A 56,585-nucleotide genomic window follows, 5' to 3' on the forward strand; every position below is an offset into this window, starting at 1 on the left:
ATGTCGGCACTTTCCGGATCGAGCTGGCGCGCGGTCTGCAGATAGAGCGAAACGACGTCTTCCGCGCCTTCGCGATTGAGCGCGCCTCCGACGGAAAAGAGTACCGCGGCGGCGCCCTGGACGGCGCTGCGAACCTGCTGCTCCTGGGGCTTGCCTTCCTCGATGCTCTTTCTCAGCGCTTCGAGCGGCGTGTAGTTGTTGACCATGCCTTCGCCGACGGCAATCGTGTCGAGCGCCTTTTGCTTGTTACCCTCACGGGCCTCGAAACGTGCCAGCGCCTCGACCGAGCGCATGAACGTGTCCGGAGCGGCGCTGCCGCCTTCGCGGTCGAGAATGGCGTCGTTGAGCCGTGCGCGTGCCGTTGCTTTGTCACCGGCGGCAAGCGCGATCGCGCCGGCGTGATAGTTCTTGAAGACGCGGAACCATTCTGGACCATCGAGCGCCTTGATCTGCGCCAGCGCTTCCTTCGGCCGCCCCTGGCCGAACTTCGCCCAGGCGGACAGAAGCGTATTCATCATCCGGTCTAGATCGTTCGGGCCGTCATAGGCGAGGAGCTTCTGGGCGCTGCGGTATTCACGTTTGCGGATCGCTTCGATTGCACGTACGACCGTCGTGATGCGTTCGACGGCCGGATCGGACTTAAGGTCCTCTGCGATCTTGACGCCCTCGTCAAGCTTGCCCGCCATGAGCAACGTGATCATCAGCCGCTGCTTGACGTCGTTGTTGTCCGGTTCGAATTGCAGGGCAATCTTGTAGAGCTCGGTTGCTGAGGCGAAGTCGCGGTCCACGTCGGCCGTGCGGGCGGCCAGAAAAGCGCCGGAAAAGGTGTCGACCGATCTGATGTCGAAAGGTTTCGCGTCATCGATCACCGCCTTTTCCTCGGCAAAGGCCTGATAGCTGCCGGTCACCGATGCGAGGGCCAGCAGTGCCGCGCCGCTAAGAAGGCGAAGGAATGTATTTTGCCGCATATCAAACCTTTCATTGCCGACGGTGCGTTTGCCGCACCGTCGCTGGTTTTTCCGGATCGATCGGAGATTGCCGGAAGCAAGTCTTGAGGAACAGAATGGCTTTTTTGGCGCAACGCGGCAAGAAATTCCTAAAATGGAACGTCCGCCGGTCTAGCTCACTCGATCGATGCAGAAATCGATCACCTCTGTCAGCGCTGATTTCCAGGGGGTAACCGGCAACGGCGCCAAGGCGTCACGCGCGATCGTGCCATAATGTTGCGCGCGCGCAATTGTGTCGGTAAGCCCGCCATAGCGCCGGATGAGGCCAAGCGCTTTATCGAGATTGGCACCGTCATTGTTTCCGCCTTCGATGGCTTCGCGCCAGAAGGTGCGGTCCTCCGGCGTGCCGCGGCGATAAGAGAGGATGACCGGAAGCGTGATCTTGCCTTCACGGAAATCATCGCCGACGTTCTTGCCGAGGTCGCTCGAAGAGCCTCCGTAGTCGAGGACGTCGTCGACCAATTGAAAGGCCAATCCGAGGTTCATGCCGTACGACTTCAGGGCGTTGCGGTTCGCCTTGCTGGTTGCCGCAACGATCGGTCCGACCTCCGCCGCAGCGGCAAAGAGTGCCGCCGTCTTGGCGCGGATGACCTGCAGGTATTCGTCTTCGGTCGTCTCCATGTTCTTGGCGACCGAAAGCTGCAGGACTTCGCCTTCGGCGATGACCGAGGCTGCCGTCGAAAGCACGTCGAGTGCCTCGAGCGAGCCGACATCGACCATCATGCGGAAGGCTTGACCGAGCAGGAAGTCGCCAACGAGCACGCTTGCCTGGTTGCCCCAGATCGTGCGTGCCGTCGATTTCCCACGCCTGAGATCGCTTTCGTCTACGACGTCGTCGTGCAGCAGCGTCGCCGTATGCATGAATTCGACGCTGGTCGCGAGCTTGACATGGGCGTCGCCCTCGTAACCGAACATCGAGGAGGCGGCGAGCGTCAGCATGGGGCGCAGGCGTTTTCCGCCGGACGAAATCAGGTGGTTGGCGACCTCCGGGATCATCTGGACATCGGAGCCGGCCTTGGAGAGGATGAGCTGGTTGACCCGTTCCATGTCGGACATGGTCAGGTCGACGAGCGGCTTCACAGACGCCTGTTTGTTTTTATTGTCTTCCAGCGGTATCACTACGCCCAACGCCCGGACTCCTGTTTCATTGTCGATTTCGACAATAGAAAGAGGGCTTTCAGGCGGCAAGAGGCGAATTGCCTCGCTTGCTTGAAATAAGACAGGAAAACCGAGCCGAATGAAGGAACTGATCCGCACCAATGACGCCGTACTTCTCTCCTTCGCCGAAAGCCTGATGAAGGATGCCGGCATTGGCTGCCTTATTGCCGATCAGGGCATGAGCATCCTGGAGGGTTCGCTCGGCCTTTTGCCGCGTCGTTTCCTGGTCGCGGAGGATGATGCCGAGAGGGCGCGGCGGATCCTGATCGATGCGGGTCTGGAAAGGGAATTGCGGCAGTGACTTCGGCTTTTCCGCGAACCACTTGCGACCTTCCTTTCGGAGGCGCGGCGCAATGACGACGATGCCGGAAACCGTGGACGCCTTCCACCGGGGCCGATTTCACTTGATTCAGCCGCTGGGCCAGGGGCATCGCTCCGGCATGGATGCGATGCTGCTTGCCTCGCTCGTTTCGTGTCGCGATCGCTGCCGCGTGGCGGATCTCGGCGCCGGTGCGGGTGCGGCCGGCATGGCGGTCGCCTCCAGGATCGAGGAGGCTGACGTGCTGCTGGTGGAGCGTTCGGCCATTATGGCCGGCTTCGCTCGCCGCAGCCTCGCATTGCCGCAGAATTCATACTTCGTTTCGCGGGTCTCGGTGCTCGAGGCGGACGTGTCGCTGAATGGCAAGGCACGCGCCGCCGCGGGCCTGCCGGACGACGTCTTCGATCATGTGATCATGAACCCGCCGTTCAACGACGCTTCGGACCGGACGACGCCGGACGGCCTCAAGGCCGAGGCTCACGCGATGACCGACGATCTTTTCGAGGCCTGGATCAAGACTGCGGGGGCGATCATGAAGCCAGGTGGGCAGCTCTCTCTCATTGCCCGGCCGGAGTCGATCGCCGAGATCATCGCGGCATGCGGTCGCCGTTTCGGCGGTATCGAGATCACGCCGCTTCTTCCACGCGCGGGCGAGAATGCCGTGCGCATCCTGGTGACGGCGATCAAGCAGAGCCGCAAGCGCTTGGCTCTGCGCGCGCCGCTCATCATGCACGACGAGGGAACGCACCGGTTTTCTTCGGAAGTGGATGACCTCAACAATGGGCGGGCCGCCTACCGCCGCCGGTGATAAAGCGTGAGAGATAAAAAAGGGCATTGCGTTTGCGACGGCAGTGCATACATCGAGAGCAGGTTTGTGACGGGCAGGAGTTGAAATGGCCGGATTCTTCAAAAGGCTGATGCCGAGACGGTTCCGTAGGGACGGGTTGACGATTCCGGCAATAAGGCTTCACGGTGCGATCATGGCCGGCGGGGGCCAATTCCGCCCGATTCTCAACCTCGCGACCGTGGCCCCGCTTCTGGACAAGGCCTTCTCGATCAAAGATGCGCCGGCGGTTGCCATCTCCATCAATTCGCCGGGCGGCTCGCCGGTGCAGTCGCGCCTGATTTACCAGCGCATCCGCGACCTCGCGGAAGAGAAGAAGAAGCGCGTCCTCATCTTCGTCGAGGACGTGGCTGCCTCCGGCGGTTACATGATCGCGCTTGCCGGCGACGAGATCATCGCCGATCCGACCTCGATCGTCGGCTCGATCGGCGTTGTTTCCGGTGGCTTCGGCTTCCCGGAACTCCTGAAGAAAATCGGTGTCGAACGGCGCGTCTATACGGCCGGCGAAAACAAGGTGGTGCTTGATCCGTTCCAGCCGGAAAAAGAGCGCGACGTAGAGTTCCTCAAGAGCTTGCAACTCGAGATCCACGACACATTCATCCAGATGGTCAAGACCCGCCGGGGATCTCTTCTGGCCGACCATCCCGATATTTTCTCCGGCCTTTTCTGGACCGGCCGGCGCGGGCAGGAACTTGGCCTTGTCGACGCTCTCGGCGACATGCGTGGAGAGGTGAAGAGACGCTATGGCGCAAAAACACGGCTCGAACTGATCCAGCCGGCACGCAGCCTCTTCGGTCGCCGCCAGCCGGGAGCGGCTGTTTCCGCAGCGATCGCGGCGCCCTTGGCTGCGTCCGCGGCCGCGGGGCTTGCCGAAGCGCTCGAGGAAAGGGCACTGTGGGCGCGATACGGGCTCTGATGCATGTCGCCCAAGAGTGTGCAGCGGTTTTGGGGCAACGACATGCATAAAAACAAAGACCTAAGGGCGTCGTATAATTCGATTGAATGCGACACGCTTTAGGTGAGACTCCTCCACCCGCGTCTGGCCAGGCGCATGAGGTCGCTGTTACACTTTGAAATGCTGCATCGCTTCGGGTTCGATTGGAGGGAGCGTGCAGAGGAGGAACAATGCCGCAGCTTATCCTGCTCGTGATCATCGCTGTCGTCGCCTGGATCGGCTATCGGAAATTCATTGCCGACGCCGAGAAGCTGGCGCGGCAGCGCGAGCGTCTGCGCCGCGAACAACAAACCGGCGCCAATGGAACGCTCGTAAAGGATCCGAAGACCGGAGAATACCGCCTGAAGCGCGACGACGAGTGAAGGCTTGCGCCTCATCCCGACGGGGATCGGGCAAGACGCTTGACCCTTGCCGTGCGGCGTGGCACCTGTCCGGCAAATCTTGAAGAATTCGGACGTGATCCCATGACCACCGCCTCTCTCCCGGACCATATGAACCCGAAGCGCTCCTTTCAGGCCCTGATCCTGACGCTGCACCACTATTGGGCCGACAAGGGCTGCGCGGTGCTCCAGCCCTATGACATGGAGGTTGGCGCCGGCACGTTTCATCCGGCGACAACGCTGCGCGCGCTCGGGCCGAAGCCATGGCGTGCGGCTTACGTCCAGCCGTCACGCCGCCCGACCGACGGGCGTTACGGCGAGAACCCGAACCGGCTTCAGCACTACTACCAGTACCAGGTGCTCCTGAAGCCGAACCCGTCCAACCTGCAGGAACTCTATCTCGGTTCGCTGAGCGCGATCGGCCTCGACCCACTGCTGCACGACATCCGCTTCGTCGAAGATGACTGGGAGAGCCCGACGCTCGGCGCCTGGGGTCTCGGCTGGGAGTGTTGGTGCGACGGCATGGAAGTGTCGCAGTTCACCTATTTCCAGCAGGTCTGCGGCATCGAGTGCTCGCCGGTGTCGGGCGAATTGACCTATGGTCTCGAACGCCTCGCCATGTATGTCCAGGGCGTCGACAATGTTTACGACCTGAACTTCAACGGCCGCGAGGGCGCCGAGAAGATCAGCTATGGCGACGTTTTCCTGCAGGCCGAGCAGGAATATTCGCGGCACAATTTCGAATATGCCAACACGGCGATGCTCCATCAGCATTTCATCGACGCGGAAAAGGAGTGCCTGGCACTGCTGGCGGCTGGCGCGCCCGGCGACAGCAGCAACAATCGCCTGCATAAATGCGTCTTCCCCGCCTACGACCAGTGCATCAAGGCGAGCCACGTCTTTAACCTGCTGGACGCGCGAGGCGTGATTTCAGTGACAGAGCGCCAGAGCTACATCCTGCGCGTCCGTACGCTGGCAAAGGCTTGCGGCGAGGCGTTCCTGCTGACCGATGCAGGCGGTGCGAACTGGAACAAGGAAGCGGCATAATCGACGGGCTTGTCACCCTCCGTTTCGATCAAAAGATCGTCAGCGGCAGGGGCCGCGCGCGCATCGGCGGGTATCCGTCAGCAGAAGTCCGGCGATCGGAAATGCCTCCAGAGACAGCTGGCCGCCATAGGTCTGCAATGCCCGGCGCACGCCGTTCGGCCTGTCGGCCTGGGCTCCGCTCGCATAGGCAAAGAAGAGGGCCAGGAAGGCGATTACGTTGATGGGAGTTGCGAGCGTTTTCATGTTCGTGGGCTTTGCGTCTTGGGTTGTTCTACAAGACGACTTTCGCCGATCCTGAGTTTCAGCGCCGTTCCCGGCGGAACAGCCTTGTAGTTGCAGCCGGTCGTCGATTCCGATTCAAGGAAATCGAGCTCGCGCGGCCAGGCGAGCCGCTCGCAACTTTGCGGTGGCCCGTTGCTTTGATTGCAAAAAATGCCTTTCAAGCTGGAACGCCGGTGCTAATGTCTGGCGGGTTCTCAAGGAGGGGTTTTCATGATCGGACTGGCAATTGGCGTCGCGGTGATCCTTTATCTGGTTTTTGTCTACAACGGCCTCGTCAAGGCGCGACAGGTCACCGAAGAGGCGTGGTCCGGCATCGATGTGCAATTGAAGCGGCGCGCCGATCTGATCCCCAACCTGATCGAAACGGTGAAGGGCTATGCGGCGCACGAAAAGTCGACGCTTGAAGAAGTCGTCGCATTGCGCAATCGAGCACAAGCCGTGCCGGAGGGCGACGTCGCCGGCAGGGCGGCCGTTGAAGGAGCGCTTTCACAGGCGCTCGGCAAGCTCTTCGCGCTCGCCGAAGCCTATCCGGATCTCAAGGCCAACGAGAATTTTGCGGAGCTCCAGCGCACGCTGGAGACGATCGAAGGCGAGATCCAGATGTCGCGGCGCTATTACAATGGCGCTGCCCGCGACCTTAACGTCAAGGTCGAAAGCTTCCCGTCCAATCTGATCGCCAATGCCTTCCGTTTCGCCAAGGCCGGCTATTTCGAGATTGCCAATGAGGCGGACCGGGCGGTGCCATCGGTTAAGTTCTGACGATGCGGAGAAGGGAATTGCGATGAAGCGGCTTTCCGCAGCGCTTGCGCTTGTTCTTCTCGTTCTTGTCTGGCCACCCACAGCAGCCGCGCAAGAGATAATCTCGTCTTTCCACTCGGTCATCGAGGTTGCGAAGGACGGTACGCTCACCGTTACCGAGACGATCACCGCCAATGTCGAAGGCAACCAGATCAGGCGTGGTATCTACCGCGATTTCCCGCTGACCTTCATCGATGCAAACGGCCGCCGCAGCAAGGTGGACTTCAATCTCGTTTCGGTCGAACGCGACGGCGAGGAGGAAAGCTATCGCACCGAATCGATCAACGGCGGTATCCGCATCTATACCGGCAAGGCCGACGTGTTTCTGCCGCGCGGCGAGCACACGTTCCAGATCACCTATGAGACAAGCCGGCAGATACGTTTCTTCGATGATCACGACGAACTCTATTGGAACGTGACCGGGACCGAATGGACCTTCCCGATCGAGGAGGCGACCGCCACCGTCACCTTGCCCGAAGGCGTGAAATCCGAAGCGCTCGACGTGTTTACCGGCAGCTACGGCGCGACGGGCAAGGATGCACGGGCGGTCGAGGAGGGCGACGAGATCTTCTTCGCCACCACGCGGCGACTTCACCCGCAGGAAGGCCTGACGATCGCGATCAAACTGCCGAAGGGCAGTATCGATCGGCCAAGCGCATCCCAGGAAAACATCTGGTGGCTGCGTGACCATCTGGCTCTCGTCATTGCCGGTGCGGGCCTGGTTCTTGTCACGCTCTACTACGGACGCGCCTGGGTGCGCGTCGGTCGTGATCCGGCGCGCGGGGTGATGGTACCGCGCTGGGATGCGCCGGATGGCATATCGCCGGCGCTCGTGAATTACATCGACAACAAGGGCTTTTCCGGCGAGGGATGGACGGCGCTGTCGGCTGCCGCGCTCAATCTCGCGGTAAAGGGTCACGTCGTTCTCGAAGACCTGAAGAAGGCGATCGTCATCACAGCGACGGGCAAGGGGGGAACAGAGAAGCTGCCAATCGGCGAGGCGACGCTGATGAAGGCGATCGGAACGGCCGGCGGCAAACTCACGATCGATCGGGCGAACGGCAAGAAAGTCGAGGCGGCGGGCTCTGCCTTCCGCAGTTCGATGGAACGGGAGCATCGCGACAAGTACTACAGCGCCAATACGGCCTATATCGTCGGCGGCGTCTTGCTTTCGCTGCTTGCCCTGGCGGCGCTCTTCATCTTCGGCGATCTCAGCGAGGAAAGCATTCCGCTGGTCATCGTGCCGGTCTTCATCGCCTTTTTTGTCTCGATTTTCGCCGTCTCGTTCGGCAAGTCGTTGCGGCGCGGATCGAGCCTCGCGCGCCGCATCATGTCGATCGTGGTCGTGGCCTTTTTCGCATTCGTGTTCCTCACGATTTTTTCTGGGGTCCTAGCTGCCATCGTCTTCGCCGCGACTGGCGCGGACGACCTGCCGCTGCTCTTCGCGGTTGGCGGCATCGTGCTCGTCAATGTGCTTTTCTTCTTCCTGATGGGAGCTCCAACGCCACTCGGCACACGGATGATGGACGGCATAGACGGGCTGCGGCAATACATGACGCTCGCCGAGCAGGATCGGATGAACCTCCAGGGCGCGCCGGAAATGTCGCCCCGGCATTTCGAGACGCTGCTGCCCTATGCGGTGGCGCTCGGCGTCGAAAAGCCATGGACGGAGACGTTCGACCGTTGGCTGCTTGCCGCGGCTGCGGGCGCCGCCGCTGCTGCCGCTGGCTATCAACCGAGCTGGTATCACGGCGAGACCTTTGGTCCAGGTTCCTTCGGAGACAGGATCGGCGGGTTTGCCGGCTCAATGGCGGATACCATGACATCATCCCTGCCGCCTCCTCCCAAAAGCTCGTCCTCGGGCTTTTCCTCCGGTGGCGGCTTTTCCGGCGGCGGTGGTGGCGGCGGCGGCGGTGGCGGCTGGTAGCGCCGCCAGGCCAATTTCCTTGCCGGGCTTGGTGACTTTTTCATCGGAGCTTGCTAAGTCCGCCGCAACCGTCCGGAACAGAACAAAGTCCAGAGTCCCATGCCTGATCTTCTTATCGAACTGCGCTCCGAAGAAATCCCCGCCCGCATGCAGCGCAAGGCGGCCGGCGACCTGAAGAAGCTCGTGACGGATGCGCTGGTCGAAGCAGGTCTGACCTATGAGGGCGCGCGCGAATACTGGACGCCGCGCCGGCTGACGCTCGATATCCGCGGCCTGAATGCGCGCTCTGCCGATATTCGCGAGGAGCGCAAGGGACCGCGCACCGACGCCAACGAAAAGGCGATCGAAGGCTTCCTGCGCGGCGCGGGCCTCTCCTCGATCAGCGAGGCCCACGTCCACAGCGATCCGAAGAAGGGGGATTTTTACGTCGCCCATATCCTCAAGTCCGGCCGGGCCGCCGAGGACATCATCGCCGAGGTGATGCCGGGGATCATCCGCAATTTCCCCTGGCCGAAATCCATGCGCTCCGGTGCCGCCTCCGCGAGGCCCGGAAGCCTGCGCTGGGTGCGCCCGCTCCAGTCGATCGTCTGCACTTTCGGTTCGGAGACGGAGGAAACCAAGGTCATTCCGTTCGAGGTCGACGGCATCGTCGCCTCCAACGTGACCTTTGGCCACCGTTTCCATGCACCCGAGGCGATCATCGTTCGCCGGTTTGCCGATTATGCCGAAAAGCTCGAGAGGGCGAAGGTCGTGATCGATGCCGAGCGCCGCAAGCAAATCATCTCCGCCGATGCTCACAACGTCGCCTTCGCCAGTGGCCTCGAACTTGTCGAGGACGAGGGACTGCTCGAGGAGGTGTCAGACCTCGTCGAGTGGCCGCAGGTGTTGATGGGAAGTTTTGAGGAGAGCTATCTCGAAATCCCGTCGGAAATCATCCGGTTGACGATCAAGACCAACCAGAAGTGCTTCGTCACCCGCGAGCCGGGCGCCGAGACGCTGTCGAACAAATTCATCCTCGTGTCGAACATCGAGGCAAGGGACGGCGGCAAGGAAATCGTCCATGGCAACGGCAAGGTCGTGCGCGCGCGCCTCTCGGACGCGGCGCATTTCTGGAAGCGGGACCAGGGCAACCTCCCGGATCTCGAAACGCTCGTGCCGTCCGCGAAGAAATTCGGGCTCGACCTCAAGAAGCCGCTCGACCAGCGCATGGCAAAGCTCGATGCCTTGAACGTGACGTTCCACGCCAAGCTCGGAACGCAGGGCGAACGCGTCGCCCGCATCCGCGCGCTGGCTGCAGAACTCGCCAAGGTCACGCGCGCGGACGTTGCCGAGGTCGATCGCGCCGCTGTACTGGCCAAGGCCGATTTGCGGACCGAGGCTGTCGGGGAGTTCCCCGAACTTCAGGGCATCATGGGGCACAAATACGCAGTGCTGCAGGGCGAAACATCCGCCGTCGCCAATGCGATCGAGGATCACTACAAGCCCCAGGGGCCTTCCGACCGCGTGCCGGCCGATCCCGTTGCCGTGACCGTTGCGCTTGCCGACAAGCTCGACACCCTCGTTGGCTTCTGGGCGATCGACGAAAAGCCGACGGGTTCGAAGGATCCCTATGCGCTGCGCCGCGCCGCGCTCGGCGTCATCCGGCTCATCCTGGAAGGCAAGGCGCGCCTGCCGCTCCGGCCGTTTTTCGAAATCGCGCTCGCGGGGCTCAAGGAGCAGAGGCCCAAGGTCGCTGGCGACATTTCTGCCGATCTTCTCGCCTTTTTCCATGACCGGCTGAAGGTATATCTCCGTGACCTCGGAGCACGCTACGATCTGATCGACGCAGTGTTGGCACCGGACGCCGACGATCTGCTGCTGATCGCGCGGCGTGTCGAGGCGCTGACGGCCTTTATCACTGCGGAGGAGGGCAAGAACCTTTTGGCGGGCACCAAGCGCGCGACGCAGATTCTGGCAGCGGAGGAGAAAAAGGGCACGGAAGTCGCCGCTTCCGTCGATGAGCGGCTCTTTAAACTGGACGCCGAAAGAACGCTTCACGCATCCATCAAGGTCGCGACCGGTGATGCGCGCGATGCCATCGTCAACGAGGACTTCCGCTCGGCAATGGCGGCGTTGTCGAAGCTGCGCGACCCGGTCGATGAATTCTTCAACGATGTTCTCGTGAATGACGAGGATGCCGCGATCCGTGCCAACCGCCTGGCATTGCTTGGGCTCATCCGCTCCGCCACGGGGGCCGTCGCGGATTTCTCGAAGATTGCGGGATAACGATCGCCGTTCTGGTGCGGTTGCTGGCATTTGTTCCGACACGCTGCGTCGAGCCGCCTTGCATCGACAACCGGGGGCAATTGCCCTATCTCGTAGGGCATGACGAGCGACCATACGAGTGCGGGTGAAGGCATCATCGAACCGCTGGCCCGTGGGCGTCGCGGCGACTGGATAGCGGTTGCCGAGGACGATGTGCCGTTCGAACGCATCGAGGCCTTCTTCGCCGGGCCAGCCTACGAGCCGCACCGGCACGATACCTACGCCATCGGGCAGACGCTTTCCGGCGTCCAGAGCTTCCGCTATCGCGGCGCCGATCGCTTCAGCCTTCCCGGCAGGACGATGGTGCTTCATCCCGACGAACTGCATGACGGCCATGCGGGCAGCGATGACGGTTTCCGCTATCGCATGATCTACATCGAACCAGCCGCCATTCAAGGCGTCCTAGGTGGCCGTCCGCTGCCCTTCATCCTCGGCGGCATTTCACCCGATCCGCGGCTTCTTGCAGCGGTTCGCGCGTTGCTGCCCGCGACGGACGCCCGGATCGAAGCGCTGGAGTTCGAGGACGGCCTTTTCGAGCTTGCCCATGCGCTCGAGGCCGCGGCCGGCGGTCCTTCGCCGCCTGGTCGGGCGCTGGACTACCGCGCGGCGGAACGCGCGCGGCTCTACCTGCACGATTTGCCGGAAGGTACGGTTACGCTTGAGACGCTTGAGGCGATCAGCGGTCGGGACCGTTGGGGGCTTAGCCGCGACTTCCGGCGGCTGTTCGGCACAAGTCCCTATCGCTATCTCGTTCAACGTCGCTTGGAGGCGGTGAAAGCCGATCTGCGCCGGGGAGTATCGCCCGCGGAGGCCGCGCTAGATGCCGGTTTTGCCGACCAGGCGCATATGAACCGCCATTTCAAGAGGGCCTTCGGTCTTTCGCCGGGACGCTGGCTGCGTATGGCGGGCACGCCAGCCTCCCGTTAAGCGCTCCGCCGCGCACGATTGTTCAATACTGCCTGCGACGATCGCCTTAACCTCGGCCTACTGCATGGGTCCTTAAATCGTAGCCGATTCAAGGACAAAAACATGCAGCAATTCAAAGTGTTACAGCGTACTTGCGCGTCTTAAAGGACGCGCGACGCTGTAGTTGGCAGGAGGAAGAGGCAATGGATGCGTCGAAGCGAAGCTATGCGCCGGTCAATTTTCAGGACAAGCTCTCGCGGTTTTCCGATCAGTGGCAGCCGCGGGTGATCGCGGAAATCAACGAGTATCAGGTCAAGATCGTCCGCATCGAGGGCGATTTCGTCTGGCATGACCATCCGGAAACGGACGAGGCCTTCATCGTGCTGGACGGCACGCTTCGGATCGATTTCCGCGACGGTTCGGTCACCGTCGGACCGGGCGAGATGTACGTCGTGCCGAAGGGAGTCGAGCACAAGCCCTTTGCTCAAGGTGAAGTGAAGATGCTGCTCATCGAACCGCGCGGCATCCTGAACACCGGCCACGAAGGTGGCGAGCGCACGGCTGAAAACGATATCTGGGTCTGACGCCGGGGGATGCGACCATGGTCGGCGATCTCGCTCTCCTGGTTCTCGCGGCGCTGCCGCTGATGGGCAGTCCAGGCCCGGCGACGCTCAGCCTCGCCGGCATGGGCGCGGCCCACGGCATGCGCCTGAGCGTGCACTACGCCGCCGGTGTCAATATCGGCACGATTGCCGTCGTGCTGGCGATCGCCGCGGGCGTAACCGCTATCATTCTTGAATTGCCGGGTATGAAGCCGGCGCTCATGATTTTCGCCGGCGTGTATATGATCTATCTCGCATGGCATATCGCCACTGCGCCGCCGGTTGCCGCTCAAGAACAGGGCTCGGGCGCTCCCTCCTTCCTCAGCGGCTTGGTGCTCGCTATCGCCAACCCCAAAGCCTATGCCGCGATCGGCGCCGTTTATGCGGGTAGTACTACCGGTGCGGACGAAAGCGCCATTGCGAAGGTTATCGCTCTCAGCATCCTCGCAATCGCCGTCAATACGATCTGGCTCTGGTTCGGTGCCGCTATCGCGGCGATCCTCCGTGACCCGCAAAAGGCGCGTGTCGCCAACTTGATCTTCGCTTTTCTTTTGCTGGGCTCCGTCGCGTTGCCTTTGCTTCGGTAGATTCGCCCCTTGAAGAGATGTGCGGCGACCGTCTATGAAGCGGCATGACCGCCAAAATCCTCGTCAGTGCCTGTCTCATGGGCCATGCGGTGCGCTATGACGGCGCGTCGAAGCCGCTTTCTCATCCGGCGATCGATCGCTGGCGCAACGAGGGCCGGCTTGTGACGATCTGTCCCGAGATGTCGGCCGGCATGCCGGTTCCACGCCCGCCGGCGGAGATCGCGAGCGGGCAGGCGGGATCCGACGTGCTCGCAGGAAGGGCTCGTGTGGTTGAAAAGAGCGGCCGCGACGTGACCGACGAATTTGTTCGAGCGGCCGAAAATACCTTGTCGCTTGCGCTCGAAACCGGCTGTCGCTTCGCGTTGCTGATCGACGGCAGTCCGTCCTGCGGTTCAGGCTTCATCTACGACGGCAGCTTCAGCGGAGCGCGGCAGTCGGGCATGGGCGTGACCGCCGCATTGCTGCGGCAGAACGGCATCGAGATTTATTCCGACGGGGAAATAGATCGTCTGGTCGCCAGGGCAGGGTGAGGAATGCGACTGTCCGGTATCCCGCAAAAGATTACGCCCCTGCTTCTCTCAGGGGCGCAATCTCTCGCCATTGCAGCGAATACCCGTCAGCCGTGAATCAGGGGTCAGCTGGACGGGGCAGGGAACTGTATTTATATGGTTTTAATCTAGCCGAAGTTCGAATCCAGCCGGATCAAATTCCTGTGAGTTGCCCACCATCGAGGCTGCAACCGGTTCCGCGCGCGAGACCGCGTGAACAGCGGCGGTTTTGGCCGTCTCATCGATCTCCGAGGAAACGACTTCATTCGTGCCGGGGTGGCTGAGATCGGCGCTTGCGGAGGCATTCGCCGTTGCCGGTTCGACTTTCATTGCCGCGGCTCTCACCACTTCCTCGGGTGCCTTGCTGACGAAGACGACCGGTGATCCACCGAGCCAGGCTTCCGTGCGCACCAGCTTCACCTCGCCGTCGATTTCCTTGAGTTCGACCTTGTCGGTGCCGGGAGCGATCTCGGGAACGACATAGGAGGACTTCTTCTTCGGCTGCAGCGGCGGGCAGTCCGCGCAGGAAACCGCAGCGACACTGGAGTTGACCGCCTTGCCGGAGACGACGTCCTCGATCGAGGACGCAGCGGCTGTGCCGGCGAGAAGCGCGAAAGCGGCGGAGATAAGCAGGGAACGCATTGGATTCTCCTCGAAACTATCGAGACCGACAATATGCGTTTTCCCTTACCTTCCCGTCAGGGGGATTGGTAAAAATTGAATGATGCCGCCTTTCTCGCTTACAAATCGCGTTTATGACTTTGGGTCGATTCGACCCAAAATCATCGTGATCTAGGCGGTTTCCCGGGCGACGGCGCGCCAGCCGATGTCGCGGCGATAGAATCCGTTTTCCCATGATATGCCGCGCAGGGCCGCGTAAGCCGCGTCTTTGGCCTCGCCGACGCTTTCGCCCATCGCCGTGACGTTCAGTACGCGGCCGCCGGTCGCCACCAACTGATCGCCATTCATCGCCGTTCCGGCATGAAACACCTTGGTCGTCGCGGATTCACCGGGTAGAGCCGTGATCGGCGTGTTCTTCTCGTAGGCGCCCGGATATCCCCGCGAGGCCATGACGACCGTCAGCGCCGCCTCGTCCCGCCAGTCAACGCTCATCTCGCCAAGCGTCCCGGTGGCTGCGGCGTAGAGCAGCGGCAACAGATCGCTCTGCATGCGCATCATCAGCACCTGGCATTCGGGGTCGCCGAAGCGGACGTTGTATTCGATGAGTTCCGGGCCCTTTCCGGTGATCATCAGCCCGGCGAAAAAGACGCCGGTGAACGGATAGCCGCTTTCGGCCATGCCGCGCATCGTCGGCTCGATGATCTCCTTCATCGTGCGCTCGACCATTTCGGCCGTCATCACCGGTGCAGGCGAATAGGCGCCCATGCCGCCGGTGTTTGGCCCGGTGTCGCCGTCGCCGACGCGCTTGTGATCCTGTGCCGAAGCGAGCGGCAGGGCGTTCTTGCCGTCGCAGAGACAGAAGAAGCTCGCTTCCTCGCCGTCGAGATAGGCCTCGACGACGACTTCGGCGCCGGCGGACCCGAACGCACCGGCAAAGCACTCGTCGACGGCGGCCAGCGCCTCGTCAAGCGTCATCGCGACGGTGACGCCCTTGCCGGCGGCGAGTCCGTCGGCCTTGATCACGATCGGAGCACCTTGCTCCCGCACATAGGCTTTTGCTGGCTCCGCCTCGGTGAACCGTCTGTAGGCGCCGGTCGGAATGCCATATTTCGCACAGAGATCCTTGGTGAAGCCCTTGGAGCCTTCGAGCTGCGCAGCGGCGGCAGACGGACCGAAGACCGCAATGCCTGCGGCGCGGAGTGTGTCCGCAAGCCCCGCGACGAGTGGCGCCTCGGGGCCGACGACGACGAAATCGATCGCCGCCCGCCGGCAGAAATCGACCACAGCCTGTTGGTTGTCGACATCGAGGGCTACGATCGTTGCTTCTTCGGCGATGCCGGGATTTCCCGGTGCGGCATAAAGCGCGGTCAGTTTCGGCGATTGTGCGATTTTCCACGCAAGCGCATGTTCGCGTCCGCCCGATCCGATCAGAAGAACCTTCATTGCCACCCTCGCCATCAGGTAATTGCTGCGCTGCGGTTAGGACGGCAGGCGGGGTAAGGTCAAGGAAAAAGCGGTGTTCGCGATGGATTCAAATGGACACCGGGGTCGAGCGGGCGGCTGTCCGCCATTCCTCGGCATTGCCTTCAACCGCTTCGGCCGTGGCGCGCGCCGTTCGGGTCAGCGCCCAGATTCCGAGATCGTCGAGCGAAAGCGGCTTGCTGATCAGATAGCCTTGGAAGCGGTCGCAGCCGGCCGCGGTCAGCATCGCGAGCTTTTCCGGCGTATCCACGCCTTCGCCAACCACGGCCATATCCTTCGCGTGGCAGAGCGCGACGACGGCTTTGAGGACCGGCAGGGACTGTGACGCGGTCAGGTTGGAGACGAGCGCCCTGTCGAGTTTGATCGTGTCCGCGGCATAGTCGATGATTTGCTGAACCGAGGTGTAGCCTGCGCCAAAATCGTCGATGGAGAGGCGGAAGCCCTTTTGGCGCAGTTCCTCGATATTCCGCCGCAACTGATCGCTCACTTTGACCGCGAAGGTCTCCGTCAGTTCGATATCGATCGACTGCGGCTGAAGTCCATGGCGTTCGACACAATCGGAAAAATAGTCGCTGATCGAGCGTGAGTGCAGTTCGGCGGAGGAGATGTTGATCGCCAGCACGGTGTCGGGTCCGAAAAGCGCTTTCAGTTGGGCGCAATCGGACATCGCCTTGTTGATGACCCACCAATCGATCTTGGAAAACAGGCCGGAGCTTTCCGCGATCGGCACGAACTCGTCCGGAGTGACGTTGCCGAGAATGGGGGAGTGCCAGCGCAGCAGGGCCTCGCAGCCGGTGACGCGGCCTTTCGTGTCGACGATCGGCATGTAGACAAGGCGAAACTGCTCGTCTGGATCGAGAGAGCGCAGTTCCTCCTGAATCTGGCGCAACCGCGTGCGTCTGTCATGAAGGGCGCGCGAGAAACGGCTGGAGCGGTTCTTGCCGGCGCTCTTGGCCTGATACATGGCGGCGTCGGCATTGGAGATCAGTTCGGCGACATTGCTGGCGTCGTCCGGACAGATTGCCGCGCCGATGCTCGCCGTCACCGGGAAGCGCTTGCCGGAAACCTCGAAGCCGTCCTCGAACAGAGCAAGAATTGCTGCGGCGATTTCCCTGACGGTGCCGTCACCCGGTATCGAGCGCACCAGGACGGCGAATTCGTCGCCGGACAGGCGGGCGAAGATCGCTGGTTTCTGTCCCCGTCTTCGGGTGATGGCGTCGACGTGGTCTGCTAGTCGGGCGGCAAGCGTCTTGAGGAGTTCGTCGCCGACTTCGTGGCCATGCTTGTCGTTGACAAATTTGAAATTGTCGATGTCGATGAACAGCAAGCTGCATTTTTCGCCGGACGAAATGGCGTCCTGAACGACACCGGCAGCAAGCGTGTTGAAATGCGCGCGATTGCTGATGCCGGTAAGCGTGTCCGTCCAGGAGCTTCGCTGAACGAGCTCCAGGGCATGGACCGACTGGCGATGCAATTCACGGATGTTTTGGGTCAGGCGGCCGATTTCGCCCGCTTCGTCGCGATCGACGATTTCATCGCGCGCTCCTACCATGACCGCCATGACATTGGCATCGAGCGTGGCGATCGGCCCGGTAATGAAGCGTCGGATCAGGAAGACGATCAGCCAGATTGAAAAAAGGCTCATCGCCACTGCACCAAGCGCAAGTAACGTCTTCTGGCGCATCATCTGGCTGTCGAAATGCGCGTCCGAAATCGTCAGCGTCGCATAGAGCGCCGGTCCGAGGGGTGTGCTTGCCGAAAGGTCATCGGTAACGGCGAGCGGCCAGGGCTGGAGAACGATGTCGGACTCATATTCCTTCTTCAGCCTCGTCTGCATCTCAAGGAACCGATCGGGCTGCACGGCCACCTGCATCAGGAGCGCGTTCGCCTTGTTGCTGGGCAGGGGGCGGCCCAAGGTGATCGGATCGATGAACTGGGAGTAGACGATTCTGGGCCGTCCGCCGACGTCGTGAAGATAGGTCCAATCCGTAAGTTTGCTGCCCTTGACGAGTTGCCTGGCGAGTTCGACCTGTGCCTGGTCGACCTCCGCAAACGGATCCCAGCTGTTTTCGAAATAATATTCCGGTTCGAGCTTGGAGGTCAGGATGACGAGCGAGACGAAACCCATTGGGTCGTCCGAGAGCGACTTTACGCTCTCTTGCAGACGCACGCCGAGCGCATTGGCGCGATAGGTCCTGTCCGTTTCGGATACGAACTGGCGCAACGCATTGCTGTTCAGCAGCGCATTGAGGAAGCTTTTGCTCCGTCGGACCTCGTTCTGAAAGACTGCGGCCGCATGCTCGAGCCTTTGCGAGAGCTTGGCGTGTTCCAGCGCCCGGATCGAGCGGCTCTGGGCGACGTGAACCGAAAAGGCAGCGAGGAGGTAGCCCGCAAGCACCACAGGGAAGATGAGGATGAGTGCGCGCTTACCGAGTGTCACTGGAAATTCGCCAACGTACTGATGATGCGTCGGCGTGCCTGGACCGACTGGACAGAGAGTTCTTGCTGATATTGGCTTTTCGCCAGTATTTCCGCAGGGGGATAGACCGCCGGGTCCGAGCGCATCGCTTCGGGCAGGAGCTTGAGCGCGGCGCTGCTTGCTGTAGGCATGGTCAATGCCATTGCGTTTGCGGCAGCGCTGTCCGCGGAACCAATGAAGTCGAGGAATTCCAGCGCCCGCCGCTTGTTCGGCGAGCCCGCCGTCGCCGCCATGCAATCCAGCCAGGAAAGCGTGCCTTCGTTCGGGACCGAATAGCGCCAGAGACCGGGAACGCCAACTTTGTCGTTGAGCACATGCTGGTCACCGCTGTAGCCGAGCGCCATGTGAAGGTTTCTGCCGGTCGACGGGTTCTGGACTGAGGTGATCACATAATCGTAGGTCAGCACGGACGGTGCCTGTTCCTTCATGAGGTCGAAGGCGGCCTTCAGCGTCTCGTTGTCGTTGGCGTTGATGGACGCGCCGAGCAGTATCAATGGGGCTACGAACGCCTCGTTGTGGTCGTCGAACATGGCGATGTGCTTCTTCAACGCCGGCGCCGGGCGCATCAGATCCTGCCAGGAGGTCGGGCGATCCTTCACGACGTCGGAGCGATAGAGAATACCCATGGTGCCCCAAAGATAGGGCAGGCCGTGTCCGGCGCAGCGCTTGCGCCATTCGGCGGCATAGTCCTTGAGTGAGGGAACGTTGGCTTCGGAAAGCGGTTCGAGAACACCCTTCCTGCCGAAAAGCGCCGCACCGTTTTCTCCGACGACAACTATATCTATGTTGCTGCCCGGATCCGCCAGGATCTCGTCGCGGGCATCGCCGCTGTCATAGTTGACCTGATGGATTGTGACGCCGGTCTTTTCCGTCCAGCGGTCGACGATTTCCTGGTCGATGTAGGATTCCCAGATGAGCAGGTTGAGCGTTTCGGCGCGAGCAGCGGACGCGTATGCCAGCGTCGCCAGGAAGACGGAAAAGACCGCGCGCCCTCTCATTTCATGCCTCTGCCCAAGCCCCCATCCGATAACGGTACCGCGCAATAATTTATGAATGATTACAGGGGGTCGCGTCGGCGGATACCGATGTCTACGGGTAACCGGACCGCATGTCCGCCCGGGCGATCCGACGGTACCGCATGGAAGGCGTCTACCTTGCTGGAAGCTTTGGCAGCAGGACCGTCAAGATGCCTAGCAGCGGCAGGTAGGAGCAGATCTCGTAGACGAACGCGATGCCCTGCCGGTCGGCGAAGATGCCGAGCACCGCCGCGCCCATGCCGCCGAAGCCGAAGGCAAAGCCGAAGAAGACACCCGCAATCAGGCCCACGCGACCCGGAACGAGTTCCTGCGCGAAGACGACGATGGCGGAGAAGGCGGACGAGAAGATGAGGCCGATCAGAACGCTAAGCACGCACGTCCAAAACAGGTTTGCATAGGGCAGCATGAGCGCGAACGGAATGACGCCGAGGATCGAGAACCAGATGACGAAGCGGGCGCCATAGCGGTCGCCGATCGGGCCGCCGAGGAAGGTTCCGGCGGCTGCCGAGCCGAGGAACAGGAACAGCATCAGTTGGGCCTGCTGCACGCTCGTACCGAACTTCTCGATCACGAAGAAGGTAAAGTAGCTGGATATGGAGGCGAGGTAGACGTTCTTCGTCGCGGTCAGCAGGACGAGGATAGCGATAGCCCAGAGAACCCGGCCTTTCGGTAGGGGAAGAGCGCGGTTCGGAGCGGGCCGGTTCATGGTCATGCGGCGGTGCCGTACGTACCACGTGCTGACCCAGGAAAGCACCAAGAAGCCGGTGATCGCCACGATCGAGAACCAGGCGAGACTGCCCTGGCCGAACGGAATGACGATGAAGGCGGCGAGCAGCGGTCCCAGCGCGCTGCCGGCATTGCCGCCGACCTGGAACAGCGATTGCGCCAGCCCGTGGCGGCCGCCGGACGCGAGCCGGGCCACGCGCGAAGATTCGGGGTGAAAGATCGCGGAACCGACACCGATCAGGCTCGCCGCCAAGAGAAGAATCCAGAAGTGATCGGCGTTTGCGAGGAGAATGAGCCCCGAGCAGGTTGAAAGCATGGCCACAGGCAGGGAGTAGGGCAGGCCCCATCGATCTGTGACAATGCCGACTGCCGGCTGCAGCATCGATGCGGTCAATTGAAACGTGAAGGTCAAGAGACCGATCTGGACGAAGTCGAGCGCGTAATTTGCCTTCAGCAACGGATACAGTGCGGTTAGCAGCGACTGCATGATGTCGTTCAGCATGTGGCAGAAGCTGACGGCAAGAATGACGGAGAAGGCGGTCTTTTCGGGACTGATGCTGCCCGTCGACGTTACTGAGGCCATGAGATGTTCCCTGCGAACGGCTCACCTATTGAGCCGCCGGTCATCTCTAGACGGCTTGTTGCTGGCCTGCTTTTGTGATTTGGTCCAATTCTTTCGCGAGTGGGCCAAATGCCGAAATCGAGAGGAAATTACCTGTCGCAACTGGCGGATGCGGATCATTTCAGAAGCCTGGAGTGGATCGAGAGCGCGAACGCTTCCGTCCTGGCGATTGGCAAAGACTACGCCTCTGGCTTGAGGATCCCTCCACACAGCCATAGCCGCACACAGTTGTGGTGGGCGCGCTGCGGAGTCGTCCTGGTACACACGCCGGGCGGGCGCTGGATGATCCCTCCCGGGCACGCCTTGCTCATTCCCGCCGGCACGGAACACTCGGCGGAGATGGTGAGCGATGTCAGGATGCATTCGATCTACATTTTTGCGGCCGCCAGCCGCGCGGATCGTCCGCTCGTGGTCGAGATCACCGCGCTCGCCGGAAGCCTTATTGACTCTTTGATCGCCGCTCGGGACGAAGCGTCGTCGGAGCGACGGGAGCAATTGATCATGGATCTGTTGCTGGCGGAGATCCCGCGGCTTGCGGAGCGACCGCTGGGCTTGCCTTTCCCGCAGAACCAAAGGCTTGCCTCCCTGTGCCGACAGTTCCTGAAAGCACCTTCGGCGACCGCAACGATAGATCAATGGGCCGATCGCATGGGCATCAGCCGCCGTTCCTTTACGCGCCTTTTTCGGCACGAGACCGGCATCAGTTTCGTCACCTGGCGGCAGCAGGCTTGCATCTTCGGCTCGCTGCCGCGCCTTGCCGACGGTGAACCGATCACCACCGTGGCGCTCGATGCGGGCTACGAGAATGTCGCGGCTTTCACGACCATGTTCCGCCGCATGCTTGGTGCGCCGCCAAGCCTCTATCTGCGCGACTACAGCGCCGCGCGTCTTATCAGACGCGCAAAGGACGCTGTAGCACTTTGAATTGCTGCATGTTTTTATCCTTAAATCGGCTACGATTTAAGGAAACATGCAGTAGTCAGGCTGACCGGATAAAATGCCATGGGAAACGAAAGCTGAATTGACCTGGTTAACGGAATCGTAGGAACACGCCACGGATAAAGCGGCGGTTGTATCACATCTGAGCTCTCTCCCTCGCTCGTGCCCGGCGCGATCCACCCGCCTGGCGAATGATTCACCCGGAGTTGTTCATTGCGTATCCGTATTGCTCTTCTTTCTGGAAGTTTTTTCCTGCTGGCCGGCGCAGCTTCCGCCGAAGACGGCCGTTTTATGTGGTCGGGCGATTGGTATCTGAAAGTCGGCGCCACGGGTTTCATCGGCCCGAAATATGAAGGCGCATCGGATCGGATGTTCCAGGCGGCGCCGCTGGTCTCGCTTGGCAAAGCCGGCAGCAGCGTGCGTTTCTCCTCGCGCAATGACAATATGTCCTACGCGTTCCTCGATCAGGGCGGGTTCCGGACAGGCGTCGTGGGCAAGCTGCTCTTCGAGCGTGACGAGGATAGGTCGAGCGATCTGAAGGGCCTCGATCCCGTCAAGTTCGGCGGCGAAGTCGGCGGCTTCGCCGAGGTTTATCCGACCGATTGGATGCGTCTGCGCGCTGAGGTTCGCCAGGGTATCCGCAGCCATCACGGTGTCGTCGCGGACGTCGCGGCGGACGCCTTCGTCGATGTCAGCGAGACGGTACGGGTATCCGGCGGCCCGCGGCTGACGGCTGCGACGAGTGATTATTTCGACACCTATTACGGTGTGAACAATCGGGAATCGGCTGCGTCCGGCCTGAGCGCCTACGACCCGGGCGGCGGCATCCACTCCGCCGGCCTCGGCGCTGCGGTTACCTGGCAGGCGACCGAGAAGCTGGAGACCAGCGCCTATGCCGAATACCGGCGATTGATGGGTCCCGCCGCCGATTCGAGCCTGGTACGTGAGCGCGGCAGCCGCAATCAGCTTCTGGTCGGGGTTTCCGCGACCTACCGCTTCGACTTCACGCTTCCTTGACGGCCTGCAGGGCCGCGCGTCTCACCAGACGCACAAGAGACGCAGCGCCGACTGGGGAACAGAGCGCTGCCGCTTGACCGCCCGCCCTTGGGGAGCCAAACAGGAGCGATGAACACTTCTTCTCTAGATTCCGGCCGCGTTCACGACGCGCCGTCCAACAACTGGGTTTATCGCGTCCTGCCGCGCGCGTTCTGGCCCTATGCGCAGCTTGCCCGCTGGGACAGGCCGATCGGCTGGCAGCTTTTGTTGTGGCCTTGCCTCTGGTCGGCCGCGCTGGCTTCGGCGACGGCGGCCAGCCTCGGCAGCTTCTCGGCCGGCCGTTTCCTGTTCCACGTTGTTCTGTTCACGGTCGGTGCGATCGCCATGCGCGGCGCAGGCTGCACCTACAACGACATCGTCGACCACGATATTGATATGGAAGTGGCGCGCACGCGGTCGCGTCCCCTGCCTTCCGGGCGCGTCACGCGCTTTCAGGCCAAGGCGTTCATGGTGCTGCAGGCCCTTGTGGGTCTTCTCGTCCTGCTGCAGTTCAACGGCTTCACTGTTTTCCTCGGCATTGTGTCGCTGGCGCTGGTGGCGATCTATCCCTTTGCCAAGCGGTTCACGGACTGGCCGCAGTTCTTCCTCGGCCTTGCGTTTTCGTGGGGCGCCGTAATGGGCTGGTCGGCGGAGTTCGGCGAACTCTCCCTTGCCTCCATTTTGCTCTACGCAGCCGCGATCGCCTGGACCATCGGCTACGACACCATCTACGCCTATCAGGACAGGGAGGATGACGCACTGATCGGCGTCCGTTCGACCGCGCGCCGGTTCGGTGACAATCCCCGGCCGTGGCTGATCGGGCTCTACGGGCTAGCCGTCTTGCTGATGTTGCTGGCCTTTGCGGCGGCGGGAGTGGGCTTCTTCGCTTATGCGGCTCTTCTGGTGGCAGCGGTGATGCTTGGCTATCAGATCCTGGTGCTGAATATCCATGACCCGCTGCAATGCCTTGCATTGTTCAAGTTCAACAGCGTCGTCGGTTTCATTGTCTTTGCCGGCCTTGTCCTGACGCTTCTCATACGCCTCATATGAAAAATCCTCCGGCTGGGTCCGGAGGACGTGTGGGCTTTGGTTCGACCGACATTTCGGTCAAGTCAATCCATTGGTAGGGCCTCTTACGCCCAGCTTGGTCCGCTATCGGGCTTGCGCGGCTTGACGGCAGCACGTGCGCGGAAAGCGGCCCGGATGGCGATGAGGACGGCGAGCAGATGCTTGCGCATGCGATATCTCCCTTCATTCGTGCCTTTGGCTATGGAGCGCATATGGCATGAAGAAGGCGAACCCACTGTTTCTGCGGTAATATTTGCCCGCAAGATGTGGAAAACCTCCACGGCAAATTTAACCAGCATACGCGGGGGCGGCATCGCAAAAGACGACGACCGGCCGCAGGGTTCGGCCGGTCGTCGCACTGGAGTCGATGGGAGAGGAAATCAGGTCCGGGCGATAATCTCGCGCCCGTCGATTTTCATGTGAACGCCGAGCGTCCCGGTCGAGCGGCGCACGAGGAAGCGCGGGCGGCGCTCGGCGAAAAAGGCGTGGCGGCGACGCGGTTTCGCCGGAGCGGTGCGGACATCGCCGAGGTGCTCTTCCAGCGGGCGAGCGACACCGTCAGCTTCGACCATCAGCATCGGGATACGATAGGCTTCCGCCCAGGCCCGCCAGTCGGCTGCGATGTCGGAAAGGTCGTGGGCGACGAGCAGCGGGATGCAAAGATCCGGATCGTCGTGATGGAGTTCGAGCGTCACTGTAACCTCCCCGTCGCCATGGTCGATGGCCCGCGCTGCTACACCCTTGAACGCTCGCGCAGGCAGGGCGATCGAAAGCGGCAAGCCGCTCGATGGTAGCACCTTGCGCAAAACAGCGCCACGTTCGTCGAGGCTGATGGTGACATTGCCGGCATGGCCGCGCAAGGCGTAGGTTGCATGCTGCGGAAAACGCTTCGGATCGAGCCTCAGTTTGTTTTCAACCCAAGCCGGTTGAGAAAGTGTGTTGCGCATTTCAATCGCCCTTGTTTTTCCTTGAGAGCCGGTTCCCGGTCTTCTCGTCGGGACTTTTCGTCCTCTATGGGCAGGAGGATAGGCAGCCGCTCTTCCGGACGGCTTAAAAATTGCGGTTAAAAAAACTTTGCGTCGCCCGATGGTTAGCAAAAGCCGACCCGTCAAGGTTTCTTCTTCGTCAACGAAATTGCCGGGTTTTTTTGAACCGCGAACGAACGCCGGAAAAGCCACACACAAGTCTCCCGTGAGATGATGCGGCGTCAGAATTCTGTTTTGGCGGGCGCATCCTGCAGGCAATCGACAAGGCGACGGCATGGTTTCGACCTATATCGACTACAATCTCATCACCCGCGACATGAGGGCCAGTCTCAATCGCGTGTCGATCCAGCCGCTGGTTGCGCGCGAGGCCGAATACTACAAAGCGAATATCGGCAAGGTGACTTCGGTCGAAGAGTTTCTCGACGATTACCGGCTCTATTCCTACGCCATGAAGGCCCACGGCCTTGAGGACATGACCTATGCGGTCGCTTTCATGCGAAAGGTCCTCGAGAGCGATCTCAAGGACGACAACAGCTTTGCCAATCGCCTGACGGACGAGCGATATCGCAACTTCGCCGAGGCTTTCAGTTTCGGTTCGTCGACCGCTGTTGCCCAGACCGATGCCCAGACCGATGCGCTGATCGGGCTCTACAGCGAGACGATCGCCAACGAGTCGAATGTGCTCAATGCCGAGACGAGCTACTACAATGCGGTGATCGATACCGTGACGAATGTCGACCAGTTCCTGGGCAACGAACGCCTCAGAACCTATGCGATGAAGGCGTTCGGATTCGATCCCAAATACACGTCCTATTCCCATTTGAGACAGGTTCTGACCAGCGACGTCAACGATCCGAACAGCTACGTCAACAAACTCGGCAGCAGCACGGCGCTGAACTTCGCGATGGCGTTCAATTTCCAGACGGACGGGAGCCTGCCCGCCAACACGCTGCCGCAGAGCGCAACACAAAAGAGTGCCATCAACGAGAGCTACATCCTGAACGCCAGCGACCGCGTTACCTCGGCCGAGGCTCTGCTCAACAAGAGTTATTATGAGGCGAAGATCGGCAGCATCACGACGGTCGCCGCATTGAAGGCCGATACCCGCCTGTTCAACTACGTGGTGACCGCCTTCGGATTGCCGCCAAGCACGTTGACGACAACCGTCGAGAACATCCTGACCAGTGACCTCGACGATCCCAACAGCTACGCCAACACGATGGGCGGCGAGTACAATAAGGCCTACAAGGCCATGGCAGCCGCCTTCAATTTCCAGACCGACGGCACGCTTGCCAGCGGCGACGACGCGCAGACGGCGGCGCAGATCGCCACCACGTCGGACGGCTACCTGATCCATTACAACGACAAGGACGATGCTGCGGACGAGGCTTTGATCTCTCGGTTCAAGATGCTGGTCAACACGCTGACAAGTGTCGACAATCTGCTCAACGACTCCAGTATGATGACGCTCACGCTGCGCGCCTTCGGCCTTGAGGAAGAAGGGGACAGCCTGCGCAAGCTGAGGAAGGTTCTGACGAGCGATCTGAGCGATCCCGACAGCTATGCCAATTCCCTCGAGGACGAGCGCTACGTAAAGCTTGCCAAGGCGTTCAACTTCGAGCCCGACGGCTCGCTCGGCGCGCCGAAGCTTGCACAGTCCGAGGCCGAAATCCTCAATACATCCAAGGTCTACGTCATCGAAAAGAGCCGTTTTGGCACTGACGAAGACAAGACCAAGGCACAGGAAGAGGCGAAATATTACAGTGCCGAGATCCAGAAGATCGAAACGCTCGATGACTTTCTCGGTAACCGGCGCCTTGTCGATTTCGTCCTTGTCGCAGCCGGCATCGATCCCGAGACCGTCGAGACCGGCTACCTGAGGGAGATGTTTCTCTCCGATCTCGATGATCCGGAAAGCTTTATCAACACGGAGAGCGATACCCGCTATCGCGAGATCGTGGCTTCTTTCAACTTTGACATCGAAGGAAAGCTTGCTCGCGGGGCCGCGGGCGAGATCCAGACCCGGCGCGGCATCATTGCCACGATGGACCTTTACCTCAACCAGACGCTGGAAGAAAACGCCGGCGAGGACAATGCCGGTGTCCGCCTGGCACTCTATTTCAAGCGCATCGCTTCGGACGTCAACACGGTTTACGACCTTCTTGCCGACAGCGCCTTGATGCAGGTCGTCAGAACCGCCTTCAGCATCCCGCAGGAGATGGCAAGCAGCGACATCGATATTCAAGCCGAATACATCAAGCGCGTGATGAATATCGAGGATCTCCACGACCCCGAGAAGCTCGAGAAACTTCTGCAGCGTTTCACCGCGCTTTATGACGTCGAGAACAACACCGATGTCTCTCCCGCCGCCACCATCCTGTCAGGCAGCAGTGGTTTCGGCATCAGCGCCGATACGCTGATGCAGCTGACTCAACTCAGGATGGGCGGTTAGAACTGATGAGGTGTGGACGGTTTGCGCCCGCGCCCCGCTCGATCGCTCTGGAATTGATCACGTAGAGCTTGAGCGCAGCACCTTGTCGGGATTCATGATGCCTGCGGGGTCGAAGGCATGCTTGATCCGCTGCATCAGATCGATCTCGATCGCGGGGCGGATCTCCGCAAGCTCATCGCGCTTCAATTGACCGATGCCGTGTTCGGCCGAGATGGATCCTCCATGCTTCAGCACGATGCCGTGGACGATGGCGTTTATCTCGCGCCAACGGTCGATAAAGGCCTGTTTGTCGGCGCCGACTGGCTGTGAAATGTTGTAATGGATGTTGCCGTCGCCCATGTGGCCGAAGGCGCATATGCGAGCCCCGGGTATCGCTTTCATGACGGCGGCATCGGCCTCAGCCATGAAGGCAGGGATGCTCGATACGGGTACTGACACATCGTGCTTGATCGAGCCACCTTCCGGTTTCTGTGCCGGCGACATGCTTTCGCGCATGTGCCACAGCGCCTTGCGCTGCGTCTCGTTCGTCGCGATGACCGCGTTTTCGACGAGACCATCGCCGACGCCCGTTTCGAGCACACCCTCTATCATGCGTTCTGCGCCCTCCTCGGAATCCGGGGTCGAAATGTCGATCAGCGCGTACCAGGGATGGATGGATGGCATCGGGTCGCGGACGCCTGGAATATGCCGGGAGGTGAACTCTATGCCGATCCTCGGCATCAGCTCGAAGCCCGTCAGCGCCGGTCCGCAGAGGCTCGAAGCCCGATCGAAAAGAGCAAGCGCATCCTCGACGCTCTTAAGGCCCGCGAATGCGACCTGATGGCCAAGCGGCTTCGGGAACAGCTTCAGGACCGCGCCGGTGATGACGCCGAGCGTTCCTTCTGCACCGATGAAGAGGTCGCGAAGATCGTAGCCCGTGTTGTCCTTCTTCAATCGCCGCAAACCGTTCCAGATTTCGCCGGTCGGCAGCACGACCTCCAGCCCCAGGCAGAGCTGGCGCATGTTGCCGTAGGCGAGCACGGCTGTGCCGCCGGCATTGGTCGAGAGATTGCCGCCGATCCGGGCGGAACCTTCGGAGCCGAGCGACAGCGGGAAGAGGCGTCCGTTGTCGTCCGCAGCCTTCTGGATATCTGCAAGGATGCAGCCGGCATCGGCCACGATGACATTGCCGACGGGATCGACGTCGCGGATGCGGTTCAACCGCTCGAGCGAAAGAACCATGTCGGCTTTTCCCTCGCGCGGAATCTGGCCGGCCACATGCCCGGTATTGCCGCCCTGCGGGACGATCGCGGTGCGGGTCTGGCTTGCCAGGCGCATGATGCGAGAGACTTCCTCAACGGAGCCTGGCCTGAGGACGAGCGGGGTGGTGCCGTGATAGAGCCCGCGTGACTCGACGAGATAAGGCGCGGTATCCGCCGGGCTGCTGAGCGCATTGCCGCTGCCGACGATATCGATGAAAGAGGCGATCAGTTCGGGAGAAACTATGGTCGTCATGATCGTTCCCTCGGTTTCCGGCGAATTGTTCATCCACGGGGAGCTGCTGCCCGCTGGAGCCGGTCGATAATCGCCTCCCCGAGGCCTTCTTCCGGAACGCGGCCGAAGGCTATCGTCCGAGCGCCGCTCGCATCCGCTTGCTTCATGTAGTCGAAAAGGTTGGCGGCCGCCTCGCGGAGGTTGCCCTCGGGGCTCAAGTCCAGCACGATCGTCGCTTCGCCCTCGCCGGGAAGCGGCCTGCCGCCGAAGCGGATCAACGCCTCTCCCGCTCGCACATCTCCGGCATTCAACCTTACGGCTGCGCCCGGAGCGTAGTGCGACGCAAGCATGCCGGGCGCCTCGATCGTCGCGCCGGCGCTTTCGGGCCGCATGACCACGCACCCGGTGAGGCTCTCGATCGCTCCGACGTCCAGCCCGCCGGGTCTGAGGAGCCGCAGCGTCCCGTCTTCGACCTTGATGATCGTCGACTCGAGGCCGATTTCGGCCGGGCCGGCGTCGAGGATGAGATTCAGCTTGGAGCCGAGGTCGGCTTGCACATGGGCGGCGCTGGTCGGACTGATCTTGCCGGACGTGTTGGCGCTCGGGGCCGCAAGCGGCCGTCCGAAGCGAGCGATCACCTGCCGTGAAAAGCCATCAGGCATGCGGATGCCGAGCGTATCGAGCCCGGCGGAGGCGAGCGTATGCACGGTGCTCTCCGGGCGCTGCGGCAGGATAAGGGTTAGAGGGCCTGGCCAGAAAGCCTCCGCAAGGCGGCGCGATAGTGGATCGAACGTCACGTGCGCCTCCGCCATCGCCATATCCGAGACATGGCAGATCAGCGGGTTGAAGCGGGGTCGGCCTTTCATCTCGTAAATGCGGCTGATCGCGTCGGGATTTGTCGCGTCCGCCGCAAGGCCGTAGACCGTCTCCGTCGGGATCGCGACCGGCTCGCCCTCGGAAAGAACGGCGCAGGCTTTCTCGATCGCCCGGTCCGGCTCTGTGCGTGTATCGATGATTTCGGCCATGGCGGTTCCGTTTGCCTTTCCGTCGCTTCCTTAACGGACGCACCGGAAAAACAGAACGATTTTCTTCGTCAAAGCATGTCGCCCATAAAGACGATGCGGACGGCTATCGGGTCAAAGGCTGCGAATGATCTTGCGCAGTGCGTCGTCGCGCGCGCCGAGCATCAGGACGTTCTTCAGTGCTACCTTCGGGTCCTGCGTCCGGAAGATCAGGCCGTTGCCCCGCACATTGCGGTTGATGACCATCTGCCCTTCGTGTTCGCTGGGCTCGATGGCCACGGCGAAGTACATGCGCGAATAGCCCTTCTGTATTCGATCGAAGAAATGCGTCTCGTCACCGAGATCGGAGAAGAAGTTCGCGAAATAGAAGGCCCAGGTGATGTCATGCGAACGCTCAAGGTGCGTTTTTGCGGCAGTCACATGGCAGTAGCCAAGATGCGGACTGTTCGGGAGGGTGCGGTGAAAGATCATCCTCGGGAAGTGGATCGAAGAATGAAACGCGTTGATCCGCTTATGGGTCGTTTCGCCGGCCGCCGAAAGTTTCCGCCCCGTTTGCTCCGCGACCTCCTCATGCGTGAGGTAGCGCCGCTGCTCGGCTGTCCAGTGCCGCCGGCGGTCGATCCGTCCGGTCCGGAGGAATTCCGCGTGGGGCGTGGCCTTTGACGCGGGGACCGCGGCTCTCGTGGCGGTGTCATAGTATCTGAGTCTTGCCATCGGCGACGGCGCCATCCTTGTCCGCGAAATGAATTGATCTGTCCTCGGAATGCTAGCCCTTCGGGGTTAACAGATGATTTTTTATTACATTTATCGATGGCAGAATTCCTGAGGCGTGTCGCAAAATGACCAATCGGTTTCGTGCCGGGAATGACGCTGCCGAAAAAATCGCCAGTTGCTCAGATTTTCTCCTATCACATTGTTTATAATAAATAATATCAATCGTCGCGTCTGGCTTTGACAAGCGAATATCGTGTCGTCTTTCTAGGAGCGGATGTCGCCAATCAGCAAATGCAAAGGCGCCGTGCGCGCTTAGATATGGACACTCAAGGTGCCGCTCGAGGGAGGGCGGAGAATTGGGAAGCCGGTCAGATTCCGGCGCTGCCCCCGCAACGGTGGTGGAGCGAAAGCCACGGCAAAAGGCCACTGGACGGTGTGTCCGGGAAGGCGCCGGGCGGGTCCCTCTCGGGGCCGCTCCAGAGCCCGGAAACCAGCCTTGGGACGAAAATCGACCGTAACTGGTTGCGGCGGGCAGCCGGATCGGAGCCTTTGACGCGCCGGCATCATTGTCGGCGTTGGTTCCTGTCCTGCCTCTCCGAACTGCTGAACGAGGACAGGACATGGACATTCAGAACGACATGCTGCGCCGGCTCACGAACCGCCGCGAGGGCTATAGCCTCGACCGCGCCTTCTACATCAACCCGGATTATTACCGGCAAGACCTCGAGCACATCTGGTACAAGGACTGGCTCTTTATCGGTCACGACTGCGAAATTCCACGGGCAGGCAACTATTTCACTGTTCAGGTCGGCGACTATCCGATCGTCGTCGTCCGCGACCGGCAGGGAGCGATCCGCGCGCTTCACAATTCCTGCCGCCATCGCGGCTCGCGCGTCTGCACGCAGCACAAGGGCTCCTCGGCCAAGCTTGTCTGTCCCTACCACCAGTGGACCTACGAACTGGACGGCAAGCTGCTGTTCGCGCGTCAGATGCCGGAAGGCTTCGATCCGGCTGAGCACAGCCTGAAGCCGGTGCATTGCGAAACGGTCGGCGGCTATATCTTCATCAGCCTCGCCGAGAAGCCGATGGACTTCCAGGCGTTCCGTGAGACGGTCGCGGCCTATCTTGCGCCGCATCGTCTTGGCGAAACTAAGGTCGCCTTTGAGAGCACGATCGTCGAGAAGGGCAACTGGAAGCTCGTCTGGGAAAACAACCGCGAGTGCTACCATTGCGCCGCCAACCACCCGGAGCTTTGCCGCACCTATCCGGAGGCCCCGACGGTAACCGGCGTGCAGGGCTCGATGGACGATCCGGAGATTTCCGAGCATTGGGCGAGATGCGAGGCGGCCGGGTTGCCGAGCGCCTTCAAGATCGCTCCGACCGGCCAGTTCCGCATGACGAGAATGCCGCTCATCAACGACGCGGAGAGCTACACCATGTCCGGCGTCAAGGCCGTCCGCAAGCAGCTTTCGGCCGGGGTGAACGAGAGCCGCATCGGCACACTGCTGCTCTTCCACTATCCGACGACCTGGAACCATATACTCGGCGATCACGCCATTACCTTCCGTGTGCTGCCGCTCGGGCCGGAGCTGACGCAGGTCACGACCAAATGGCTGGTCAACAAGGATGCGGTCGAAGGCGTCGACTACACGCTCGAGGATCTTACCCACGTCTGGACGGAGACCAACGACCAGGATCGCCAGATCGTCGAAGAAAACGCCTTCGGCATCCGCTCGCCAGCCTATGAGCCGGGTCCCTATTCGGCCGAGCACGAAGGTGGCGTGATGCAGTTCGTCGAGTGGTACTGCAATTTCATGCAGAACCGCCTCCAAGGCGACGCCGCTCCTCTCTCGCGGGTGGCCTGACCATGGAAATGGGTTCCTCTTTTCGCCATTTCGACGAGTTGCATCCGTGGATCGACCGGCAGCATCTGCTCGAATGCATATCGGCCGTGGTCGAGACTGCGGACGTGATGACCTTCACCTTCCGTTCGGACAAGCCGGCTTGGTTCCGTTATCTGCCGGGGCAGTTCGTGACGCTCGAGCTGCCCGTCGGCGAGGAACCGGTGATGCGCACCTACACGCTGTCATCTTCGCCATCACGCCCGCTCTCGGTCGCCGTCACAGTCAAGGCGCAACCGGACAGCATTGGCACGCGCTGGATGTTCGACAAACTGAAGCCGGGCATGAAGCTGAAGGCGCTCGGGCCGCTCGGGGATTTCAGCTTCGTTCGCCATCCCGGTGAGAAATACCTGTTTATCTCGGCCGGCTCCGGTGTCACGCCGATGATGTCGATGACGCGGTGGATAGCGGACTGCGCACCCGACACGGACGTCACCTTCATTTCCTGCGCGCGCAGGCCGGAGGACCTCCTGTTCCGCTCCGAACTGGAGGTTCTCGCCCGCCAGATGCGGCGGCTCAATCTCGGCTTTCTGGTCGAAGGTCACGAGGCGCGCCACGGCTGGCATGGGCTGCGCGGTCGCATTGACGCGACGAAATTGCCGCTGCTCGCGCCGGACTTCCTGGAGCGGACGGTCTTTTGCTGCGGGCCTGAACCCTTCATGCGCGGCATCAGGGAGATGCTGAAAGGCGCCGGCTTCGATATGGCGCGCTATCACGAGGAGAGCTTCCAGCCGGCAGCCGCGCCGGCGGCCGAGGAGCTCGCGGTGCGCGCCGGCCCGGGGCCGGGCGCTGCGGCCGAGGCGGCGCGTGTCACCTTCACCATGAGCGGCAAGGACGTGACAGTGGTGCCGGGCCAGACGATCCTGCAGGCCGCCCGCGCCAACGGTGTCAGGATCGGTGCCGCCTGCGAGGGCGGCATCTGCGGCACCTGCCGGGTGATGAAGGTCGCCGGCGAAGTCGAGATGAACCACAATGGCGGCATTCTCGATGACGAGATCGAGGAAGGCTACATCCTTGCCTGCTGCTCGCGGCCGCTCGGCGACGTGCAGATCGAGGCGTGACGGGCGGGCCTACGCAATCCCGGCGGCTGTTGCTCAGCGTCGCTCGGCTTGGTGGGGCAGCTGTACTTCCGCCGCTCTGACGCCGATCGAGCCGGTAACGGTCATGTCGACCCCACTGCCAGACTTGCTCGCGGCCGTCGCGCGGCTGACGAGCAATTGAGGCCGCTCGAGGGAGGCAACCGCCTTGGCGCTTGCTGCCGGCGCCGGGCCACGCCTCGCCGCGGCGACAACGGTCAGCACGGGCGGTTTCTCGGGCAGCAAGGCCCCTTGCGCCCAGCCGGCTTTCAGCGCGGACGCCGACATCGCCGCGACGTTCACGTCGATATCGTCAAGCGTGCCGGGTACCCGGTAGGGGCAGCGCCGCTTGCCGCAATTGTGTGACGAGGAGAATTGCCAGAGGGCGTAGCTGTCCCAGTTGCCCATCGGAAACACCTTGCGGATGTCCGGCTTGTAGCGGGCGTACCAGAGCGGAAGACGCGACAGCAGGCGGTGTTTGTAGCGGTTTGCGGCAATGTATTTTGCGGTGATGTGGTTGGTGTAAAGGATCGGGTAGCGGCCGGTACGAGTCTTGATATGCCCGGCAAAGATGGCGGCGTCTTCCAGCGACATGTATTTTTCCGGATCGATGCCCTCGATGTCGAGGACCATCACCTCGTCGTCGCGGGGATCGGCATAGTCGAGGAAATGGTTGGCCTGATCGACAGGATTGCCGGGCCGGGCCAGGTGATAGGCGCCCCAGAGCAGGCCATGCGAGCGGGCGATCATTCGGCGCGTCTGGTAGAGTTCGCGGCTGACGGCGTATTTGCGCCACATCGTCTTGCAATGGGCGACCGTGTCGCCGCCATGGTCCCCGGTGCAGGAGAAGCTTTCGGGCAGGCCGTCGGAGGCCTTTGCGATGAAGCCCGCTATGCGCTTGTCCTTCAGCATCACTTCCCAGTCGATGCTGTTCATCTCATAGGCATCGACGATGATGGCGTTCTGCCGCTGTTTCCAGGGTTCGAGATCACGCGCGTGAAGATTCGCCGCCGCGAAGGTCAGACCCAGGAGGGCCACCAGGCGCAAGATCGTCCCCGAGATCGAGAGTCCCCGCTTTTCCATTCACTGAGATTGCCGACATTAGCGTTAAAAGGTCGTAAATCTCAGCCCCGTCCCGATCCTGCGCGAGACGATCGCTCCTGTACACAGACCTCCAGCAGAAGCGTCATGGGCAATTTCGGCTCTGGATTGTGGTATTACCGGCGGTTCGATCGGGAAAATCCTCAAGTGACAATATCTACCAGCCCTACGGTGGCCCACGCCGGCAACGCTATTCGCCCTTTAGCTGAGGCGACCTGACTCTACAACTATAACCAATGGTCGCAGAATTGCCGCCTTTCCGCATCTGTGGACGTGGCCGTGTCCACTAGTTTGATTGATCCGCGCTGAACTACAGAATGCCGATCCGGCGGAGAATGAGCCAGGCAAGGCCCATGGAGAAGGCAATGATCAAAGCCGCATAGAGCGTGCCGCTTCCATCGGCGAAGGGCAGGGCTCCCGTGTTCATGCCGAAGAAACCCGTCACCAGCGTCGGCGGCAAAAGAAAAGCTGTCATCAATGACAGGATATAGAGATGCCGGTTTGTCTCCGAGGAAATCTTGCTGTCGATTTCCTCATGCAGAAGCCTCGCACGTTCCTGGAGTGCGAAGACATCCCGGTCTACCGCCTCCAGTCGATCGGAGAGCCGCTCTGCCGCGTCGATGAAACCCGGCGGCACCTCGTCCTCCTCCGATGCCCCGGCCCGCCGTAACAGGGCGAGAATGGTTCTGAGGTGGCGATGCAACCGCACTACGGTCCTGCGCAGCGGTGCCAGGCCTGGCTGCTGCCTATGGCCAGCCTCTCCGTAGACATGATCCTCGATGACGTTCAGTTCTTCGGTCAGTTCCAGGACGAGTGAGATCAACGTACGCTGGAACTCGACCACGAGCATTTCGAAGAGGTCGATTGGCCGGCTGCATTTGGCGCTTTTTTCGACGGCCGCCTTCACGCGGTCGAGGCTGCGCAGTGGATGCAGCCGCGTCGTGATGATGATCTTGTCGCTGACTGCAAAATGCAGCCAGCCGATCGTCTTCGTGACCGCGTCGAACGTGCGCTCGAAATCCACCAGCGTTCCGTGGACGACGTCCTCGGAAACGGTGATCGCCGCCTGTGTATCATGGCTAGTCAGCGTACCGATCGCCGCTTGCGGAAGCTTGCTGATGCGTTCGATCAGCGCGGGTGTGCGCGCATCGCTGAGCGCCAGATGCAGCCAGACCCAGCCGTCGCCCGCAGAAAGGTTGTCGATCGAAGAGTCGGCCGCGATGCGCTGGCATCGGCTCTCCCCCGGTATAAAGCGGTAGGCCCAGACAAGGCCCGGTATCTCGGGAGAAATCAGGTTCATCGCAGCGCCTTGGCTAGAGGGGGATGAGGAAAAGTGTGCGCGGTTTTCCGCCCGCATCCCGCTCTAACTTACTAGAATCGATCACGTTAATGAATTTGGGTCGATTCGGCCCAAAATCACGTGATCCATGGCAATCCGGACTCGGCTTCTAATCCCCCGCTATGACAGTTTTGCTACAGTCCCTCGCAGTTCTATGCCGCCGCGAATGACGTTGACGTTTACGTAAAAATCAATAGTCTTCGGTTCGAAAAGAAGGACGCGCGGCGTGGTCGACAATGCTGCAGCTGCACGGGGAGGATGATCATGTACAAAGCTCCGGTCGACGAGATCGCATTCACACTGAAGCACATGGCCGGCATGGCCGAGGCCTTGAACGCCGGTGTTTTCGGTGAACTCGGTGAGGATGTGATCGATGCAATCCTCGCGGAAGCGGGGCGCTTTGCGACGGAAGAGGTGGCTCCCCTCGGCGAGGTCGGTGACCGGCAGGGCGCGCGGCTCGTCGACGGTGCGGTCAAGACGCCGGAAGGGTGGCGCGATCTCTATCACAACTGGATCGGCGGCGGCTGGAACGGCCTGACGGCGCCCGAGGCCTTCGGCGGGCAAAATCTGCCGCACATGCTGCACGTCGCCGCAATGGAAATGTGGAACGCCGGTTCGATGGCTTTCGCGCTCGGGCCTACGCTGACGATGGGCGCCATTGAGGCCCTGGAGAAGCATGGCTCCGAGGCGCTAAAGACAACGTATCTCGCCAAAATGGTCTCGGGAGAGTGGACCGCCACGATGAACCTGACGGAGCCGCATGCCGGTTCCGACCTTGGCGTGCTCAAGACCCGGGCCGAGCGTCGTGACGACGGCAGCTATCGCATCTTCGGTCAGAAGATCTTCATCACCTGGGGCGAGCACGACTTTACCGACAACATCATCCATCTCGTGCTCGCGCGGCTGCCGGACGCCCCCCAGGGCACGAAAGGCATTTCACTGTTTCTCGTGCCGAAGTTCCTTGTCAACGCCGACGGCTCGCTCGGGGCGCGCAACGATGTTTTCTGCCACTCGCTCGAGCACAAGCTTGGCATTCACGGCTCGCCCACCTGCACAATGATCTATGGTGACGGCAAGTTCGGCGATGAAAAGGGTGCGATCGGCTATCTGGTTGGCGAGGAGAACCGCGGTCTCGCCTGCATGTTCACGATGATGAACAATGCCCGGCTCGCCGTCGGCATGCAGGGTGTTGCGATTGCCGACGCCGCCACCCAGAAGGCGATCGCCTATGCGAAGGAGCGCACGCAGGGCAGGGCGCCGGGATGGAGCGGCGAGGGAATGAGCCCGATCATCGAGCATCCGGATGTCGCCAGGATGCTTTTGACGATGAAAGCGCTGACGCAAGGATCGCGGGCGATCGCCTATGCCTGCGCCCACGCGGTCGACATGGCGCACGCCAGCAAGGGCGACCAAGCCCGGCATTGGCAGGAGCGTTCGAGCCTGCTGACGCCGATTGCAAAATCATTTGCCACCGATGCCGGCGTCGATGTCGCCTCCCTGGGCGTACAGGTGCATGGCGGCATGGGCTTCATCGAGGAGACGGGGGCCGCCCGCTACCTGCGCGATGCGCGTATCGCGCCGATCTACGAAGGCACGAACGGCATTCAGGCGATCGATCTCGTAACTCGCAAACTGCCGCTGTCCGATGGCGCCCATGTGCGCGGCTTCATTGGCGAACTGAGTGAGATCGCCGCCGCTGTCAGGGCCGCGAACAGGACGGGCTTCGGCGAGACGGCAGCGCGTCTCGACGCTGCGATCGCCGATCTCTCCGACGCGACCGAATGGCTGCTGGCTGCTCTGGGCGGCGGAAAGGTTACCGATGCGCTATCGGGTGCAACCGCTTATCAGCGCCTCTTCGGGCTGGTGCTGACAGGCGTTTACCTGGCCAAGGGCGGTGTGGCGGAGGCCGGCGACGGTAAGGAAGATGCTCGCATCGCTCTTTGCCGGTTCACGGCGGAGAACCTGCTCGCGGAAACTGGCGCACTCAAGGATCGCGTCGTCAGTGGCGCCGAAAGCCTTGCGGCTGCGCGCGCAGTTCTGGTTTGAGGGGGAAGCTATGACCGATCATGTGCTTGTAGAACGCCCGGAGGCCTTCCCCGGCGTCCAGGTCATCCGCTTCAACCGGCCTGAAAAGAAGAACGCCATCACGCGCGAAATGTACGCGAAGATGACGAACGCGTTGACGGTGGCCGGAACCGATCCAGCCGTGCGAGTCACCGCGTTCCTCGGCACCGAAGGATGCTTCTCGGCCGGAAACGACATGGCCGATTTTCTCGCCTTTGCCATGGGCGGGACAATGGGGACCGAGGTGCTCGATTTTCTGCGGGCGCTTGCGGCAGCGAAAAAGCCGGTTGTATCGGGTGTCGACGGCTTGGCGATCGGCATAGGCACGACCATCCATCTCCATTGCGATCTGACGGTTTCTTCGCCACGCTCGGTCTTCAAGACACCCTTCGTCGACCTCGCCCTAGTGCCTGAGGCGGCGTCCAGCCTGGTCGCGCCGCGCATCATGGGGCACCAGCGAGCCTTCGCGCTTCTCGCCGCTGGAGAACCGCTGGCGGCCGCCGATGCCCTGCAGGCGGGGCTGATCTGGAAGGTCGTCGGCCAGGAAGCGGTGGAGGAAGAGACGCTTTCGCTTGCGGCACGCCTCGCCTGGAAACCGCCAGAAGCCCTGAGGATCGCGCGAGACCTCATTCGTGGGGATCGAAGTGACGTGCTCTCCCGCATCGACGAGGAGGCCCGGCACTTTGCCGCGCAGTTGAAGAGCGCCGAAGCGCGGGCGGCTTTCGAAGCCTTCATGCGTCGCTAGATCATTTCATTGTTTCTTTAAAGCAGTGAAATGATCTAACCATTTGAAATTACGCAATTCCGGACGGAAAACCGTTACACACTTTTCCTGGAATTGCTCTAGTTTCGCGGTGATGGCGAGATGGCGGGCGAGGCGCCCGCGTGTGCGTTCCGGATGTGGTGCGCGTTGCCGCAGAAATCCTGAACTTGCATATGTCAATTTTAATCGCTTCTTAAATAGCGATCGATAGCGTGCGGTCGCAGTAGGCCTTCTCCGGAACATCCGCGTCCAAAGTGGAAACACAAAAAGCGGATCGGATGCTCTGGAACCATAGCGCCGAGCGTCCTTTTGCGCGTTCATCAGAACAGGCGGGCGCTTGTCGTGCGGGCGGCCCCGGCCGCATGAGGCAGCCGGTCTTGCCTTCGCGGCATGTCAAATCATCTCCCGCAATTTCGTATGTCGCTCGCCGCGACCGATCCGCTCTGCGCGGGAAATCTCGCAATCTCATGTCCGGCGAGGATGCCGGCCACTCCAGAGGAGCCCTTCCTTGTCCAAACGATCGAATCTCATGACGCGCATTCTTGTTGCTGCGTCCTGCGTTGTCGTCGGCGCCTTTGCAGGCTTTTCCGTCTACATCGATACGCTCCAGAACAGCGCGACGACAAAAGCCGTCGAGGAGAATATCGCCTCGTCCGGCAACCAGGCGGCGACAAGCGTCGCCAACTGGCTGAACGGCCGCGTGACGCTGACGGCCATGGTCGCCGACGCCGTCGGTCGCGTCGGGGACGACGCCGGTGTCCAGCCGGTTTTGAAGAACGATGTTCTCACCGCCGAATTCATCTCCACCTATGTCGGCAACGAAAGCGGCAAGTTCATCACCTGGCCTGAGATGCCGATGCCGGAAGGCTACGATCCGCGCCAGCGCCCATGGTATCAGCAGGCCGTCAAGGCCGACGCTCGCGTCCTGACCGAGCCCTACGTCGACGCCTCCAGCGGCGATCTGATCATCAGCGCGGCGGTGCCGGTCAAGCATGATGGCAAGCTCTATGGTGTCGCCGGCAGCGACTTCTCGCTGAAGACGCTCGTCTCCATGGTCAAGGCGATCGACGTCGGCGGCGAGGGTTTCGCGTTTCTTGCCAACAAGGACGGCCAGATTCTTGTTCATCCGGATGCAAAGCTGGTGACGAAGACGCTCGCCGACGCCTTTCCGGTCGGTACGCCGAAGATCGGTAGCGGCATCGTCAACACCGAACTCGACGGCAAGCCGATGCTGGTCAGCTTTGTGCCGGTCAAGGGGCTTCCCTCGGTCGAGTGGTATGTCGGCTTTGTTGTGGACGCGGACGTCGCCTATTCGGCGATCAGCCAGTTCCGCGTCGCCGCTACAGTTGCGACGATCCTCGCCGTCGGTGTCATGATCGCTTTCCTCGCGACACTGCTCAGCCGTTTGGTCATCCGGCCGATCACCGAAATGACCAGCACGATGGAAAAGCTCGCTGCCGGCAATATCGAGGTCGAAATTCCCTGTGAGGCGCGTCGCGACCAAATCGGATCGATGGCCGCGGCTGTTGCCGTCTTCCGCGCCAATGCTGTCGAGCGCGCGCGGCTCGAGGACGAGGCGGACGCGAACCGGTCGCTCTCCGAGCGCGAGCGCCTGGATCGCGAGGCCCAGAAGGCGCGCGATGCAGCGGAAGTGCAGCACGCCGTCGACGCGCTTGCGACCGGCCTCGGCCGGCTGGCGAACGGCGATCTTGCCTTCCGCATCGACAGCCCCTTTGCCGATCGCCTCGATCGCCTGAGGGCCGACTTCAACAATTCGGTGGCCAAGCTTCACGACACGCTCCGTGCGGTCGGCGTCAACGCCCGTGCGATCGATGCCGGCGCCAGCGAGATCCGTTCAGCCGCCGACGACCTTGCCCGCCGCACCGAACAACAGGCAGCTTCGGTCGAGGAAACGGCCGCAGCGCTCGAGGAGATCACCACGACGGTGAAGGACTCTGCTCATCGGGCGGAAGAGGTTGGAGCTCTCGTCGCCCGCACCCGCACCGGCGCCGAGAAGTCCGGTGAAGTCGTCCAGAACGCCGTCCAGGCGATGCATGCGATCGAGAAGTCGTCCGGCGAGATATCCAATATCATCGGCGTGATCGACGACATCGCCTTCCAGACCAACCTCCTGGCGCTGAACGCAGGCGTCGAGGCGGCCCGTGCGGGCGAAGCCGGCAAGGGATTTGCCGTCGTGGCCCAGGAAGTGCGCGAACTGGCCCAGCGCTCGGCCAATGCCGCCAAGGAAATCAAGGCGCTGATCACGACCTCCGGCGACCAGGTGCGCTCCGGCGTGACGCTCGTCGGCGATACCGGCCGCGCACTGGAAGCGATCGTCGCCGAGGTGCAGGAGATCAACAAGCATGTGAGCGCGATCGTGACCGCGACGCGCGAGCAGTCGACCGGTCTTCAGGAGATCAATACCGCCGTCAACACCATGGACCAGGGCACGCAGCAGAACGCGGCGATGGTCGAGGAGCAGACGGCGGCAAGCCACGGCCTCGCCCAGGAGGCGGCAGCACTCAACGCGCTGCTCGCCCAGTTCAATCTCGGCGAGACGCATGTCGCCCATCCGAGTGCGACAAGCTATCGGCGGCGCGCGGCCTGATCAGGCCTTACACGAAATAGATGGAAGGCCCGGTATCTGCCGGGCCTTCGTCATTTCTGGGGCTTTTCGAGGGTCGCGACGGCTTCCACATGCGCCGACCAGAGAAACTGGTCGATCGGGGTCACCGATGTGATCCGATAGCCCGCAGCGGTGAGGATCGCGAGATCGCGGGCAAGCGTCACCGGGTTGCACGAAACGGCTGCAATCTTCTTCACGCCCGAGCGGGCGAGTTCGTGGCATTGAGCCTCGGCGCCGGCGCGCGGCGGATCGAAGACGACCGCATCGTAGGCCTTCAACTCCTGCGCCATCAGCGGCCGGCGGAAAAGGTCGCGCTTCTCGATCGTCACCGGCTTCAGGCCTTGGCTGTTGCGCGCGGCAAAATCCAGCGCTTTCAGTGCTTTGTCGTCGCCTTCGACGGCATGCACGCGCGCCCTTTGCGCTATCCTGAGAGCGAAGGTGCCGATGCCGGAGAAGAGGTCGGCGACATGTTTGGCCTTGCCGACATGTTCAAGCACGAGCTTTGCCATCGCCTCTTCGGCGGGCCGCGTCGCTTGGGTGAAACCTCCCGGTGGCGGTGACACTGTTACGCTGCCGAAATCTATCGCCGGCTTTACGGGTTCGACGATGATCTCGCCGTTGAGGCTGACGCGGGCAATGCCGCGTTCCCCCAATACTGCTTCGACAGTGAGGCGACGCTGCCGGTCGGCGAGCTTGATGCCTTCGAAAGCAAGATCGAGACCGGAGTTGGTTTCAAGCACCGTGATGCGGAACGGCTCGGCGCTCGATGCCATCGCGGCGGCGATCTTGCGGATGGTCGCGAGCCGGGAGACGATGCCCGGGCTCGCGATGGGACATTCGCTGATCGCCACGATGTGGTGACTTTCCGCCTGGTTGAAGCCGAGCAGCAATTCCTTCTCGGTGCGCCGCGCGGTGAAGACGGCGCGCCGCCGCTCGCCCGGATGGGCAATCACCAGCGGCGCCACGTCCGGCGTCAAGCCTTTCGACTTCAAGGCATCGATGACGAGACTGCGCTTGAAGGCGTGATAGAGGTCGTCGGATGCGTGTTGGAGGGCGCAGCCGCCGCAGGCACCGTTGACGCCGTCGGGGCCGAAGTGACGACATTTCGGCTCGACGCGGTCGGGGGAGGGCTCCTTCACCGAGATCAGCGTGCCGTGTGCCTTGTTGACGGCAAGCGCGACGGTTTCCCCGGGAAGCGTGAACGGCGCATAGACCGGGCCCGCCTCGGTTTGCGCGATTCCGTCGCCCTGTGCGCCAAGACGGGCGATCGTGACAGTTTGCGTGCTCATCGCTTTACGCCGGCAAGGAGGAATTCGGTATTGCCGTCGCCACCGGCGATCGGGGATGGAATGAGACCGAGGCTCTGCCAGCCTATGTCCTCCACGAGCCAGCGCTCGAGTTCGGCGGCAACGGCAGGGGCGCTCTCGGGATCCTTGAGCAGCCCCGCCTTGCTGATCGCCTCGCGCCCGGCCTCGAATTGCGGTTTGACGAGCAGAACGCAATGCGCGCCGGGTTCGGCCATGCCGAGCGCGGGTGGAAGCGCCAGTTTCAACGAGATGAAGGAGACATCGGAGACGACGAAGCTGATCGCGCGGTTGCCGACGTCCTCCGCTGTCATGGCCCGGGCGTTCAGTCCTTCGAAATTGGTGACGCGCGGATCTTCCGCAATCCGCGGATGCATCTGTCCATGGCCGACGTCGACAGCCACGACATGGCGGGCACCGCGTGTGAGCAGTACCTCCGTGAAGCCGCCGGTCGAGGCGCCGATATCGATGCAGGTCTGCCCGGATGGGTCGAAACCGAAATGGTCGAGGGCGGCGACGAGTTTCAGCGCCGCACGCGAAACATAGGCCCGCGCCGGATCGTCGATGGTGATCGCGACCCCTTCGACGAAGGTGGCGGCGGGCTTGGTTACAGTGCGGCCGTCGACCTTGACGGTTCCGCGCTGGATCGCATCGCGGGCGCGAGCGCGGCTGGCAACGAGACCACTGTTCAGCAGCAACTGGTCAAGGCGGAGGGATATCTTGGCTTGTTCGGACATGCTGTCTTATCGCGCCTTGGCGTCGTCTATTCGTTGAAGCGTGTGACCGAAAAGGTTCAGCCTGCCGCCCCGAGGCCGACCGCGTGCTTCTGGCCAAGCGCCTTGAAGACGGTCGAGACGATGCCGGCCCGGTCGAGCCCGGCCGCGGCATACATGGCTTCGGGCTTTGCCTGCTCCATCCAGATGTCCGGCATCACCATCGGCCGCACCTTGAGCCCGCCATCGAGCAGGCCGTTCTGCGCAAGGAACTGCAGCACATGGCTCGCAAAGCCGCCGACAGCGCCTTCCTCGATCGTGATCAGCACTTCATGATGCCGTGCAAGCTGGCGAATGAGATCGTGGTCGAGTGGCTTTGCAAAGCGGGCGTCGGCAACCGTCGTCGAGAGGCCGGCAGCATCCAGATCCTCAGCCGCCATCAGACAGTCGGCAAGCCGCGTGCCGAACGAAAGCAGCGCGATCTTCGAGCCTTCCTTGACGATGCGTCCCTTGCCGATTTGCAGGATCTGCCCACGTTCCGGCAGGTCGACGCCGACGCCCTCGCCGCGGGGATAGCGGAAGGAAATCGGGCCTTCGTCATAGGCGGCTGCGGTGCGCACCATGTGTTTCAGTTCCGCCTCATCCGCGGCGGCCATCACCACGAAGCCGGGCAGCGTGGCGAGATAGGTCGTATCGAACGAACCGGCATGCGTCGGCCCGTCGGCGCCGACGAAGCCGGCGCGGTCGATCGGGAAGCGGACCGGTAGCCCCTGGATCGCCACGTCATGGACGACTTGGTCGTAGGCGCGCTGCAGGAACGTGGAATAGAGCGCGGCGAAGGGCTTGTAGCCTTCCGCCGCAAGGCCCGCGGCGAAGGTGACGGCATGCTGCTCGGCAATGCCGACATCGAAGCAACGCGACGGGTGGACCATCGCGAACCTGTCGAGTCCGGTACCGGAGGGCATCGCGGCGGTGATCGCGACGATCTTGTCGTCGAGGCTTGCTTCCTGGACGAGCGCCTCCGCAAACACCGACGTATAGGCCGGCGCATTCGGCTTCGCCTTCGCCTGAGCACCCGTGATCACGTCGAACTTGTTGACGCCGTGATACTTGTCTGCCGCGGCTTCCGCCGGCGGGTAACCCTTGCCCTTCTGCGTCACCACATGGATCAGCACCGGTCCCTTGGCGTTGTCCCGGACATTGCGCAGCACGGGCAGCAGGTGGTCGAAGGAATGCCCGTCGATCGGCCCGATATGATAAAAGCCCATTTCCTCGAAGAGCGTGCCGCCGGTGACATAGCCGCGGGCATGCTCCACGGCGCGCGTGATCGCCCGGTCGACGCTCTTTCCGAGATAGGCCGTCAGCTTCTTGCCGACCTCGCGGATGCCCATATAGGTGCGCCCCGAAGCAAGCCGCGCGAGATAGGCGCTCATCGCGCCGGTCGGCGGCGCGATCGACATGTCGTTGTCGTTGAGGATGACGATGAGGCGGGCATCGAGCGCCCCGGCATTGTTCAATGCCTCATAGGCCATGCCGGCCGAGAGCGCGCCGTCGCCGATCACGGCAATCACGTTGCGGGACGTGCCGTCGAGATCGGCGGCGACCGCCATGCCGAGCCCGGCGGAGATCGACGTCGAGGAATGCGCCGCGCCGAAGGGGTCGTATTCGCTTTCGGCGCGCCGGGTGAAACCGGAAAGGCCGCCTTCCTGGCGCAGGGTACGGATGCGGTCACGCCGCCCCGTGAGGATCTTGTGCGGGTAGCACTGATGGCCGACGTCGAAGATCAGCCGATCATGCGGCGTATCGAAGATCTTGTGAATCGCGATCGTCAGTTCGACGACGCCCAGTCCGGCGCCGAGATGGCCCCCGGTGCGAGACACCGCATCGATCATTTCCGCGCGCAATTCACTTGCCAGCTGCGGCAGATCCTTGTCGTCGATCTTCTTGAGATCGTCGGGGAACTCAACCTGATCAAGCAAGGGCGTCGCCGGCATAGGATTGGTTGGCAGTTGTGTCACGCTGCATGCCTCATGCGCGCCGAGGACGGCGCGCGAACTGTTGATGGTGTTCGTCGGAACGGATCTTTAGACGCAATCGCCGTTGAATGCAAAATTAGGCTTTCCTGCGACTTCAACCAAGAGCTTAACGAAATTTAGCTTTCGGGCAAAGGTATGAACTCTTCCTCGTCCCCCGGCACGATATCGAAGCGCCCGCTGCGCCATTCTTCCTTTGCCTTGTCGATCCGTTCCTTGGACGAGGAAACGAAGTTCCACCAGATGTGGCGCGGCGAGCCGAGGGCTGCGCCGCCGAACAGCATGACGTGACAGCCAGCGGGACCGGCGGTCACCGTGATTTGATCGCCGGGGCGGAAGACGAGCAACTGGTTGTCGGCAAAGTGATCGCCGGCGATGATCGCTTCGCCGGAGAGGATGTAGAGCGCCCGTTCTTCCCAGTTGGCGGCAAAGGGAGCGCTCTTGCCCGGTTCGATCATCAGGTCGACATAGATCGTATCGGTGAAAGTGGAGACCGGCGAGGTGGCGCCCTCGAAGCCGCCGATGACGACGCGCGCCTGAACGCCGCCATCGGAAAGGACCGGCAGCATGTGCTTTTCGGTGTGATCGAAGAGCGGTTCGATTTCTTCCTTGTGGTCTGGAAGCGCCAGCCAGGTTTGCAGGCCCGACAGCGAGCGTTCCTCGTTGCGCTGGTTTTCCGGCGAGCGCTCGGAATGCACGATGCCGCGGCCGGCGGTCATCAGGTTCACGTCCCCGGGGCGGATCACCATTTCGGTGCCGAGGCTGTCGCGGTGCTTGATCTCGCCGTCGAAGAGATAGGTGACGGTCGAAAGGCCGATATGCGGATGCGGGCGAACGTCGATCGCCTGGCCAGCCCGAAGCAGCGCCGGCCCCATCCGATCGAAGAAAATGAAGGGACCGACGAGGCGGCGCCTTGCGGTCGGTAGCGCCCGGCGAACCTCGAGGCCGCCGATGTCACTGGTGCGCGGAATGATGAGATGTTCGATGGCGTCGCAGGCCGGCTTGTCGCCGGCGAGCGGATCTGGACCAGGAAAGAACGACATGGCAATCACTCCGGTTCGTGAGCATCCAGCGTCGAGACTATCCTCAACGCTGCCGGTCCGGTAGCGATAATCGGTATACGTTGTGTTTCTCGTTCTGCAGTCGCCTTCTCGCAGGTCGAGACGTACCGTTGGAGTGCTTACCTCTGGTCCTACCCGCAACCGGGGCGGCGGGCTAGGTAGTGCGCCGCGAGTTTCTTTCAGCCGGCCTTCGGGCAGGAGGTGGACGGCAGGCCGGCTGGGGCAAAGTTAGGGCAAACGGCCCTTCAGTCAGATCACTATTCTGCGTCGAGCGGTTCTACGCCCTGCGGCTTGCCGGCGCGGTCGAGGCGGATCTTTTCGATACGGTCCTCGGCGGCCTTCAAAAGCGTCTCGCAATGCTTCTTCAGCGCCTCGCCACGCTCGTAGATCTCGATCGACTTGTCGAGCGCGACGTCGCCGCGTTCCAGTGCCGAGACGATGCGCTCCAATTCTTCGACGGCCTGCTCGAAGGAGAGGGCGGAAACATCCTGTTGCGTGGTGGTGGTCATCAATTACCCTCTCATCAATCTCAGAATATGCATGCCCGCCGATTCGGCGAGCCCCTGAAGGTCATAGCCGCCCTCGAGCAGGCTGACGATACGGTTGCCCGCTGTCCTGCCAGCGACCTCCATGAGGCGGCCCGTTGCCCAGTCGAAATCCTCTGCCACGAGGTTGATCTGGGCCAGCGGATCGCGGTGATGGGCGTCGAAGCCGGCGGAGATCAGCACGAAGTCGGGACGGAAATCATCAAGTGCGCTGAGCACCCGTGTCCGGAAAGCGTCGCGGAAATGCTCACTGCCGCTGTTCGGCGAGAGTGGCGCATTGACAATGTTGCCATCGACACCCGTCTCGTCCTTGGCGCCCGTGCCGGGATAGAGCGGCATCTGGTGCGTCGAGCAGAAGAGCACCGACAGGTCGTCCCAGAAAATGTCCTGCGTGCCGTTGCCGTGATGAACGTCCCAGTCGACGATCGCGACGCGCTCGGCCCCGTGCGCTTTTTGCGCATGGCGCGCGGCGATCGCAATCGTATTGAAGAAGCAGAAACCCATCGCCTTCATCTTTTCGGCATGGTGTCCCGGCGGGCGTGCGGCGACGAAGGCGTTGTTCGCCTCGCCGCTGAAGACGGCGTCGACCGCCGCGACGGCGCCGCCAATAGCCGTCAGCGCCGCAACAAGGCTCTGCGGGCTCGCACAGGTATCCGCCTCGAACTGGTTTATGTCTTCCTCGGGAATCTCCCGGACGATAGACCTCAGATGATCTTCCGGATGAGCGAGCAGAACCAGCTCCTCGCTGCCCCTTGGCGCCTTGATCCGCTTGAGCTCGGCAAAATTCGGATGCTCCAGTGCCAGGTTCAGCGCCCTCAGCCGGTCCGGCCGCTCAGGGTGCCCCTCGGGAACCTTGTGCTCCAGGAAGACCGGATTTTCGTAGAGGAACGTAGCCATGGCGCAAAACTAGTGCGCGGACTGCCCGAGGTCCATGGTTCAGGCGGTGAAAGTGCCGATTTTCAACAGCGGGGATCGAGCAGGATCTTGCCGTCGCGAAGCGGGTCCGCCTGATGCGCGAGGGCTTCGGCGAGACGGCTCAATGGATAGGTAGCTGCGATCGGACTTGCAAACAGCCCGTTGCTGAGACCCGCGAAGCTTCGCTCAAAGGCGGCTTCGAGCGCATCGCGGCCCGCTGAGTGAACCCAGGTCCTAAGCCAAAGGAAGGCGAAACGGACGTCGGGTCGGCCGCTGATTGCCGTCTGCGGCACCGGCACGCCGCTCAAGGCTCCGTATTGCACGAAGGTTCCGCCGGATTGGACCGACCGCGTAATCAACGCGCCCGCCAAGGTCCCGCCGACGGCATCGAGCACGGCGTCGAATGCGAGCCGTGGCGGAAGGTTATCCCCGTCTGCGACGATGATCCGGTCCGCATCGCCAAGATGGTTCACGCTCTTTTCGCTTCGAACGATGGCGGTCGTCGCCACGTCCTCCAGAGCGAGCAGGCGCAGGAGCATGCCGCCGATAGCGGAGCCTGCCGCGGTCACGCCGATGCTGCGGCCCTTGAGCGAGCCGAAATGCTCTCGCAACTGCTCGACGAGTCTCAAGGCCGTCAGCGGGTTGACGTAACTCAAGGCAGCCGGTGCGTTGTCGATATCGTCCGGTACCGGAAAACACCATTGGGCCGGGCGCACGAGAAACTGCTGCCACAGGCCACTTGCGCCGATCGGGATCACCCGATCTCCAGGCTTCAGATCCTGAACGCTCGCCCCGATCCGGGTGACGACCCCGACGCCCTCGAAACCGGGAACGAAGGGCAGCACCGTACGCGCGCTGTAGGCGCCGGTGACGGGGATCAGGTCCGATGGGTTGATGGCCGAAAGCGAGACGGCGATTTCGACTTCCCCGGCCCCCGGCGCGGCGCGGTCGATATCGACAAGTTCGATCACTTGTCCGGGATCGCCAAACTGTCTAACCAGAGAAGAGCGCATCGTGAGGGCCTCGCATGGACGGCACGCAACGGGAAAACGTTACGGAAATCCGGATTCCGTTTCGCGATATAGACATGCACGGGCATATGCACAATGCGGCCTACTACGCGCATGCCGAGGCCGCCCTGTCCGGCCTCTGGCGCCACCGGCCGACGGTCAGGAACGAGCCCAGCTATCTCGTGCGCCGATCGGCCTGCGTCTTTCATCGCGGTCTGCGCTACGACGAGCCGGCCCGCTTCATCGTCAACGTCTCGAAGATCGGCGGCAGTTCGGTGAGCTTTGCGGTGCGCGTGGAGGCTGGCGGCCAGCTTGTCGCCGAGGTCGAGATCGTCTGGGTGGCGGTCGATCCCGCCCGTCATGCCCCGGTACCGCTGCCTGTCGCCACGCGGGAGTGGCTGACCGCCTATCTTGAGTGATCGGGCCGAAGGCTGCGGAAGTGAGTGATCGCGCCCATGCCGCCGCCGATCCCCATCATCGCCAGCCCCTCGGTGTCGGATGGGACCGCAAGCATCTGTGAAAACAGCCTGACGACGAGAATTGTCCCCGACGCGCCGTAGGGGTGGCCGAGCGCGATCGCCCCGCCGTCGAGATTGACGCGTTCCGGCGCGATCTCGAGCTGGTCGAGGCTGCCGAGAACCTGTGACGCGAAAGCCTCGTTGAATTCGATGAAATCAACCTCGGCGAGGTCGAGTACCGGATTTCGCGCGCGAAGCCTCGCCATCGCGGGAACCGGACCGAGCCCGAGCAGGTTCGGATCAACGCCCGCCGTCGCCGCGTCGACGAATTCCAGGGCAAAGGGAACGCCAAGCCGGCGCGCTTCGACGAGGTTCGTCACCAGCACCATCGCGGCTCCATCATTGATCGGACAGGCATTGCCGGCGGTCACGGTGCCGTCTTTGACAAAAACCGGTTTGAGCCGAGCAAGCGTCTCGGCGGCCGCGTTCGCTCGCGGGCATTCATCGCTGGCGACAGGACCCGTCGGCGTCGCGACCGCGACGATCTCGCGCTGGAACCTGCCGGCCGCCGCGGCGGCGACGGCGCGCCGGTGGCTTTCCAACGCAAACCGGTCTTGTCTTTCCCGGGAAATGCCGCAGGCAATGGCGACGTTCTCGGCGGCAACGCCCATATCCGGGTCGCCGATGGAATCGGGTGCCATCCGTGCGCGCCTCACTGGCTGAAGTTCCTCGTCGCGTTCAAGCGGCGGGCGAAGCCGGATGTGGGCGCGGCTAGCGCTTTCGCTGCCGCCGGCAAGGTAGAACCGTCCCGCGCCAGCCTGAATCTGCCGTGCCGCAAGGGTGATGGCCTCGAGGCCCGAGCCGCATTGCCGGTCGATCGTGACGCCGGGGATCGCAACGGGCAGGCCGGCTTCGAGCGCTGCAAGCCGCGCGACGTTGCCGGCGCTGTTGGCGGCATTGCCGATGAGCACGTCATCGATTTCATCGCCGTCGATGCCGATGTCGGCAATGATCCGCGCAATCAGCGGGGCGGCGAGCGTCGCCGGTTCAATCTTGGCCAGGCTGCCGTTCACGCGACCGATCGGCGTGCGCAATGCGGCGATGATAACGGGCGTGCGAGCCGGGTCAGACGAGGCGTTCAAGGGCACCGTTTCCCTCCGCGATCCATTGCCGGAGCTCCTTGGTGGCGATCTTGCCGGAGGCCGTCATCGGCATTTCACGGCAGAGCCAGGTCTTGCGCGGATGCTTGTAGCGGGGCAGAGCGGCAGCAAGATGACGTTCGAGTGCAGAATGGTCGAAAGCCTCGCCGCGCGGCTCGATGATGGCTGCGAGCTCGCAGCCGAGGTCGGGGTGGTCGAGACCCAGGACCTGGACGGCGCTCACATTGTCGGCGGCCATGATCACGGCTTCGACCTCGGACGGATAAATGTTGTTGCCGCCCGAGAGCACCATCCCTCCGGCACGGCCGATCAGATGCAGTGTGCCGTCAGCGTCCAGGAAGCCGAGATCGCCGACCGTTGCGAGATCGCCGTACCGGTGAAAACCTGCGCCATCGGCGCTTGCAACATAGCCATCGGATATGAGCGCGCTTTTGACGAAGATCGTACCGGTCTCGCCTGCGGGGAGGCGGTTTCCCGCCTCGTCAAGGATCTGGAGTCGGACGCCTGGGAACGCCTTGCCCACGGCCGTTGGACTGTGATTGTCCGACGCCCCGGCGACGGTAATGAAGCCGAGCTCGGACGCACCGTAGTACTCGATGACGCGCGCCTCGGGGAAGGCAAGACGCGCGGCCTTCCGGTCCGCGGGCGTGAGCTTGGCCCCGGCGACGGTGATTGCTTCGACAGAGGGCAGGCCGGTCGAGCCTCGCACCTGTTCGCAGAGCCGCCGCAGCATCGTCGGCACCAGGACGAGCCGCTTGACTTTTCTGGCCGTGATCGTCTCCACGGCTTGCCGGGGATCGAAATGCCGGGCACCGATGAATTCGGCGCCTGCCTTCAAGCTTTCGGCGAGCGCGTAGAGCGTCAGGCCGTGAGCAAGCGGCCCCGGCGCATAGGTTGTCGTTTCCGCTCCGATGCCGAAAAAGCTCTGGCCGGTTTCGAGGCTAAGACGCCAGGACCGGCGATCGCGGACGATTGCTTTCGGTTCTCCCGTCGTACCGGACGTGAAGACGATGAGGAAAGGTTCGCCGCCGTCGCCGACAGGGATCGAGTGCGGACCTTCAGCCGCGGTGTCGATGATAGCGGTTTCGCCCGCCGCCGGCTGTTCGAGCCGCAGCGCGTCGCCCTCCGGGTGGACGACGATGTCGGGCCGCAGTTGCTCGATCATCCGCCTGCGCGTCGGCTCCGGCAGATGCGGATCGATGAGCGCAGCGCAATTGCTGCCGGCGGTCGCGGCGATGAAGGCAGCCAGAAAGAGCGGGTGATTGCCGGTTTGGAGCGCGATCAGCCGCACGCGGCCCGAAAGAACACTGTCACCCGTCACGGCTGGCACCCATTGTTCGATCGTGCGCAGGATGCGGCCCGCGTCGGCGGCAATTTGTCCGAAAAAGAAGACCCGGTCCTCGACGCGGAAGGCAGGGCCATGCGGGTATTCACCCGCATGGCGCATGATTGCTTCGGCGAGCGGCATTGGTTCAGGCCCGAACCGGCAGCAGCGGATAGCCGGCGTAGACGGCGCGGGCGGCAAGTGTTGCGATCGCCGCCTTCAGAAGATCGCCGGGGATGAAGGCGAGTGAACCGGTTGCGGCCGCGAGCAGCGGCGTGCCGGTGACGGCGGACAGCCATGGCACGCCGATCCCGTAGAGCACGACGATGCCGCCGACGACCGAGGCCAGGAAGAACCCGCCGAACTGGCGGCTCTCCGACTGGCCCTCATGAATGAAGCGTTCGGCGATGATGCCCGTGACGTAGGCTGCGACGGCCCAGCCAAGGATGAAGCCGCCCGAAGGGCCAGCCAGAACGGCGAGACCGCCGCGTCCGCCGGAAAGCACCGGCAGGCCGATGGCGACCAGCAGGACAAACAGCAGGAAGGCGAGCGCCCCGCGTTTTGCGCCGATGATGCAGCCGGCAAGCATCACGCCCATCGATTGCGCCGTGATCGGAACGGGGATGAACCCGAGCGTGATCGGCGGGATGAGGCCAAGTACGACGACGATCGCGGCAAAAAGCGCGATGAGGACGAGATCTCTGGTGTTCATGTGGTCCTACCCTTTTATTAGAAAGCGCGAATTTATTGCCGCCGAAATCCGCGAGCGTCAATGGCCGCGGCAATCGTATCCGCATCTTTGAGCGTCAGGATGATAAGCGGCCCGATGATCGTCAGCGGCCGTATCGGCAGGCCCCGCGCGCGATGCGCCTCGCGGATAGCCTCGTAGCGGGCGAAAATATCCGGAACGAAACGCAGCACGAGGCCGAGGGCCAGGCTGACATCGGCGGCGTTGAGCAGGCCCATGCGTTCGAGCGGCTTCAGCAGGACCGTGATCTCGTCCATGAAGGCGCTGATTGTCGTCGTCGCGGTAACCGCGGCGGCGAAGAACACCAGCGCCATCAGCCGCAGCGCCAGCGCGGCGACTTCGGGGAAGGGGAGAAGAAACAGGTTGACGGCAGCAAGGACGAGGATGGTGAAAAAAACGAAACCGATGCGCGCGAGCGCCTGGCGCAACGTCATCCCAAGGGAGAAGTAGAGCCATCCGCAGAACAGGAAGGCGGGTGCAAGCAGGTAGAGCGATTGCGTCGCGAAGAGCGAGAGGCTGAGAAGCAGAAGGGCAATGAGTTTCGCGCGCACCGGCAGGCGGTGAAACCAGCTACTGCCCTCCACATAGAGGCTCGTCAGCATCCGGCGACCTCGTGATAGCGCTGGATTGTTTCCGTGGGTCGGCCATCGGCAAGCAGCCGGCCCTCATGGAACAGCAACAGCCTTTCGACGCCTTCGACAAGCGCAAGGTCGTGGGTGATGACGATGGTATCTTCGTCGAGCGCATCGATCGTGTTGGCGACCATGCGGCGGTTGCGGAGGTCGAGTTGGTTGGTCGGCTCGTCGAGAATCAGGATCTTCGGCCCGGTGACGACGACGCTCGCCATGGCGACGAGTTGCGTTTCGCCACCCGAAAGCTCATGCACACGGCGCCGGGCAAGGTGGGTCACGCCGAAGCGCTTCAGCGCGGCCTCGGTGCGTGCGGCAATTTCGTGCGCAGGCAGGCCGCGATTCTTGAGCCCGAATGCGATATCGTCGGAGACGATCGGCATGATCAACTGGTGCTGCGGGTTCTGGAAGATGAAGCCTGCCTCCGCAAGGACAGCTCGGTCGTCCTTGACCGTATCGAGCCCATTGACCATCACGCGGCCCTTGGTCGGCTTCACGAGCCCATTGATCAGTCGCGCGAAGGTCGTCTTGCCGGAGCCGTTGAGGCCAATGATGCCGATGCGGCGTTCGTCAAGGGCGAGTGTCAGGGGATGGAGCGCGACTCGTTCGCCGAAGCTGACCGAACAATCGGTAAAGCGAATATCCAAGCCTTGTCCCTCGCAGTTTGCGTGGTGGCTCTATAGGGCAAGTCGATCGGGAAGGGCAATGCGGCCAGACCTTCCAATGCGGCATTTCAATAATGGGAATAAAAGCCTACTCTTTCGGACCATGACGATTCGCCTCTCCAATCGCGATGCCCGGCGCATCTTCCTCGCAAAACAAGGCCTCATGGCCGCGCCGCAGCGCGCGCTCGGCAAGGACGGGCTCTTGAAACTCATCCGCGACCTCGGTTTCGTTCAGGTCGACAGCATCGCAACGGTCGAGCGGGCTCATCACCAGATCCTTTTTTCCCGCAATCAGACCTATCGCCGCGAACACCTGACTGAATTGCTGGAGAAGGACGGCGACCTCTTCGAACATTGGACCCATGACGCCTCGATCATTCCGAGCGCTTTTTTCATCTATTGGAAACATCGCTTCAAATGGGAAAGTGAGACGCTGCGCGAGCGCTGGGTCAAATGGCGGGGCGAGGGGTTCGACGACGGTTGCGAGGAGACCTACGAACGCATCGTCAGCGACGGCGCGGTGATGGCCCGCGATCTCAAGGTGGACGGCCACGCATCCGGCGGCTGGTGGAACTGGCATCCGTCGAAGACTGCGCTCGAAGTGCTATGGCGCCAGGGCAGGCTGGCGATCGCGCGCCGGGAGAACTTCCAGAAGGTCTACGATCTTACCGAGCGCGTCATTCCTCCGCAGCACTACGAAGGCGAGGTAAGCCACACGGAGTTCATCGACTGGGCCTGCCGCAGCGCTCTCGATCGACTGGGTTTTGCGACCCATGGAGAGATCGCCGCCTTCTGGGATCTGGTGTCGCCGGATGAGGCGAAAGCCTGGGTCGCCGCGCATCGGGACGAACTTTCAGACGTGCTGATCGAATCCGCCAATGGCGGCAAGCCGCGCGCCTCCCATGCGTTTTCCGGGTTCCCCGATAACCTCGGCGATATTGCCGAGCCGCCGGGACGTATCCGCGTGCTCAGCCCGTTCGACCCCTTGCTGCGCGATCGCAATCGAACGGAGCGGCTTTTCGGCTTCTTCTATCGTATCGAGGTTTTTGTGCCGGAAGCAAAACGCGAATACGGCTACTACGTCTTTCCGTTGATCGAGGGCGACCGTTTGATCGGCCGCATCGACATGAAAGCAGACCGAAAGCTCGGACGCCTCGATGTTCGACGCCTCTGGCTGGAGCCGGGCGTCCGGGCGTCGTCCGGCCGCATGGAAAAGCTTAGCTCCGAACTCGACCGCATCGCCCGTTTCACCGGCGTCGAAGAGGTCAACCTTCTCGACGGCTGGAACGCGTCCTTTTCCTGAGATTTTTCTTGGCTTGCGTTCCCCTGCTTCCTAAATGAGGGGCTCAGGACATTGAACCAGCGGGAGCGGACGAGCATGAACACCGATCTGATAAGCCTCTTCGATGCGGACGAGGCTACGGTCCGCAAGGTTCTGTCCGAGACGCTTTCCGGCGCAGATGACGGCGAGCTCTTTCTGGAGCACGCGCAAGCCGAGGTTCTGTCCTTCGACAACGGACGCCTCAAGGGCGGCAGCTTCAACACCGACCAGGGTTTCGGCCTGCGCGCTGTCGCCGGCGAATCGGTCGGTTACGCGCATGCCGGCGAATTGTCGCTTGCCGCCTTGCGCAGGGCGGCGGATGCCGTTGGCCAGGTGACGCGCGGCTATGCCGGTTCCTATGCCGCGGCCCCGCAGCGCACCAACAAGAAGCTCTATGGCGACGAAAATCCGATCGGCGAACCGAGCTTCGAGGCAAAGGTCGCCTTGCTTCAGGAGGTTGACGCCTATTTGCGCGCCAAGGATCCGAAGGTCAGGCAGGTGACGGCTTCGATTTCCGCCAGCTGGCAGGTAGTCGATATTCTCCGGGCCGACGGTCACCGCGTTCACGATGTGAGGCCGATGACCCGCATCAACTTCTCGGTCGTCGTTGGCGATGGCGATCGGCAGGAAACGGGATCGTTCGGCATCGGCGGACGGCGCGGGTTCGGCGACTTCGTCACGGAAGAGAACTGGAAGCGCGGCGCTGACGAAGCGTTGCGGCAGGCGCTCGTCAATCTTGAGGCCATCGATGCCCCGGCAGGCACGATGGACGTCGTGCTCGCCTCCGGTTGGCCCGGCGTCATGCTGCATGAAGCGGTCGGCCACGGGCTCGAGGGCGATTTCAACCGCAAGAAGACGTCCGCCTTTGCCGGCCTCCTGGGCGAACAGGTGGCTGCCAAAGGGGTTACTGTCATCGACGACGGCACGATCGAGGCCCGGCGCGGCTCGATCTCGGTCGATGATGAGGGCACCCCGTCAGGCTACAACGTCCTGATCGAGGACGGCAAATTGGTCGGGTACATACAGGACCGGCAGAATGCACGGCTGATGGGCATGACGCCTACCGGCAACGGCCGCCGGCAGGGCTATGCGCATGTGCCGATGCCCCGTATGACCAATACGTACATGCTTTCCGGCGATCGCACGCCCGAGGAGATCATCGCTTCGGTCAGGAAGGGCATCTACGCCGTCTCCTTTGGCGGCGGTCAGGTGGACATCACCTCGGGCAAGTTCGTGTTCGGCTGCACCGAAGCCTATTTGATCGAGAACGGCAAGGTCGGCGCGCCCGTCAAAGGGGCGATGCTCATCGGCAATGGGCCGGATGCGATGAAGCGGGTGACCATGGTCGGCAACGACACGAAGCTCGATACCGGCATCGGCAATTGCGGCAAGGCCGGCCAATGGGTGCCCGTCGGCGTCGGCCAGCCGCACCTCAGGATGGATCAGATAACCGTCGGCGGCACGCAGGCGTGAGTGATCCGGTTGAGAGATGAGGGACGACGTCATGAC

Annotated in this window: 51 protein-coding genes and 1 riboswitch (2 of these 52 running past the window's edge); of the genes, 25 read left to right on the plus strand and 26 right to left on the minus strand. The window is 62.2% G+C overall.

Annotated features, from left to right (window positions below; all coding sequences use genetic code 11):
• Together RB548_RS02900 and RB548_RS02905 are read right to left on the minus strand one after the other, a co-directional pair.
• Positions 1–968: the 5' portion of a tetratricopeptide repeat protein gene (locus RB548_RS02900; protein WP_331373554.1), read on the minus strand. 856 nt of this gene lie to the left of the window's left edge; 968 of the gene's 1,824 nt are visible here — the first part of the coding sequence; its start codon is at positions 966–968; its stop codon lies off the left edge, out of view.
• Between the two features lie 150 nt (positions 969–1,118).
• On the minus strand, positions 1,119–2,135 hold the full coding sequence (locus RB548_RS02905) for a polyprenyl synthetase family protein (protein WP_331373555.1): 1,017 nt from the start codon (positions 2,133–2,135) through the stop codon (positions 1,119–1,121).
• A gap of 109 nt (positions 2,136–2,244) precedes the next feature.
• Here RB548_RS02905 and RB548_RS02910 point away from each other — a divergent pair, with 109 nt between their 5' ends.
• The 5 genes from RB548_RS02910 to RB548_RS02930 all read left to right on the plus strand — a co-directional run bounded on the left by RB548_RS02910 (position 2,245) and on the right by RB548_RS02930 (position 5,710).
• Entirely contained in the window at positions 2,245–2,466 is a 222-nt protein-coding gene (locus tag RB548_RS02910) for a putative signal transducing protein (RefSeq protein ID WP_331373556.1), read from the plus strand.
• 52 nt (positions 2,467–2,518) lie between these two features.
• Positions 2,519–3,292: a tRNA1(Val) (adenine(37)-N6)-methyltransferase gene (locus RB548_RS02915; RefSeq protein ID WP_331373557.1), complete on the plus strand. Its 774-nt coding sequence runs from the start codon at positions 2,519–2,521 to the stop codon at positions 3,290–3,292.
• 85 nt (positions 3,293–3,377) lie between these two features.
• A complete protein-coding gene (locus RB548_RS02920; RefSeq protein WP_331373558.1) occupies positions 3,378–4,244 on the plus strand; it encodes a S49 family peptidase in 867 nt (288 codons plus the stop codon).
• Positions 4,245–4,453: 209 nt separating this feature from the next.
• A complete protein-coding gene (locus RB548_RS02925) occupies positions 4,454–4,645 on the plus strand; it encodes a hypothetical protein (protein ID WP_180940345.1) in 192 nt (63 codons plus the stop codon).
• Between the two features lie 102 nt (positions 4,646–4,747).
• Positions 4,748–5,710: a glycine--tRNA ligase subunit alpha gene (locus RB548_RS02930; RefSeq protein WP_331373559.1), complete on the plus strand. Its 963-nt coding sequence runs from the start codon at positions 4,748–4,750 to the stop codon at positions 5,708–5,710.
• 39 nt (positions 5,711–5,749) lie between these two features.
• Here the strand turns inward: RB548_RS02930 and RB548_RS02935 are convergent, their stop codons facing one another.
• Positions 5,750–5,953 carry a hypothetical protein gene (locus tag RB548_RS02935; protein WP_331373560.1) on the minus strand — a complete coding sequence of 68 codons (204 nt, stop codon included), beginning with the start codon at positions 5,951–5,953 and terminating at the stop codon, positions 5,750–5,752.
• Between the two features lie 249 nt (positions 5,954–6,202).
• Here RB548_RS02935 and RB548_RS02940 point away from each other — a divergent pair, with 249 nt between their 5' ends.
• From RB548_RS02940 to RB548_RS02970, 7 genes are all read left to right on the plus strand, one after another.
• A complete protein-coding gene (locus tag RB548_RS02940; protein WP_331373561.1) occupies positions 6,203–6,751 on the plus strand; it encodes a LemA family protein in 549 nt (182 codons plus the stop codon).
• A 22-nt stretch (positions 6,752–6,773) separates the two neighbouring features.
• Entirely contained in the window at positions 6,774–8,717 is a 1,944-nt protein-coding gene (locus RB548_RS02945) for a DUF2207 domain-containing protein (protein WP_331373562.1), read from the plus strand.
• A gap of 99 nt (positions 8,718–8,816) precedes the next feature.
• Positions 8,817–10,982, plus strand: coding sequence for a glycine--tRNA ligase subunit beta (gene glyS / locus RB548_RS02950; protein WP_331373563.1), 2,166 nt, complete (start codon positions 8,817–8,819; stop codon positions 10,980–10,982).
• A gap of 99 nt (positions 10,983–11,081) precedes the next feature.
• Positions 11,082–11,948 (plus strand): AraC family transcriptional regulator, encoded by an 867-nt coding sequence (locus tag RB548_RS02955; protein WP_331373564.1) that lies wholly within the window; start codon positions 11,082–11,084, stop codon positions 11,946–11,948.
• Positions 11,949–12,130: 182 nt separating this feature from the next.
• Complete coding sequence (locus tag RB548_RS02960; protein ID WP_331373565.1) at positions 12,131–12,511, plus strand: cupin domain-containing protein; 381 nt, start codon at positions 12,131–12,133, stop codon at positions 12,509–12,511.
• 17 nt (positions 12,512–12,528) lie between these two features.
• Positions 12,529–13,116: a LysE family translocator gene (locus RB548_RS02965; protein WP_331373566.1), complete on the plus strand. Its 588-nt coding sequence runs from the start codon at positions 12,529–12,531 to the stop codon at positions 13,114–13,116.
• 44 nt (positions 13,117–13,160) lie between these two features.
• The gene (locus RB548_RS02970) at positions 13,161–13,646 is read left to right on the plus strand and encodes a DUF523 domain-containing protein (protein WP_331373567.1); all 486 of its coding nucleotides are present in this window, start codon (positions 13,161–13,163) and stop codon (positions 13,644–13,646) included.
• A 141-nt stretch (positions 13,647–13,787) separates the two neighbouring features.
• On the opposite strand, the gene RB548_RS02975 is transcribed toward RB548_RS02970, so the two are convergent.
• The 5 genes from RB548_RS02975 to RB548_RS02995 form a co-directional block, all read right to left on the minus strand.
• On the minus strand, positions 13,788–14,306 hold the full coding sequence (locus tag RB548_RS02975; RefSeq protein WP_331373568.1) for a plant virulence effector HPE1-like domain-containing protein: 519 nt from the start codon (positions 14,304–14,306) through the stop codon (positions 13,788–13,790).
• Between the two features lie 150 nt (positions 14,307–14,456).
• Complete coding sequence (gene purD, locus RB548_RS02980) at positions 14,457–15,728, minus strand: phosphoribosylamine--glycine ligase (RefSeq protein ID WP_331373569.1); 1,272 nt, start codon at positions 15,726–15,728, stop codon at positions 14,457–14,459.
• 88 nt (positions 15,729–15,816) lie between these two features.
• Positions 15,817–18,207: a putative bifunctional diguanylate cyclase/phosphodiesterase gene (locus tag RB548_RS02985; protein WP_331373570.1), complete on the minus strand. Its 2,391-nt coding sequence runs from the start codon at positions 18,205–18,207 to the stop codon at positions 15,817–15,819.
• Positions 18,204–19,244 carry a polyamine ABC transporter substrate-binding protein gene (locus RB548_RS02990; RefSeq protein ID WP_331373571.1) on the minus strand — a complete coding sequence of 347 codons (1,041 nt, stop codon included), beginning with the start codon at positions 19,242–19,244 and terminating at the stop codon, positions 18,204–18,206. Before RB548_RS02990 ends, RB548_RS02985 begins: the two co-directional genes overlap by 4 nt.
• 151 nt (positions 19,245–19,395) lie before the next feature.
• Positions 19,396–20,592, minus strand: a complete 1,197-nt coding sequence (locus RB548_RS02995; RefSeq protein ID WP_331373572.1) for an MFS transporter — start codon at positions 20,590–20,592, stop codon at positions 19,396–19,398.
• A gap of 108 nt (positions 20,593–20,700) precedes the next feature.
• Between RB548_RS02995 and RB548_RS03000 the strand changes: the two genes are divergently transcribed.
• The 3 genes from RB548_RS03000 (at position 20,701) to ubiA (ending at position 23,655) form a co-directional block, all read left to right on the plus strand.
• Complete coding sequence (locus RB548_RS03000) at positions 20,701–21,555, plus strand: AraC family transcriptional regulator (RefSeq protein ID WP_331373573.1); 855 nt, start codon at positions 20,701–20,703, stop codon at positions 21,553–21,555.
• A gap of 228 nt (positions 21,556–21,783) precedes the next feature.
• Positions 21,784–22,587 (plus strand): MipA/OmpV family protein, encoded by an 804-nt coding sequence (locus RB548_RS03005; protein ID WP_331373574.1) that lies wholly within the window; start codon positions 21,784–21,786, stop codon positions 22,585–22,587.
• Between the two features lie 108 nt (positions 22,588–22,695).
• Entirely contained in the window at positions 22,696–23,655 is a 960-nt protein-coding gene (ubiA, locus tag RB548_RS03010; protein ID WP_331373575.1) for a 4-hydroxybenzoate octaprenyltransferase, read from the plus strand.
• 398 nt (positions 23,656–24,053) lie between these two features.
• Here the strand turns inward: ubiA and RB548_RS03015 are convergent, their stop codons facing one another.
• Positions 24,054–24,620 carry a DUF6101 family protein gene (locus RB548_RS03015; RefSeq protein WP_331373576.1) on the minus strand — a complete coding sequence of 189 codons (567 nt, stop codon included), beginning with the start codon at positions 24,618–24,620 and terminating at the stop codon, positions 24,054–24,056.
• A 313-nt stretch (positions 24,621–24,933) separates the two neighbouring features.
• On the opposite strand from RB548_RS03015, the gene RB548_RS03020 reads away from it, so the two are divergent.
• Positions 24,934–27,111 carry a DUF1217 domain-containing protein gene (locus RB548_RS03020; RefSeq protein ID WP_331373577.1) on the plus strand — a complete coding sequence of 726 codons (2,178 nt, stop codon included), beginning with the start codon at positions 24,934–24,936 and terminating at the stop codon, positions 27,109–27,111.
• A 57-nt stretch (positions 27,112–27,168) separates the two neighbouring features.
• On the opposite strand, the gene RB548_RS03025 is transcribed toward RB548_RS03020, so the two are convergent.
• The 3 genes from RB548_RS03025 to RB548_RS03035 form a co-directional block, all read right to left on the minus strand.
• The gene (locus RB548_RS03025) at positions 27,169–28,605 is read right to left on the minus strand and encodes an FAD-binding oxidoreductase (RefSeq protein WP_331373578.1); all 1,437 of its coding nucleotides are present in this window, start codon (positions 28,603–28,605) and stop codon (positions 27,169–27,171) included.
• A 29-nt stretch (positions 28,606–28,634) separates the two neighbouring features.
• A complete protein-coding gene (locus tag RB548_RS03030; protein ID WP_331373579.1) occupies positions 28,635–29,609 on the minus strand; it encodes an L-threonylcarbamoyladenylate synthase in 975 nt (324 codons plus the stop codon).
• 111 nt (positions 29,610–29,720) lie between these two features.
• Positions 29,721–30,320 carry a DUF6656 family protein gene (locus RB548_RS03035; RefSeq protein ID WP_331373580.1) on the minus strand — a complete coding sequence of 200 codons (600 nt, stop codon included), beginning with the start codon at positions 30,318–30,320 and terminating at the stop codon, positions 29,721–29,723.
• Positions 30,321–30,632: 312 nt separating this feature from the next.
• Positions 30,633–30,833: riboswitch (cobalamin riboswitch) on the plus strand.
• Between the two features lie 107 nt (positions 30,834–30,940).
• Here RB548_RS03035 and RB548_RS03040 point away from each other — a divergent pair.
• Both RB548_RS03040 and RB548_RS03045 read left to right on the plus strand, forming a co-directional pair.
• The gene (locus RB548_RS03040) at positions 30,941–32,185 is read left to right on the plus strand and encodes an aromatic ring-hydroxylating oxygenase subunit alpha (RefSeq protein ID WP_331373581.1); all 1,245 of its coding nucleotides are present in this window, start codon (positions 30,941–30,943) and stop codon (positions 32,183–32,185) included.
• Positions 32,186–32,187: 2 nt separating this feature from the next.
• Positions 32,188–33,282 carry a hybrid-cluster NAD(P)-dependent oxidoreductase gene (locus RB548_RS03045; RefSeq protein ID WP_331373582.1) on the plus strand — a complete coding sequence of 365 codons (1,095 nt, stop codon included), beginning with the start codon at positions 32,188–32,190 and terminating at the stop codon, positions 33,280–33,282.
• Positions 33,283–33,315: 33 nt separating this feature from the next.
• On the opposite strand, the gene RB548_RS03050 is transcribed toward RB548_RS03045, so the two are convergent.
• Both RB548_RS03050 and RB548_RS03055 read right to left on the minus strand, forming a co-directional pair.
• A complete protein-coding gene (locus RB548_RS03050) occupies positions 33,316–34,380 on the minus strand; it encodes a glycoside hydrolase family 25 protein (RefSeq protein WP_331373583.1) in 1,065 nt (354 codons plus the stop codon).
• A gap of 328 nt (positions 34,381–34,708) precedes the next feature.
• Positions 34,709–35,698: a transporter gene (locus RB548_RS03055; protein WP_331373584.1), complete on the minus strand. Its 990-nt coding sequence runs from the start codon at positions 35,696–35,698 to the stop codon at positions 34,709–34,711.
• 303 nt (positions 35,699–36,001) lie between these two features.
• Between RB548_RS03055 and RB548_RS03060 the strand changes: the two genes are divergently transcribed.
• The 3 genes from RB548_RS03060 to mcpU all read left to right on the plus strand — a co-directional run bounded on the left by RB548_RS03060 (position 36,002) and on the right by mcpU (position 41,172).
• Positions 36,002–37,783 (plus strand): acyl-CoA dehydrogenase, encoded by a 1,782-nt coding sequence (locus tag RB548_RS03060; RefSeq protein ID WP_331373585.1) that lies wholly within the window; start codon positions 36,002–36,004, stop codon positions 37,781–37,783.
• Positions 37,784–37,793: 10 nt separating this feature from the next.
• Complete coding sequence (locus RB548_RS03065) at positions 37,794–38,546, plus strand: crotonase/enoyl-CoA hydratase family protein (RefSeq protein WP_331373586.1); 753 nt, start codon at positions 37,794–37,796, stop codon at positions 38,544–38,546.
• 526 nt (positions 38,547–39,072) lie between these two features.
• Positions 39,073–41,172, plus strand: a complete 2,100-nt coding sequence (gene mcpU, locus RB548_RS03070) for a methyl-accepting chemotaxis protein McpU (RefSeq protein ID WP_456299999.1) — start codon at positions 39,073–39,075, stop codon at positions 41,170–41,172.
• A gap of 50 nt (positions 41,173–41,222) precedes the next feature.
• Here mcpU and RB548_RS03075 read toward each other — a convergent pair whose 3' ends face one another.
• The 7 genes from RB548_RS03075 to RB548_RS03105 form a co-directional block, all read right to left on the minus strand.
• Positions 41,223–42,479, minus strand: coding sequence for a class I SAM-dependent RNA methyltransferase (locus RB548_RS03075; RefSeq protein ID WP_331373587.1), 1,257 nt, complete (start codon positions 42,477–42,479; stop codon positions 41,223–41,225).
• The gene (locus tag RB548_RS03080) at positions 42,476–43,231 is read right to left on the minus strand and encodes a TlyA family RNA methyltransferase (RefSeq protein WP_331373588.1); all 756 of its coding nucleotides are present in this window, start codon (positions 43,229–43,231) and stop codon (positions 42,476–42,478) included. The genes RB548_RS03075 and RB548_RS03080 overlap by 4 nt, the downstream gene beginning before the upstream one ends.
• A 56-nt stretch (positions 43,232–43,287) precedes the next feature.
• Positions 43,288–45,201, minus strand: coding sequence for a 1-deoxy-D-xylulose-5-phosphate synthase (gene dxs / locus RB548_RS03085; protein ID WP_331374869.1), 1,914 nt, complete (start codon positions 45,199–45,201; stop codon positions 43,288–43,290).
• 158 nt (positions 45,202–45,359) lie between these two features.
• A complete protein-coding gene (locus RB548_RS03090) occupies positions 45,360–46,283 on the minus strand; it encodes a pirin family protein (RefSeq protein WP_331373589.1) in 924 nt (307 codons plus the stop codon).
• A gap of 275 nt (positions 46,284–46,558) precedes the next feature.
• Complete coding sequence (locus RB548_RS03095; RefSeq protein WP_331373590.1) at positions 46,559–46,810, minus strand: exodeoxyribonuclease VII small subunit; 252 nt, start codon at positions 46,808–46,810, stop codon at positions 46,559–46,561.
• A gap of 3 nt (positions 46,811–46,813) precedes the next feature.
• Positions 46,814–47,743 (minus strand): histone deacetylase family protein, encoded by a 930-nt coding sequence (locus tag RB548_RS03100; protein WP_331373591.1) that lies wholly within the window; start codon positions 47,741–47,743, stop codon positions 46,814–46,816.
• Between the two features lie 62 nt (positions 47,744–47,805).
• Positions 47,806–48,774 carry a zinc-dependent alcohol dehydrogenase family protein gene (locus tag RB548_RS03105; RefSeq protein ID WP_331373592.1) on the minus strand — a complete coding sequence of 323 codons (969 nt, stop codon included), beginning with the start codon at positions 48,772–48,774 and terminating at the stop codon, positions 47,806–47,808.
• Between the two features lie 14 nt (positions 48,775–48,788).
• Here RB548_RS03105 and RB548_RS03110 point away from each other — a divergent pair, with 14 nt between their 5' ends.
• The gene (locus RB548_RS03110) at positions 48,789–49,190 is read left to right on the plus strand and encodes an acyl-CoA thioesterase (protein ID WP_331373593.1); all 402 of its coding nucleotides are present in this window, start codon (positions 48,789–48,791) and stop codon (positions 49,188–49,190) included.
• On the opposite strand, the gene RB548_RS03115 is transcribed toward RB548_RS03110, so the two are convergent.
• Genes RB548_RS03115 through RB548_RS03135 form a run of 5 tightly spaced genes read right to left on the minus strand, consistent with a single transcriptional unit; the run spans position 49,178 to position 53,737 of the window.
• Positions 49,178–50,371 (minus strand): thiolase family protein, encoded by a 1,194-nt coding sequence (locus RB548_RS03115; protein ID WP_331373594.1) that lies wholly within the window; start codon positions 50,369–50,371, stop codon positions 49,178–49,180. The genes RB548_RS03110 and RB548_RS03115 overlap by 13 nt on opposite strands.
• Complete coding sequence (locus RB548_RS03120) at positions 50,355–51,857, minus strand: class I adenylate-forming enzyme family protein (RefSeq protein ID WP_331373595.1); 1,503 nt, start codon at positions 51,855–51,857, stop codon at positions 50,355–50,357. The genes RB548_RS03115 and RB548_RS03120 overlap by 17 nt, the downstream gene beginning before the upstream one ends.
• A gap of 4 nt (positions 51,858–51,861) precedes the next feature.
• Positions 51,862–52,425: a biotin transporter BioY gene (locus RB548_RS03125; RefSeq protein ID WP_280659894.1), complete on the minus strand. Its 564-nt coding sequence runs from the start codon at positions 52,423–52,425 to the stop codon at positions 51,862–51,864.
• A 32-nt stretch (positions 52,426–52,457) separates the two neighbouring features.
• Positions 52,458–53,063 carry an energy-coupling factor transporter transmembrane protein EcfT gene (locus RB548_RS03130; protein WP_331373596.1) on the minus strand — a complete coding sequence of 202 codons (606 nt, stop codon included), beginning with the start codon at positions 53,061–53,063 and terminating at the stop codon, positions 52,458–52,460.
• Positions 53,057–53,737 (minus strand): energy-coupling factor ABC transporter ATP-binding protein, encoded by a 681-nt coding sequence (locus tag RB548_RS03135; protein WP_331373597.1) that lies wholly within the window; start codon positions 53,735–53,737, stop codon positions 53,057–53,059. Before RB548_RS03135 ends, RB548_RS03130 begins: the two co-directional genes overlap by 7 nt.
• A 121-nt stretch (positions 53,738–53,858) precedes the next feature.
• On the opposite strand from RB548_RS03135, the gene RB548_RS03140 reads away from it, so the two are divergent.
• The 3 genes from RB548_RS03140 to RB548_RS03150 all read left to right on the plus strand — a co-directional run.
• Positions 53,859–55,058 (plus strand): winged helix-turn-helix domain-containing protein, encoded by a 1,200-nt coding sequence (locus RB548_RS03140; protein WP_331373598.1) that lies wholly within the window; start codon positions 53,859–53,861, stop codon positions 55,056–55,058.
• 75 nt (positions 55,059–55,133) lie between these two features.
• Positions 55,134–56,549, plus strand: a complete 1,416-nt coding sequence (tldD, locus tag RB548_RS03145; RefSeq protein ID WP_331373599.1) for a metalloprotease TldD — start codon at positions 55,134–55,136, stop codon at positions 56,547–56,549.
• A gap of 31 nt (positions 56,550–56,580) precedes the next feature.
• Positions 56,581–56,585, plus strand: partial view of a GNAT family N-acetyltransferase gene (locus tag RB548_RS03150; protein ID WP_331373600.1) — the start only. 511 nt of this gene lie beyond the right edge of the window; the window shows 5 of its 516 coding nt (coding positions 1–5); its start codon is at positions 56,581–56,583; the stop codon falls past the right edge of the window.

The organism is Sinorhizobium chiapasense, from assembly GCF_036488675.1.
Lineage (GTDB): Bacteria > Pseudomonadota > Alphaproteobacteria > Rhizobiales > Rhizobiaceae > Sinorhizobium > Sinorhizobium chiapasense.

What these genes read in the sequence shown, in the direction of transcription:
- RB548_RS03000 (WP_331373573.1), top strand. Translation starts at nt 20,701, where the DNA reads ATGCCGAAATCGAGAGGAAATTACCTGTCGCAACTGGCGGATGCGGAT.
- RB548_RS03050 (WP_331373583.1), bottom strand. Translation starts at nt 34,380, where the DNA reads ATGGAAAAGCGGGGACTCTCGATCTCGGGGACGATCTTGCGCCTGGTG.
- RB548_RS03105 (WP_331373592.1), bottom strand. Translation starts at nt 48,774, where the DNA reads ATGCGCTCTTCTCTGGTTAGACAGTTTGGCGATCCCGGACAAGTGATC.
- RB548_RS03055 (WP_331373584.1), bottom strand. Translation starts at nt 35,698, where the DNA reads ATGAACCTGATTTCTCCCGAGATACCGGGCCTTGTCTGGGCCTACCGC.
- RB548_RS02930 (WP_331373559.1), top strand. Translation starts at nt 4,748, where the DNA reads ATGACCACCGCCTCTCTCCCGGACCATATGAACCCGAAGCGCTCCTTT.
- RB548_RS03035 (WP_331373580.1), bottom strand. Translation starts at nt 30,320, where the DNA reads ATGGCAAGACTCAGATACTATGACACCGCCACGAGAGCCGCGGTCCCC.
- RB548_RS03110 (WP_331373593.1), top strand. Translation starts at nt 48,789, where the DNA reads ATGGACGGCACGCAACGGGAAAACGTTACGGAAATCCGGATTCCGTTT.
- dxs (WP_331374869.1), bottom strand. Translation starts at nt 45,201, where the DNA reads ATGCCGGCGACGCCCTTGCTTGATCAGGTTGAGTTCCCCGACGATCTC.
- RB548_RS02935 (WP_331373560.1), bottom strand. Translation starts at nt 5,953, where the DNA reads ATGAAAACGCTCGCAACTCCCATCAACGTAATCGCCTTCCTGGCCCTC.
- RB548_RS02970 (WP_331373567.1), top strand. Translation starts at nt 13,161, where the DNA reads ATGACCGCCAAAATCCTCGTCAGTGCCTGTCTCATGGGCCATGCGGTG.
- RB548_RS02915 (WP_331373557.1), top strand. Translation starts at nt 2,519, where the DNA reads ATGACGACGATGCCGGAAACCGTGGACGCCTTCCACCGGGGCCGATTT.
- RB548_RS02960 (WP_331373565.1), top strand. Translation starts at nt 12,131, where the DNA reads ATGGATGCGTCGAAGCGAAGCTATGCGCCGGTCAATTTTCAGGACAAG.
- RB548_RS03020 (WP_331373577.1), top strand. Translation starts at nt 24,934, where the DNA reads ATGGTTTCGACCTATATCGACTACAATCTCATCACCCGCGACATGAGG.
- RB548_RS03140 (WP_331373598.1), top strand. Translation starts at nt 53,859, where the DNA reads ATGACGATTCGCCTCTCCAATCGCGATGCCCGGCGCATCTTCCTCGCA.
- RB548_RS03130 (WP_331373596.1), bottom strand. Translation starts at nt 53,063, where the DNA reads ATGCTGACGAGCCTCTATGTGGAGGGCAGTAGCTGGTTTCACCGCCTG.
- ubiA (WP_331373575.1), top strand. Translation starts at nt 22,696, where the DNA reads ATGAACACTTCTTCTCTAGATTCCGGCCGCGTTCACGACGCGCCGTCC.
- RB548_RS02945 (WP_331373562.1), top strand. Translation starts at nt 6,774, where the DNA reads ATGAAGCGGCTTTCCGCAGCGCTTGCGCTTGTTCTTCTCGTTCTTGTC.
- RB548_RS03025 (WP_331373578.1), bottom strand. Translation starts at nt 28,605, where the DNA reads ATGACGACCATAGTTTCTCCCGAACTGATCGCCTCTTTCATCGATATC.
- RB548_RS02910 (WP_331373556.1), top strand. Translation starts at nt 2,245, where the DNA reads ATGAAGGAACTGATCCGCACCAATGACGCCGTACTTCTCTCCTTCGCC.
- RB548_RS03090 (WP_331373589.1), bottom strand. Translation starts at nt 46,283, where the DNA reads ATGTCGTTCTTTCCTGGTCCAGATCCGCTCGCCGGCGACAAGCCGGCC.
- RB548_RS03095 (WP_331373590.1), bottom strand. Translation starts at nt 46,810, where the DNA reads ATGACCACCACCACGCAACAGGATGTTTCCGCCCTCTCCTTCGAGCAG.
- RB548_RS03015 (WP_331373576.1), bottom strand. Translation starts at nt 24,620, where the DNA reads ATGCGCAACACACTTTCTCAACCGGCTTGGGTTGAAAACAAACTGAGG.
- purD (WP_331373569.1), bottom strand. Translation starts at nt 15,728, where the DNA reads ATGAAGGTTCTTCTGATCGGATCGGGCGGACGCGAACATGCGCTTGCG.
- RB548_RS02995 (WP_331373572.1), bottom strand. Translation starts at nt 20,592, where the DNA reads ATGGCCTCAGTAACGTCGACGGGCAGCATCAGTCCCGAAAAGACCGCC.
- tldD (WP_331373599.1), top strand. Translation starts at nt 55,134, where the DNA reads ATGAACACCGATCTGATAAGCCTCTTCGATGCGGACGAGGCTACGGTC.
- RB548_RS03120 (WP_331373595.1), bottom strand. Translation starts at nt 51,857, where the DNA reads ATGCCGCTCGCCGAAGCAATCATGCGCCATGCGGGTGAATACCCGCAT.
- RB548_RS03060 (WP_331373585.1), top strand. Translation starts at nt 36,002, where the DNA reads ATGTACAAAGCTCCGGTCGACGAGATCGCATTCACACTGAAGCACATG.
- RB548_RS02965 (WP_331373566.1), top strand. Translation starts at nt 12,529, where the DNA reads ATGGTCGGCGATCTCGCTCTCCTGGTTCTCGCGGCGCTGCCGCTGATG.
- RB548_RS03075 (WP_331373587.1), bottom strand. Translation starts at nt 42,479, where the DNA reads ATGAGCACGCAAACTGTCACGATCGCCCGTCTTGGCGCACAGGGCGAC.
- RB548_RS03125 (WP_280659894.1), bottom strand. Translation starts at nt 52,425, where the DNA reads ATGAACACCAGAGATCTCGTCCTCATCGCGCTTTTTGCCGCGATCGTC.
- RB548_RS02990 (WP_331373571.1), bottom strand. Translation starts at nt 19,244, where the DNA reads ATGAGAGGGCGCGCGGTCTTTTCCGTCTTCCTGGCGACGCTGGCATAC.
- RB548_RS03030 (WP_331373579.1), bottom strand. Translation starts at nt 29,609, where the DNA reads ATGGCCGAAATCATCGATACACGCACAGAGCCGGACCGGGCGATCGAG.
- RB548_RS03045 (WP_331373582.1), top strand. Translation starts at nt 32,188, where the DNA reads ATGGAAATGGGTTCCTCTTTTCGCCATTTCGACGAGTTGCATCCGTGG.
- RB548_RS03100 (WP_331373591.1), bottom strand. Translation starts at nt 47,743, where the DNA reads ATGGCTACGTTCCTCTACGAAAATCCGGTCTTCCTGGAGCACAAGGTT.
- RB548_RS02925 (WP_180940345.1), top strand. Translation starts at nt 4,454, where the DNA reads ATGCCGCAGCTTATCCTGCTCGTGATCATCGCTGTCGTCGCCTGGATC.
- RB548_RS02975 (WP_331373568.1), bottom strand. Translation starts at nt 14,306, where the DNA reads ATGCGTTCCCTGCTTATCTCCGCCGCTTTCGCGCTTCTCGCCGGCACA.
- RB548_RS02940 (WP_331373561.1), top strand. Translation starts at nt 6,203, where the DNA reads ATGATCGGACTGGCAATTGGCGTCGCGGTGATCCTTTATCTGGTTTTT.
- RB548_RS03065 (WP_331373586.1), top strand. Translation starts at nt 37,794, where the DNA reads ATGACCGATCATGTGCTTGTAGAACGCCCGGAGGCCTTCCCCGGCGTC.
- RB548_RS03040 (WP_331373581.1), top strand. Translation starts at nt 30,941, where the DNA reads ATGGACATTCAGAACGACATGCTGCGCCGGCTCACGAACCGCCGCGAG.
- RB548_RS02920 (WP_331373558.1), top strand. Translation starts at nt 3,378, where the DNA reads ATGGCCGGATTCTTCAAAAGGCTGATGCCGAGACGGTTCCGTAGGGAC.
- RB548_RS03080 (WP_331373588.1), bottom strand. Translation starts at nt 43,231, where the DNA reads ATGTCCGAACAAGCCAAGATATCCCTCCGCCTTGACCAGTTGCTGCTG.
- glyS (WP_331373563.1), top strand. Translation starts at nt 8,817, where the DNA reads ATGCCTGATCTTCTTATCGAACTGCGCTCCGAAGAAATCCCCGCCCGC.
- RB548_RS02955 (WP_331373564.1), top strand. Translation starts at nt 11,082, where the DNA reads ATGACGAGCGACCATACGAGTGCGGGTGAAGGCATCATCGAACCGCTG.